The sequence below is a fragment of the Dactylosporangium sp. NPDC051485 genome, from assembly GCF_040682015.1.
Taxonomy (GTDB): Bacteria; Actinomycetota; Actinomycetes; order Mycobacteriales; family Micromonosporaceae; genus Dactylosporangium.
On sequence record NZ_JBFAZW010000037.1, the window covers coordinates 1 to 57671 of the forward strand.

General features: G+C 72.4%; 41 protein-coding genes and 2 pseudogenes (1 of these 43 running past the window's edge). 28 read left to right on the plus strand and 15 right to left on the minus strand.

Annotated elements, in window-relative coordinates:
* Window positions 1-80 precede the first annotated feature (80 nt).
* From AB0M46_RS21810 to AB0M46_RS21820, 3 genes are all read left to right on the plus strand, one after another.
* The gene (locus AB0M46_RS21810; RefSeq protein WP_363338629.1) at window positions 81-1385 is read left to right on the plus strand and encodes an ABC transporter permease; all 1305 of its coding nucleotides are present in this window, start codon (window positions 81-83) and stop codon (window positions 1383-1385) included.
* Between the two features lie 427 nt (window positions 1386-1812).
* Window positions 1813-2592, plus strand: a complete 780-nt coding sequence (locus AB0M46_RS21815) for an electron transfer flavoprotein subunit beta/FixA family protein (protein ID WP_363338631.1) — start codon at window positions 1813-1815, stop codon at window positions 2590-2592.
* 16 nt (window positions 2593-2608) lie between these two features.
* A complete protein-coding gene (locus AB0M46_RS21820) occupies window positions 2609-3565 on the plus strand; it encodes an electron transfer flavoprotein subunit alpha/FixB family protein (RefSeq protein WP_363338633.1) in 957 nt (318 codons plus the stop codon).
* A 55-nt stretch (window positions 3566-3620) separates the two neighbouring features.
* Here the strand turns inward: AB0M46_RS21820 and AB0M46_RS21825 are convergent, their stop codons facing one another.
* The 3 genes and pseudogenes from AB0M46_RS21825 to AB0M46_RS21835 all read right to left on the minus strand — a co-directional run.
* Window positions 3621-4157: an anti-sigma factor gene (locus tag AB0M46_RS21825; protein WP_363338636.1), complete on the minus strand. Its 537-nt coding sequence runs from the start codon at window positions 4155-4157 to the stop codon at window positions 3621-3623.
* A 763-nt stretch (window positions 4158-4920) separates the two neighbouring features.
* Window positions 4921-5169 (minus strand): annotated as a pseudogene (locus AB0M46_RS21830) (sigma factor-like helix-turn-helix DNA-binding protein); the annotation flags it as partial.
* A gap of 564 nt (window positions 5170-5733) precedes the next feature.
* A pseudogene (locus AB0M46_RS21835) lies at window positions 5734-6816 on the minus strand (sigma factor); the annotation flags it as partial.
* Window positions 6817-6922: 106 nt separating this feature from the next.
* Here AB0M46_RS21835 and AB0M46_RS21840 point away from each other — a divergent pair.
* The 10 genes from AB0M46_RS21840 to gatA all read left to right on the plus strand — a co-directional run bounded on the left by AB0M46_RS21840 (window position 6923) and on the right by gatA (window position 21994).
* Window positions 6923-8086: a cysteine desulfurase family protein gene (locus AB0M46_RS21840; protein WP_363338638.1), complete on the plus strand. Its 1164-nt coding sequence runs from the start codon at window positions 6923-6925 to the stop codon at window positions 8084-8086.
* 564 nt (window positions 8087-8650) lie between these two features.
* A complete protein-coding gene (locus tag AB0M46_RS21845; protein ID WP_363338640.1) occupies window positions 8651-9376 on the plus strand; it encodes a hypothetical protein in 726 nt (241 codons plus the stop codon).
* Window positions 9373-12027 carry a glycosyltransferase gene (locus AB0M46_RS21850; RefSeq protein ID WP_363338642.1) on the plus strand — a complete coding sequence of 885 codons (2655 nt, stop codon included), beginning with the start codon at window positions 9373-9375 and terminating at the stop codon, window positions 12025-12027. The genes AB0M46_RS21845 and AB0M46_RS21850 overlap by 4 nt, the downstream gene beginning before the upstream one ends.
* Window positions 12028-12975 (plus strand): chitosanase, encoded by a 948-nt coding sequence (locus AB0M46_RS21855; protein WP_363338644.1) that lies wholly within the window; start codon window positions 12028-12030, stop codon window positions 12973-12975.
* 356 nt (window positions 12976-13331) lie between these two features.
* Window positions 13332-14405 carry a tRNA 2-thiouridine(34) synthase MnmA gene (gene mnmA / locus AB0M46_RS21860; RefSeq protein WP_363338646.1) on the plus strand — a complete coding sequence of 358 codons (1074 nt, stop codon included), beginning with the start codon at window positions 13332-13334 and terminating at the stop codon, window positions 14403-14405.
* Between the two features lie 14 nt (window positions 14406-14419).
* Entirely contained in the window at window positions 14420-15391 is a 972-nt protein-coding gene (locus AB0M46_RS21865; RefSeq protein WP_363338648.1) for a methionine synthase, read from the plus strand.
* Window positions 15392-15494: 103 nt separating this feature from the next.
* Window positions 15495-17621: an NAD-dependent DNA ligase LigA gene (gene ligA / locus AB0M46_RS21870; RefSeq protein WP_363338650.1), complete on the plus strand. Its 2127-nt coding sequence runs from the start codon at window positions 15495-15497 to the stop codon at window positions 17619-17621.
* Window positions 17622-18078: 457 nt separating this feature from the next.
* Window positions 18079-20148 carry a bifunctional diguanylate cyclase/phosphodiesterase gene (locus AB0M46_RS21875; RefSeq protein WP_363338652.1) on the plus strand — a complete coding sequence of 690 codons (2070 nt, stop codon included), beginning with the start codon at window positions 18079-18081 and terminating at the stop codon, window positions 20146-20148.
* 67 nt (window positions 20149-20215) lie between these two features.
* Window positions 20216-20515 (plus strand): Asp-tRNA(Asn)/Glu-tRNA(Gln) amidotransferase subunit GatC, encoded by a 300-nt coding sequence (gene gatC, locus AB0M46_RS21880; protein WP_363338654.1) that lies wholly within the window; start codon window positions 20216-20218, stop codon window positions 20513-20515.
* Between the two features lie 3 nt (window positions 20516-20518).
* Window positions 20519-21994 carry an Asp-tRNA(Asn)/Glu-tRNA(Gln) amidotransferase subunit GatA gene (gene gatA / locus AB0M46_RS21885; RefSeq protein ID WP_363338656.1) on the plus strand — a complete coding sequence of 492 codons (1476 nt, stop codon included), beginning with the start codon at window positions 20519-20521 and terminating at the stop codon, window positions 21992-21994.
* Between the two features lie 14 nt (window positions 21995-22008).
* Here the strand turns inward: gatA and AB0M46_RS21890 are convergent, their stop codons facing one another.
* Complete coding sequence (locus AB0M46_RS21890) at window positions 22009-22185, minus strand: DUF4236 domain-containing protein (RefSeq protein ID WP_363338658.1); 177 nt, start codon at window positions 22183-22185, stop codon at window positions 22009-22011.
* Between the two features lie 79 nt (window positions 22186-22264).
* Between AB0M46_RS21890 and gatB the strand changes: the two genes are divergently transcribed.
* Window positions 22265-23758, plus strand: a complete 1494-nt coding sequence (gene gatB / locus AB0M46_RS21895; protein WP_363338660.1) for an Asp-tRNA(Asn)/Glu-tRNA(Gln) amidotransferase subunit GatB — start codon at window positions 22265-22267, stop codon at window positions 23756-23758.
* Window positions 23759-24263: 505 nt separating this feature from the next.
* On the opposite strand, the gene AB0M46_RS21900 is transcribed toward gatB, so the two are convergent.
* Window positions 24264-25817 carry a metallophosphoesterase gene (locus AB0M46_RS21900; RefSeq protein ID WP_363338662.1) on the minus strand — a complete coding sequence of 518 codons (1554 nt, stop codon included), beginning with the start codon at window positions 25815-25817 and terminating at the stop codon, window positions 24264-24266.
* Window positions 25818-25948: 131 nt separating this feature from the next.
* Window positions 25949-27082, minus strand: a complete 1134-nt coding sequence (locus AB0M46_RS21905; RefSeq protein WP_363338751.1) for a PQQ-dependent sugar dehydrogenase — start codon at window positions 27080-27082, stop codon at window positions 25949-25951.
* A 658-nt stretch (window positions 27083-27740) separates the two neighbouring features.
* On the opposite strand from AB0M46_RS21905, the gene AB0M46_RS21910 reads away from it, so the two are divergent.
* Complete coding sequence (locus AB0M46_RS21910) at window positions 27741-28577, plus strand: 2-hydroxyacid dehydrogenase (protein ID WP_363338753.1); 837 nt, start codon at window positions 27741-27743, stop codon at window positions 28575-28577.
* A 236-nt stretch (window positions 28578-28813) separates the two neighbouring features.
* Here the strand turns inward: AB0M46_RS21910 and AB0M46_RS21915 are convergent, their stop codons facing one another.
* Window positions 28814-29248: a PH domain-containing protein gene (locus AB0M46_RS21915; RefSeq protein ID WP_363338664.1), complete on the minus strand. Its 435-nt coding sequence runs from the start codon at window positions 29246-29248 to the stop codon at window positions 28814-28816.
* 241 nt (window positions 29249-29489) lie between these two features.
* Here AB0M46_RS21915 and AB0M46_RS21920 point away from each other — a divergent pair, with 241 nt between their 5' ends.
* Window positions 29490-33638, plus strand: a complete 4149-nt coding sequence (locus tag AB0M46_RS21920) for a hypothetical protein (protein ID WP_363338666.1) — start codon at window positions 29490-29492, stop codon at window positions 33636-33638.
* 183 nt (window positions 33639-33821) lie between these two features.
* On the opposite strand, the gene glyA is transcribed toward AB0M46_RS21920, so the two are convergent.
* Window positions 33822-35084, minus strand: coding sequence for a serine hydroxymethyltransferase (gene glyA / locus AB0M46_RS21925; protein ID WP_363338668.1), 1263 nt, complete (start codon window positions 35082-35084; stop codon window positions 33822-33824).
* A gap of 152 nt (window positions 35085-35236) precedes the next feature.
* Entirely contained in the window at window positions 35237-37090 is a 1854-nt protein-coding gene (ilvD, locus tag AB0M46_RS21930; protein WP_363338670.1) for a dihydroxy-acid dehydratase, read from the minus strand.
* Between the two features lie 238 nt (window positions 37091-37328).
* On the opposite strand from ilvD, the gene AB0M46_RS21935 reads away from it, so the two are divergent.
* From AB0M46_RS21935 to ilvC, 3 genes are read left to right on the plus strand one after another with little or no spacing between them, the layout of a single operon-like run.
* Window positions 37329-39170 carry an acetolactate synthase large subunit gene (locus AB0M46_RS21935; protein WP_363338672.1) on the plus strand — a complete coding sequence of 614 codons (1842 nt, stop codon included), beginning with the start codon at window positions 37329-37331 and terminating at the stop codon, window positions 39168-39170.
* Between the two features lie 15 nt (window positions 39171-39185).
* The gene (gene ilvN, locus AB0M46_RS21940) at window positions 39186-39704 is read left to right on the plus strand and encodes an acetolactate synthase small subunit (protein ID WP_344613581.1); all 519 of its coding nucleotides are present in this window, start codon (window positions 39186-39188) and stop codon (window positions 39702-39704) included.
* Between the two features lie 44 nt (window positions 39705-39748).
* A complete protein-coding gene (gene ilvC / locus AB0M46_RS21945) occupies window positions 39749-40762 on the plus strand; it encodes a ketol-acid reductoisomerase (protein ID WP_363338675.1) in 1014 nt (337 codons plus the stop codon).
* A gap of 147 nt (window positions 40763-40909) precedes the next feature.
* Here ilvC and AB0M46_RS21950 read toward each other — a convergent pair whose 3' ends face one another.
* On the minus strand, window positions 40910-41341 hold the full coding sequence (locus tag AB0M46_RS21950; protein WP_363338677.1) for a TipAS antibiotic-recognition domain-containing protein: 432 nt from the start codon (window positions 41339-41341) through the stop codon (window positions 40910-40912).
* Window positions 41342-42048: 707 nt separating this feature from the next.
* Here AB0M46_RS21950 and serA point away from each other — a divergent pair.
* The 3 genes from serA to AB0M46_RS21965 all read left to right on the plus strand — a co-directional run bounded on the left by serA (window position 42049) and on the right by AB0M46_RS21965 (window position 46025).
* Complete coding sequence (gene serA, locus AB0M46_RS21955) at window positions 42049-43659, plus strand: phosphoglycerate dehydrogenase (protein WP_363338679.1); 1611 nt, start codon at window positions 42049-42051, stop codon at window positions 43657-43659.
* Window positions 43660-43809: 150 nt separating this feature from the next.
* Window positions 43810-44838 (plus strand): 3-isopropylmalate dehydrogenase, encoded by a 1029-nt coding sequence (locus AB0M46_RS21960; RefSeq protein ID WP_363338681.1) that lies wholly within the window; start codon window positions 43810-43812, stop codon window positions 44836-44838.
* 89 nt (window positions 44839-44927) lie between these two features.
* Window positions 44928-46025: a branched-chain amino acid aminotransferase gene (locus AB0M46_RS21965; protein ID WP_363338683.1), complete on the plus strand. Its 1098-nt coding sequence runs from the start codon at window positions 44928-44930 to the stop codon at window positions 46023-46025.
* 13 nt (window positions 46026-46038) lie between these two features.
* Here the strand turns inward: AB0M46_RS21965 and AB0M46_RS21970 are convergent, their stop codons facing one another.
* Complete coding sequence (locus tag AB0M46_RS21970; protein WP_363338685.1) at window positions 46039-46308, minus strand: hypothetical protein; 270 nt, start codon at window positions 46306-46308, stop codon at window positions 46039-46041.
* 159 nt (window positions 46309-46467) lie between these two features.
* Window positions 46468-46998: a carboxymuconolactone decarboxylase family protein gene (locus AB0M46_RS21975; RefSeq protein WP_363338687.1), complete on the minus strand. Its 531-nt coding sequence runs from the start codon at window positions 46996-46998 to the stop codon at window positions 46468-46470.
* A gap of 330 nt (window positions 46999-47328) precedes the next feature.
* Here AB0M46_RS21975 and cimA point away from each other — a divergent pair, with 330 nt between their 5' ends.
* Window positions 47329-48930, plus strand: coding sequence for a citramalate synthase (gene cimA / locus AB0M46_RS21980; RefSeq protein ID WP_363338689.1), 1602 nt, complete (start codon window positions 47329-47331; stop codon window positions 48928-48930).
* Between the two features lie 40 nt (window positions 48931-48970).
* Here the strand turns inward: cimA and AB0M46_RS21985 are convergent, their stop codons facing one another.
* Together AB0M46_RS21985 and AB0M46_RS21990 are read right to left on the minus strand one after the other, a co-directional pair.
* On the minus strand, window positions 48971-49456 hold the full coding sequence (locus tag AB0M46_RS21985; protein WP_363338691.1) for a hypothetical protein: 486 nt from the start codon (window positions 49454-49456) through the stop codon (window positions 48971-48973).
* Window positions 49457-49554: 98 nt separating this feature from the next.
* Entirely contained in the window at window positions 49555-50571 is a 1017-nt protein-coding gene (locus AB0M46_RS21990; RefSeq protein ID WP_363338693.1) for an endonuclease/exonuclease/phosphatase family protein, read from the minus strand.
* Between the two features lie 542 nt (window positions 50572-51113).
* Between AB0M46_RS21990 and AB0M46_RS21995 the strand changes: the two genes are divergently transcribed.
* Both AB0M46_RS21995 and AB0M46_RS22000 read left to right on the plus strand, forming a co-directional pair.
* The gene (locus AB0M46_RS21995) at window positions 51114-51245 is read left to right on the plus strand and encodes a hypothetical protein (protein WP_363338695.1); all 132 of its coding nucleotides are present in this window, start codon (window positions 51114-51116) and stop codon (window positions 51243-51245) included.
* Window positions 51246-51252: 7 nt separating this feature from the next.
* Complete coding sequence (locus AB0M46_RS22000) at window positions 51253-53982, plus strand: glycogen debranching N-terminal domain-containing protein (RefSeq protein WP_363338697.1); 2730 nt, start codon at window positions 51253-51255, stop codon at window positions 53980-53982.
* Window positions 53983-54250: 268 nt separating this feature from the next.
* On the opposite strand, the gene AB0M46_RS22005 is transcribed toward AB0M46_RS22000, so the two are convergent.
* Window positions 54251-55585 (minus strand): gluconolaconase, encoded by a 1335-nt coding sequence (locus AB0M46_RS22005; RefSeq protein ID WP_363338699.1) that lies wholly within the window; start codon window positions 55583-55585, stop codon window positions 54251-54253.
* 33 nt (window positions 55586-55618) lie between these two features.
* Here AB0M46_RS22005 and AB0M46_RS22010 point away from each other — a divergent pair, with 33 nt between their 5' ends.
* The 3 genes from AB0M46_RS22010 to AB0M46_RS22020 all read left to right on the plus strand — a co-directional run.
* On the plus strand, window positions 55619-56446 hold the full coding sequence (locus AB0M46_RS22010; protein WP_363338701.1) for a 3-methyladenine DNA glycosylase: 828 nt from the start codon (window positions 55619-55621) through the stop codon (window positions 56444-56446).
* An 83-nt stretch (window positions 56447-56529) separates the two neighbouring features.
* Window positions 56530-56985: a hypothetical protein gene (locus AB0M46_RS22015; protein WP_363338703.1), complete on the plus strand. Its 456-nt coding sequence runs from the start codon at window positions 56530-56532 to the stop codon at window positions 56983-56985.
* 107 nt (window positions 56986-57092) lie between these two features.
* Window positions 57093-57671: the 5' portion of an ATP-binding cassette domain-containing protein gene (locus AB0M46_RS22020; RefSeq protein ID WP_363338705.1), read on the plus strand. It continues 342 nt past the right edge of the window; 579 of the gene's 921 nt are visible here — the first part of the coding sequence; its start codon is at window positions 57093-57095; its stop codon lies beyond the right edge, outside the window.

Consider the following 57671-nt stretch of genomic DNA (forward strand, 5'->3'; position numbering starts at 1 on the left):
GTCGGTGCAGTGGGCGCGTAGTGGGCAGGTGGTGCAGGCGGTGCCGAAGTCGGCTGGCCGGGGCGTGGCTGCTGGCCGCCGTGGGCGCCGTGCTCGTCGCCGCCGGCACCCGGGCGCCGGGGTTTCTCGGCGTACCGGTGGTCTTCCTCGGCGCCATCGGGCTCTTCGGCGCCGCGGTCGCCGCCGGCCCCTTCGTGATCGGCCGGCTCACCGCCTGGGCCGGCTGGCTGCCCGCCCGCCTCTTCGGCGCCCCCGCGCGCTTGGCCGTGCAGGGCGCCCGCCGCAACCCGAAGCGGGTCGCCGCCACCACCGGCGCGCTCGCCGTCGGGCTGGCCCTGATGAGCCTCTTCGCCGTGCTCCTGGCCACCACCCGGGTCCAGTCCGAGCGTGAGCTGGACGAGAACTTCTCCGTCGACTACGTCGTGACCGGGGGCTTTGTGGCGGGGGCGCAGGCTCCCGCCGTACCGTCGGCGGTCCTGGACGCCCTGCGAACCCGGCCGGAGTTCGCCGCCGTGGCCGGGGCCCGCAGCCGCGGCGGCCAGGTGTCCGGACGCCGCGCCGAGGTCTGGTCGATGGAGCCCGGCGCCCTGGCCACCGTGCTGCGCCCCGAGGTCATGTCCGGCTCGGTCGCCGCCTTCGGGCCCGGCACCGCCGCCCTGCACGGCCCCTTCGCCGCCGCCCTGGGCGCCACGGTCGGCTCGACCGTCACCCTGCACCCGCGTCCACCCGGGGGCGCCGAGCTGTCCCTGCGCGTGGTCGCGCTGTACGACGACGCCCCCACCGACGGCGAGGTCCTCGTCGACTGGTCCGACTACGCCGCCGCCTTCGGCTCGGCCGGCCCCGACTCGGTGCTGGTCAAGGCGGCCGAGGGCGTGCCCGCGGAGACGTCCCGGGCCGCGGTCGACGCCGCCGTCGCGCAGGAGCCCCGCGTGCAGGTCTCCAGCCAGGCCGAGTGGCGGGCCAAGCTGACCGAGACGCTGGACCGCCAGCTGCTGGTCTTCCAGGCCCTCCTGGGCATGTCGATCATGATCGCGCTGACCGGCATCGCCAACACGCTGGCCCTGTCGGTGCTGGAGCGCACCCGCGAGTCGGCCCTGCTGCGCGCCCTGGGGCTGTCGCGGCTGCAGCTGCGCGCGACCCTGGTCCTGGAGGCCGTGCTGATGTCGGCGGTGGGCGCCACGGCGGGCACGCTGCTGGGGGTGCTGACGGGCGCGGCCGCCGCCGTCGGGCTCATCCGGCAGTATGGGCACGGCTATCCGGTGGTCCCGGTCGGCCAGCTCGTTCTGTACGCTGCGCTGGCGACGTTCGCCGCCGCGTTCGCGGCCCTGCCCCCGGCCCGCCGCGCCACCCGCACGTCCATCTCGGCCGCCATGTCCGTGGAGTAGTCCCCGTTGCCCGGCGACATATCGGGTGAATTGCTGAGATCAGGGGGTGCTGGCGTAGTGCCACAGGGTGCGGATGGTGGCGGAGACGCAGACCTCACGCAGGTGGCCACACGTGCAGAGGTGATCGTCCGGAGGCTCGCGCCGACGGTGTGTGAACTTTTCCGCAGCATGCGGGGCGATGCCGGCCGACGGTGGACGAACCGACTCCGTGACTTCCGCCTGCAAAATGACCGAATTCTCCGACATATCCGGACCCTCCCGCACTAAGGGTGCGCCCTGCTCGTGACACTTTTCACCGCCACGGCGAACCTACTGCCCAGTAACATCTGGGAGGCGAACCTGGTATCACCCGCGACGAGTCGTAACGTGGGGCGCAAGTCGCCAGCGACGGCGCGGTGACTGTCGAGCAGGAGGACCTCGGACCACGATGAAGATCGTCGTACTCGTCAAGCAGGTGCCGGACTCCGGCGCGGAGCGCAACCTGCGCAGTGACGACAACACCGTCGACCGCGCGTCGGCGAACAATGTGATCAACGAGATGGACGAGTACGCCATCGAGGAGGCCCTGCGCCTCCAGGAGGCGCACGGCGGCGAGGTCGTCGTCCTGACCGTCGGGCCGGACCGCGCGACCGAGTCGATCCGCAAGGCGCTGTCCATGGGCCCGGACTCGGCCGTCCACGTCGTCGACGACGCGCTGCACGGCTCGTGCGCCGTCACCACCTCGAAGGTGCTGGCCGCCGCCATCGCGCAGCAGAACGCCGACCTGGTCGTCTGCGGCGCCGAGTCGACCGACGGGCGCGTCCAGGTCATCCCGCACATGATCGCCGAGCGCCTCGGCATCGCCGCCCTCACCGGCGCGCGGAAGCTCACCGTCGACGGCTCGCAGCTCACCATCGAGCGGCAGACCGACGAGGGCTACGAGGTCGTCACCGCCGCGACGCCCGCGCTGGTGAGCGTCTGGGACACGATCAACGACCCGCGGTACCCCTCCTTCAAGGGCATCATGGCGGCCAAGAAGAAGCCGCTGCAGACCCTGTCGCTGGGCGATCTCGGCATCGCGGCCGGCGAGGTCGGGTTCGACGGCTCAACCAGCGCCGTGGTCGAGCACAGCAAGCGCCCGCCGCGTCAGGCCGGCAACAAGATCGACGCGGGCGACGACGGCGGCGTGAAGGTCGTCGAGTACCTCGCCTCCGAGAAGTTCGTGTAAGGGGAGACGGGAAACCATGGCTGAAGTTCTGGTCGTAGTCGAGGCCTCCTCGCAGGGCGGGGTCAAGAAGGTCACGCTCGAGATGCTCACCCTGGCCCGCACGCTGGGCGGGGACGTCTCCGCCGTCGTGCTCGGCGGCTCCGCGGACGCGCTCACCGAGAAGCTCGGCGAGTACGGCGCGACGAAGATCTACGCGGCGGCCGGCGCCGACCTCGACGAGTACCTGGTCGCGCCCAAGGCCACCGTCCTGGCCGCGCTGATCCAGCGCGTCTCGCCGTCGGCGGTCCTGCTCGCCTCCTCCCAGGAGGGCAAGGAGATCGCCGCGCGGGTCGCGGTCAAGCTGGACAACGGCATCCTGACGGACGTCGTCGATCTGGATTCCAGCGGTACCGCAACCCAAGTGGTCTTCGCGGGCTCCACGATCGTGAAGTCCAAGGTCACCAAGGGCCTGCCGCTCGTGACCGTGCGCCCGAACTCCCTCACCCCGGCCCCCGCGCCGGCCACCCCCGCCGTCGAGGCGCTCGAGGTCACCGTCGAGGACCGCGACAAGCTCGCGAAGGTCGTGGAGCGCAGGGTCGAGGCCAAGGGCGCCCGCCCGGAGCTGGCCGAGGCCTCAGTCGTCGTCTCCGGCGGCCGCGGCGTCGGCAGCGCGGACAACTTCAAGCTGGTCGAGGAACTCGCCGACCTGCTCGGCGGCGCGGTCGGCGCCTCCCGCGCGGCCGTCGACTCCGGCTTCTACCCGCACCAGTTCCAGGTCGGCCAGACCGGCAAGACCGTGTCCCCGCAGCTGTACGTCGCCCTCGGCATCTCCGGTGCCATCCAGCACCGCGCCGGCATGCAGACCTCGAAGACCATCGTCGCGGTCAACAAGGACCCCGAGGCCCCGATCTTCGAGCTGGCCGACTTCGGCGTCGTCGGCGACCTGTTCAAGGTCGTTCCGCAGGCCGCCGAGGAGATCCGCAAGCGCAAGTAGCCCCACGCCGCCGCAACGGCGCCCGCCCTCCGTGGCCGGCGCCGTTGCGCTGTCTTCAGGGCAGGCGCCCGCGCAGCACACTGCGTCCGGAGTGCCCGGGCGTGCCGTCGTGCGGCTCGATCGAGATGTCCACGATGTTGTACCGCCGGATGTCCATCGCCGCCGGCACGCTCAACGCCAGGCTCGGGCCGCGTCCGAGCCTCCCGAGCGCCACCACGCCCTCTCCCGGGCCCGTACCGTCGAGCAGCCACGCCTCGTAGTCGCCGTCCCTCTGCACGGCCATGCCGTCGGCCCTCACGACGACGCGGCGCTGGTCGTCGACCGTCCGCACGCATGCGTAGCCCGTCCCGCCGCCCGGCGGGCCGCCGACCACTTCGAGCCGCACCCGGGCGTCCTGCGCCCGGCAGTCGGCGCCGTCGTCCCGCGCGGCCAGTACCGCGTCCAGCCCGGCCCCACCCGCCCCGGCCGCCGCCGCGACCGCGATGACGAGCCCGATGACTGCCTTGCGGCCCCGCCTCCGCGCGTCGTCTTGCTGGGCCGTCGCGTTGGTCGAGCCCTTGTCGGCGCCTCCACCCGTTCGATCTGTTGCCATCCCGGCGCCCGCGCCGGATCCCGTGTCCGTGCCCGCTCCCGTGCCGGCCCCTGTCCTCGTGCCCGTGCCGGCGCCGGTTTCCGTGCCCGTGCCGGCCCCTGCCCTCGTGCCCGTGCCCGTGCCCGTGCCCGTGCCCGTGCCCGCCCTCGCCCCCGCGCGGGCGTTTGCCCTTGTTCCTGCAACCGGGGCCATGCCCGCGCCCGCGCGGCTGTTAGCGCCGGCGGACGTGCTCTCGCCGTCTGTGTCCACGCCTTCTGGGCCGTGCACGCCAGCTCCGTCCAGGCCCGATCCTCCGTCGGCGTCCTCGGCGTCCCAGGTGTCCACCAGACCGTCGGCCGCCGACGCACCCGGGCCCGCGTACTCCCCGGACGCCGCCCGGGCCGCGTCGCTCGACGACAGGGCCCAGGGTGGCGCCGCATCGCGCGGAGGCGCGCTCGCAATCGGGTCGCGCGGCGACGAAGGCGGGACGGTGCCACCGGGTGGCGTCGCCCAGCGCACATCGTCCGGAGGAGGGGAGGCCGGCGCCGAACTGGACGAGTCCGGGCGGCCCGGTTGCAGATCATCCGGCGGGGGCGGCTGATCGCGCCCGGCTGCGGCCAGCTCCGCGCGGATGCGCTGCCAGACGTGCTCCGGCGGCGGCGGAAGCTCCCGCAGCCGTTGCGTGTTCCGCCCGAGCCCGGCGACGTCGCGCAGCGAGTCAAGCTCGCCGCGGCACCGTTCGCACGCCTCGAGATGACCCGTTTCGTCCCGGTCGAGGGCCGCCTCACCGAGCGCCTGGAGTACCAGCCGCTCGGGCTCCGGATGTGGCACCGTCCACCTCCAATCGGCCGCGCAGCCGGTCCATCCCTTGCCGCAGGTGGCCCTTCACAACATCGGGCGGCAGACCGGCGAGCGCCGCGATCTGCGGGTGCGTCAGCCCGTCGTAGAACGCCAGCTCGAGCGCGCGGCGTTGGTCGCCCGAGAGCGCGGCCAGCTCGTCGGCCAGCACCAGCCGCTCGACCACCCGATCCGGCGGCGAATCGACGATCCGCTCCGCCGAGGTCTCTCGCCCGGCACCGGCCTCGGACGCACCGCCCCCGGCGGCCACCTCCACAGCTCGATCCGTCGCGTCGGCCCCCCGATCCGTCTCGGCCGCGCCCGCGCGACCGAGCGACATGTCACTCGTGCGTGAGGGAGTCGTGTCGCCTGGCCGTGTGGGAGGCGTGTCGCTCGTGCGTGAGGGAGACGCGTCGCCTGGCCGCGCGGGAGGCGTGTCGCCCGGTCGCGCGGCGGGCGTGTCGCCCGGTTGCGCCAGGGGTATGTCGCCTGCGTCGCCGGGAGACGTGTCGCTCGTACCTGCGGGGGGCTTGTCGCCCGTGCGGCCCGGAGATGCGTCACTCGCCCGTTCGGGAGGCGATTCGACCGTCCGATCCGAAGCAGGTTCGGCTGCCCGGCCGGAAGCCGGTTCAGTCCTCCGGCCAGGGGCCGGCTCGGACATCCGGCCGGGAAGCGGTTCGGCGGCGCGGTTACGGGCGAGGCCGGCCATGCGGCGTACCGACTCGGCCGCGGACTCGGCCAACGCGCCCGCGCGGACGCGTTCGGCGATCTTGCTCCGGGCTATGCCGAGCAGCCAGCCCAGCATCGACCCCCCCGCGGGGTCGCGGTCTGCGCGCCCGCGCCACGCCGCGACGAAGGTGGCCCGGGTGATGTCCGCGGCGTCAGGCGCCCCGCCGACGCCCCGCAGCGCGAGGTGGAACACCGCCGGCCCGAACCTCCCGTACGCCACTCGCAGCGCCCGCTCATCCCCGGCCCGGAACAGCTTGCCCAGGTTGTCCCTGCCGTCCACGTCGAGCCGTACGTGCGCGTCATGCCCGCCGTCCGGCTCGTTGGGCCCGCCGGCCTCGTCCTCGCCGCCGGGTTCACCGGGTTCACCGGGGCGCGGTGTCGCGCGGGAGTCGTCGCCATGAGGCGCCCTGCCGGAGCCGCCCATACCGTCGAGGCGGGTCGACGCATGCCCGTCGTCCGCAAGGGTGGTCGGGGCGTGGCTGTCGTCAGCGGCGTCCGGGCCGGCGGCCGTGTGGCCGTCGTCGGTGTGGTCGGGGTGGGCTGGCGTGTGGCCGTCGTCCGCGTGGTCGGCGTGAGCCGGCGTGTGGCCGTGGTCCGCGGCGTCCGGGCGGGTCGAGGCGCGGTCGCCGTCCCCGGTGTCGGGGCGCGACGTCGCGCGGGGACCGTTCTCGCCGTCCGGGGACGGCTCGCGGGAGTCGGCCGGGTCGGTGGTGGGGCGGAGCGGGTCGGGGGCGGCGTCGCCGCCGGGGTTGCCGTGCGGCTGCTCGGCGCTCACCGGCGCCGTCCGCTCGGTTGCCGCGGTTGCGATCGCACAGGCACGTCCTGAAGGTCGCTGGGTACGGGTTGTCGTGGACCAGCATTCGGCTCCCGGGCGCGCGCGGCACGGGTCGTGGACTTTCCCATACCTTGGTTCCACCCCGTGACGCCCCTTACCACCCGCACGCGATTCTGCAGATTGCGGAACAGATCCCGGTGTCCGGCAACCATCACGGACGGTAACCGCGGCCGTGTGGTGCGGGCGGCGTGGATCCCGGGCATCGGGGGTCCTACCTCGATTGTTGGGAATCGATGGCGTACGAGTACGCTCGCCCGGCAATGACCACCCATCACGCATGGTGCTGATGTCGTCGCGTTCGGGTAGGGGTTGGTCGTCCGGGCGCGGGCTCCCCGGTGCCACCGGAGGAGGAGTAAGGAGTGCCCGGCCGTTAGGCTTGGGCCCGATGCCGTACCTTGACCACGCCGCCACCACGCCGATGATCCCGGAGGCGCTCGACGCCTACGTCGCTACCGCGCGGGATATCGGCAACGCCTCGTCACTCCACGCCCCCGGTCGCCAGGCGCGCCGGCGGGTGGAGGAAGCGAGGGAACGGATCGCCGCCGCGCTGGTGGCCCGTCCTTCGGAGGTGATCTTCACCGCGGGCGGCACCGAGAGCGACAACCTCGCCGTCAAGGGCATCTTCTGGGCCCGTAGGGCGGCCGATCCGCGCCGCAACCGGGTTGTGGCGAGCTCGGTGGAGCATCACGCCGTCCTGGACTCTGTGGCCTGGCTGGAGCGACACGAGGGCGCCGACGTCACCTGGCTGCCCGTCGACGCCTCGGGGCGGGTCCACCCGGAGGCCCTCGCCGAGGCGCTGGCCGGGGACGACGTCGCGGTGACCACGATCATGTGGGCCAACAACGAGGTCGGCACCGTGCAGCCGGTCACCGAGTTGGCCGCGCTCGCCGCGCGCGGGGGTGTGCCGTTCCACACCGACGCCGTGCAGGCCGTCGGCCAGGTGCCGGTCGACTTCGCGGCGAGCGGCGCGGCCGCCCTGACCGTGAGTGGCCACAAGCTCGGCGGCCCGATCGGCGCGGGCGCGCTGCTGCTCGGTCGCGAGGTCGACTGCACGCCGCTGGCCCACGGCGGCGGCCAGGAGCGCGACGTGCGCTCGGGCACCCTCGACGTGCCCGCCATCGTGGCCTTCGCCGTGGCCCTGGAGCTGTCGGTGAAGACCCAGCGCGAGTCCGCCGAGCACATCGGCCGACTGCGCGACGCCCTGGTCGAGCGCGTCCGCGCGGCGGTACCGGATGCCATCCTCAACGGCGACCCCGACGACCGCCTGCCGGCCAACGCCCACTTCTCGTTCCCCGGCTGCGAGGGTGACGCCCTGCTGCTCCTCCTGGACGCCCAGGACATCGCATGCTCCACCGGCTCCGCGTGCTCGGCCGGCGTGGCCCAGCCTTCGCATGTGCTGCTCGCTATGGGCGCCGACGACGCACGGGCGCGCTCCTCGCTGCGCTTCACGCTCGGCCACACCTCGACCATGGCCGACGTGGACGCGCTGGTCGCGGCGCTCCCGGGCGCAGTGGAGCGGGCCCACCGCGCCGCCACCAAGAGCCGCTGACCCGCGCACATCCGCATCCGCCCCTGCTACCGCCGCCTCACCGCCCCCGCTTCTCCCGTCCCCGCGTCCGCGCCTGCCTGGGCCGTCTGCGCCCGCGCCCATGCTCGTGTGCGTGTGGTCGTGCGCTGCACGCCCGGCCGCCCGAGCTTGCATCGATGCTCGAGCCATCGGAGCACCGCTGCCTGGGCTCACGGCTGCCCCGGTGCGGGGCGGCGCGGCTACTGGACGGGCGGTGTGGCGGGTCGCTGCCAGGCGCGCCCGGGCGCGGCTCCCGTATGCCCGGCATGTAGTCCGACTCGTGGCTGCCGAGTCCCGCCCGGGCGCGGTGGACAGCAGATGCGGCCTCTTGGGATCGCCGGAATCGGCGCTCGCGTGAGGGCGAAGAGCAGGCGAGTTCCGGACGGGCGACGCCGGAAGTGGTCGGCCGTCGGGGGGAAGCCGTATGGGTGAATTCTCGGGTGGCATCGTCAATATTGCCTGCTAGACGGGACGACAATTTGGTTACGGGTTTTCTCTAACGGTTTTCCTGCCGCTTAAGTCCGCAGCTCACCCTATGTTTCTGCAGTGTCTGTCGAAACCCCTTCCGCCGAGGATTCCACCGATGTCATCGCGATGGGTGACCTCTCTTCACCCGTGTTTGTCGATGCCACCGGTCGCCGGGGAAAGCGGATCCGCGTCATATTCGGTGTGCTCGGGGCGGCCACGCTCGTCTACGGGGCGCTGGTGGCGACCAGCCTTGCCGGTGGGCCTTTGGAACCGCAGCAGCTGCTGCCATTTCCCGACCTCGTGAACAACCTTCCCGTGCTCGATCCGCAGCAGCCGGTGACGCAGCCGGGCGCGAACGGCACCCCGGCGGCGAACCGGGCGCCGGTCACCCAGGCGAAGAAGATCACCAATAACAAGCCCAGTCAGATCGGGGCCGTGCCCGTGCCGTCGGGGGTGCCGATCACGACGACCGCGCCCGCCGGCGAGGCGACCACCACGCCGGCCGCCGAGGGCACCAACACCGACGCCCCGCCCTCGACGCAGCCGTCGAAGTCCCCGACGCCGAGCACCAAGCCGAGCACCAAGCCGAGCGGGAAGCCGTCGTTGCCTCCGCCGTCGGTCGAGCCGACCGAGGGTGCGACATCCACCGGCGCCGTCAAGCCCCCTCTCGGCACCGATCAGGTCGGTGAGACCACCACGGGGCGGCCGGGCGTGTCGCCGATGGTGAGCTCCAGCGGTACCACTTCGGGAACCGGCGGAACTGTCGCGAGCCCCAGCGCCACCGCGAGCTTGGGACCGGCGTGACCCGTCGGAGGAAGGACGACAAGAAACGGTTCTCGTTCACCCGCCTCGTCTTCGGCGTGCTCCTGCTGAGCATGCTCGCGGGCGTGCTGTTCGTCGAGGCGTACGTGAACGCCGAGTTCCACCCCGACCACAGTGAGGGCAGAGGTCTTCGGACCCGCGTGCCGCAGTCGGTCATCGACGGCGGGCCGATCATCGACACGCGCAACGGGGCGGTGCGCTCGTACACACTGCCGGCCAAGACCATCGCGCTCACGTTCGACGACGGGCCCGACCCGCAGTGGACGCCGCGCATCGTCGAGGTCCTGCGCCGGCACAACGTCAATGCGACGTTCTTCGTGGTGGGCACGCAGGTGACCCGGCACGCGGACATCGTCGCCGAGCTCGCGCGCGGGGGCGACGAGATCGGCATCCACAGCTTCACCCACCCGCGCCTGGACAACCTTTCGCAGTGGCAGCGCGAGCTGGAGTACTCCCAGACGCAGCTCGCCGTCATCCGCGCGACTGGGCGCAAGTCGGCGCTGCTGCGCCTGCCGTACTCGTCCAGTGCCAACGCCATCGACGACGCCAACTGGCCGCTGATCGAGGAGGCGGGGCAGCTCGGCTACCTCTCGGTGATGACCGACACGGACAGCCGCGACTGGAGCCGCCCGGGCGTGGACGCGATCGTGCGTGGCGCGACGCCTGAGGGCGACAACGGCTCGATCGTGCTCATGCACGACGCGGGTGGCGACCGCGCGCAGACGATCGAGGCCCTCGACCGGTTCATCCCGATGATGCAGCAGCGTGGGTACACCTTCACGACCGTCTCCGGCGGCCTCGCGAAGGCCCTCGACGGCCGCGACGTCGCCGTGGACGCGCCGGCCACCCCGGCCGACAAGCGCCGCGCCATCGCGCTCGTGACGGCGGTGTCGGTGGCCGACTGGATCATGGAGCTGCTGCGGGTGCTGTTCCTGATCGTCGGGGTCCTGACGATCGGGCGCACGCTCGCGCTGTTCCTCCTCGCCGGCCGGCACGCGCGGAAGCGTCGGGCGAAGACGTGGCGGTGGGGGCCGCCGGTGGAGGAGCCGGTGTCGGTCATCGTGCCCGCCTACAACGAGAAGGAGGGCATCGAGGCCGCGGTGCGCTCCCTCGCGGGCGGCGACCACCCCGGCGGCATCGAGGTGGTGGTCGTCGACGACGGCTCCACGGACGGCACGGCCGCGCTCGTGGAGGCCATGGGGCTGCCCAACGTGCGCGTCGTGCGCATCCCCAACGGCGGCAAGCCCAACGCGCTCAACGTCGGGGTCGCCCTGGCCAAGCACGACCTGATCGTCATGGTCGACGGCGACACCGTGTTCGAGCCGGATTCGGTACGTCACCTGGTCCAGCCGTTCGCCGATCCGACCGTCGGCGCGGTGGCGGGCAACGTGAAGGTCGGCAACCGGGGCTCCATCGTCGCGCGGTGGCAGCACATCGAGTACGTCATCGGCTTCAACCTGGACCGCCGTCTCTACGACCTGCTGCAGGTCATGCCGACGATCCCGGGCGCGATCGGGGCGTTTCGCCGCCAGGCGTTGCGCGACATCGGCGGCATCAGCCACGACACGCTGGCCGAGGACACCGACGCGACGATGGCCTTGTGCCGGACCGGCTGGCGGGTGGTGTACGAGGAGCGCGCCCGCGCGTGGACGGAGGCGCCGAGCACCCTGCGGCAGTTGTGGTTGCAGCGGTACCGCTGGAGCTACGGGACCATGCAGGCGATGTGGAAGCACCGGCGCTCCCTCGTCGACCGGGGCCCGTCGGGCCGCTTCGGGCGCGTGGGGCTGCCCTTCATCGCCTTCTTCGGTATCGCCCTGCCGCTGCTGGCCCCGCTCATCGACATCCTGCTCGTGTACGGCCTGTTCTTCTCCAGCTGGAAGATCACCACCATCGCGTGGCTGGCGATGTTCGGCATGCAGGTGCTGACCGCGGTGGTGGCGTTCCGCCTGGACAAGGAGAAGCTGCGACCGCTGTGGGTGTTGCCGTTGCAGCAGTTCGTGTACCGGCAGCTGATGTACATCGTGCTGATCCAGTCGATGGGCACGGCGCTGACCGGGGCGCGGTTGCGCTGGCACAAGCTGCACCGGGCCGGCTCGGCCGGGTCGAGCGCGCCGATCGCGACCACGCCGCCGGGCGGCTCCGCGCCTGCGTCCGCGCCGGCTGGCGTCTCGGGATCTGGGCCGGTCGGCGCGCACAGTGGCGCATCCGAGTTCGGGCGCAACGACGCGGGCGCGCCCGGGGGCGGTGCCGGTTTCGCCGCTGATGAGCAGGCGGACGGTTGGGCATCCGTGGGTGCGCCGGCGGATGGCTGGCCGTCAGCCCGCGCGGGCGCGACCAGGCTGGGCAGCCGGCCGCCTGCGGGCACGGATGCGTTCGGGGCGGCCGGTGCCTGGCCGCCCGCGGAAGGGGACGATTCGGCCCGTGCTTGGCCTCCCGCGGACGCGACGGGCACGGATGGCGGTGTGGGTGGCCCGGCCCCGACCGGCCCGCCGCGACGCGGGGTGGCGCAGGTACCGCACGCCTCCGCGCCCGAGCACCGGGTGTCGGAGCACACCGCGGCGCTGTACGCCGGGTCACGCACGAGGCTGCTGCGTTCCTCCAGCGCGGCCGGGTCCGAGGGCGAGGAGTCCTGAGTGGGGCGCAGTTCGTTGCGCCGCCCCCTGGGGGTGGCGGTGTTCATCGTGGCGTCGCTGGCGCTGGCCTCGCTGACCGTGCGCGGCGGCGGGGACGGCGCGGGCGCGGACGCGGCCGAGCAGACGGCGGTGCACGCCTCGCCGGCGGCGAGCGAGCCCGGGAGTGCCGGGGCCGGCGCGGGCGTGGCGGTCGCGCCGAGCCCGGACGGCAGGCGATCCGTGCGGGTGGGGCCGAACCGGCAGGTCGCCGGCGACCTCTCCGACCCGCAGAAGAAGGACATCGCGATGCGGCTGGTGTCCAGCGCGGAGAACTCGACGCTGGACTGGACCGCGCAGTACGCCTACATCGAGGACATCCACGACGGCCGCGGGTACACGGGCGGCATCGTGGGGTTCTGCAGCGGTACCGGTGACATGCGCGCCGTCGTCGAGCGGTACACGACGGCGGTGCCCGGCAACCGGCTGGCGGCCTACCTGCCGGCGCTCAAACGGGTCAACGGCAGCGCCTCGCACGCCGGCCTGGACCCGAACTTCACCAGGGACTGGCGCGCGGCCGCGGCCGATCCGGCCTTCCGGGCGGCGCAGGACGCCGAGCGGGACCGGCTGTACTTCAACCCGGCGCTCAGCCAGGCCAAGCAGGACGGCCTGCGGGTGCTGGGGCAGTTCGTGTACTACGACGCGATCGTCATGCACGGCGCCAACGGGCTGGCCAAGCTGCGGCGCGCGGCCGCCGCCAAGGCCCCGCCACCCGCGCGCGGGGGCGACGAGGCCGCGTATCTGGAGGCGTTCCTGGACGCGCGGGTGGACCTGATGGAGGCCGAGCGCGGGCACGACGACGACAGCCGCATCAACGACGCCCAGCGGGTGTTCCTGGCCGCGCGCAACTTCGACCTGAACCCGCCGCTGCGCTGGCGGGTGTACGGCGACACGTACGACCTCGCGAACTGACGCGTGGGCGCGCCCGTCCGTCAGGAACGGGCCGGCCCGCGAGCACCGGCCGCCCGGATCGCGGAGATCGCGTCCGGGCGGTCTTTCGTCCACACGTCCGGCCCAAGCCGGGCCGACCGCAGACGGCGGGCGGGCGGGCGCCGCCCCGCGTCCGAGCCGGGCAGGCACGGCGCCGGGAGGGATGCCGCGGGCGAACGAGCGCCCGCACGAGACTCCAAACCATGGGTCGCGGCCTCGCCCTGCTTGCCATCCTCGGCCGGCCCCGAGCCGGCACGGCGACACCCGCGGGAGCAGCACCGGTCCCGACCGGGCCGCGCGCGGGGGCGTCGGCTTGGCTCGCCGGTAGGCTTGTGGGCGTGAGAGTGCTGGCGGCGATGTCCGGTGGGGTCGACTCGGCGGTGGCGGCCGCGCGCGCGGTGGCGGCCGGCCACGACGTGACCGGCGTGCACCTCGCGCTGGCGCGCAACCCGCAGACCTACCGCACAGGCGCGCGTGGCTGCTGCACGCTCGAGGACGCCCGCGACGCGCGCCGGGCCGCGGACGTCATCGGGATCCCGTTCTACGTCTGGGACATGGCCGAGCAGTTCCACGAGGACGTGGTGGACGACTTCGTCGCGGAGTACGCGGCCGGCCGGACGCCGAACCCGTGCCTGCGGTGCAACGAGAAGATCAAGTTCGCGGCGGTGCTGGATCGCGCGGTCGCGCTCGGGTTCGACGCGGTGGTCACCGGCCACCACGCGCGACTGGGCCCCGACGGGCTGCTGCGGCGCAGCGTTGACCTGGGCAAGGACCAGTCCTACGTGCTGGCTGTGCTGACGCGCGCGCAGCTGGACCGGGCGATGTTCCCGCTCGGGGACTCGACCAAGGCCCAGGTCCGCGAGGAGGCGGCCGAGCGCGGGCTGGCGGTGGCGGACAAGCCCGACAGCCACGACATCTGCTTCATCGCCGACGGCGACACCAAGCGCTTCCTCGCGGATCGGCTCGGGCGCGCGCCCGGCGACATCGTCGACGCCATCACCGGGGCGGTCATCGGCCGGCACGAGGGGGCGTATGCGTACACGGTGGGGCAGCGCCGCGGGCTCGACCTGCGCGTGTCCGCGCCGGACCGCACCCCCCGCTACGTGTTGTCGATCACGCCGGTGACCAACACGGTGACGGTCGGCCCGGTGACGGCGCTGGACGTGGCGGCCGTGGTGGGGGAGCGGACGGTGTGGCACGGGCCCGGGGGCGGCGACGTCGCGTGCGAGGTGCAGATGCGCGCGCACGGCGAGACGGTGCCCGCGTCCGTGCAGGTCGCGGACGGGCGGCTGGTCGCCACGCTCGGGCGCCCGGCGCGCGGGATCGCGACCGGGCAGGCGATCGTGTGCTACGAGCCGTCGCCGGACGGCGACATCGTGCTGGGCTCGGCGACGATCGCCGAGACCTCCTGACTACGGAGCGGTTTGTGACCTCGTTTCCCTGGCCGGTCGGATCGGCGACCGGCATCGGCTCCATGCCCGGCACCGACGTCGCCGAGGCGCAGCGCATCGTGCTGGGCGAGCTGCCCGACTTGCCGCACCTGCCCGAGCTGCCCGCGCGGGGGCCCGGCGCGGACATGATCGGGCGCGGGGGCGCGTTCCTGGTGGAGCTGCCGATCGAGCTGTACGCCGCGCGGTGGCGCGTGGCCACCCGGCCCGGCCACGACCTGCGCGTCGCGCTCGACCTGCTGGAACGCGACCTGGACGCGATGACGGAGCAGGCGGGCGAGTACGGCGGCGTGTTCAAGGTGCAGGTTCCCGGGCCGTGGACGCTGGCCGCCTCGCTCGGGCTGCCGATCGGCGGGCAGGTGCTGCGCGACCCGGGTGCCTGCCGCGACCTGGCGGCGTCGCTGGCCGACGGGGTGCGGGCCCACGTCGCCGACGTGCGGGCGCGGCTGCCGTACGCGACGGTGCTGCTGCAGCTGGACGAGCCGTCGCTGCCGGCGGTGCTGGCCGGGCGGGTGCCGACCGAGAGCGGGTTCGGGACGCTGCGGGCCGTCGACCCCGCGGTCGCGCGGGCGGCGCTGTCGGGGGTCGTGGCCGCGGCCGGGGCGGACGTCGTCGTGCACTGCTGCGCGTCGTCGGTGCCGCTGGAGCTGCTGCGCGAGGCCGGCGCCCGCGCGGTGGCGCTCGACCTGTCGCTGGTGCGCGACCTGGACGCCCTCGGCGAGCAGCTGGATGCCGGGCTGGGGCTCTTCGCCGGCGTGTCCGGGCGGGACGCGAAGGACCTGTCCGGGCAGGTGCGGGACCTGTGGCGCAAGCTGGGCTTCCCGCTGAAGTCGATGGCGGAGCAGGTGGTCGTGACCCCGCCGTGCGGCCTGCCGCCGACGGCCAAGGCGACGGCGGCGCTGACCGCCGTCCGGGAGGCCGGCCGCCGGCTGACCGGCGACGCCGAGTAACGGCCGTCCGGCGATGTCGGCGCCGTCGAGCAGCGGCCCTTCGGCGAGGTCGGCGAGGTTGAGTAGCGGATTTTTTGTCGTACCCCCGCGGTAAATTCACCCTATGACCGAAGCAGTGGCCGAACCGACGATCGAGGCGCGTGAGCGGCACGCCGAGCTGGCCCAGGAGCTCGAGGAACACCAGTACCGCTACTACGTGCTCCAGTCGCCCTCGGTCGACGACTCGGTCTATGACCGGCTGATGCGGGAGCTCGAGTCGCTGGAGGAGCGGTTCCCGGCGCTGGTCACGCCGGACTCGCCGAGCCAGCGGGTGGGCGGCACGTTCTCGACCGACTTCGCCGCCGTCACGCACCGGGAGCGAATGCTCAGCCTGGACAACGCGCTCGACGAGGCCGAGTTCGACGCCTGGGTCGAGCGGGTGACGCGGGACGCGGGGAGCCCGCCGCGCTACCTGTGCGAGCTCAAGATCGACGGGCTGGCGGTCAACCTGACGTACGAGAAGGGGCGGCTCACCCGGGCGGCCACCCGGGGCGACGGGCGCACCGGCGAGGACATCACGCTGAATGCGCGCACCATCCGCGAGATCCCCGAGCACCTGCGCGGCGACGAGGTGCCCGACCTGCTCGAGGTGCGCGGCGAGGTGTTCTTCACGCTGGAGGGCTTCCAGGAGGTCAACGCCGCGCAGGTGGCGGCGGGGGAGAAGCCGTTCGCCAACCCGCGCAACGCCGCCAGTGGCAGCCTGCGGCAGAAGGACCCGCACATCACGGCGGGGCGGCCGATGCGGATGCTGGTGCACGGGTTCGGCGCCCGCGAGGGGTTCACCCCGGCGAGCCAGTCGGAGGCGTACGAGCTGATGCACGCCTGGGGGCTGCCGACCTCGCAGCGGTGGCGGGTCTTCGACGACGTGGCGGGCGTCAAGCAGTACATCGCGGAGTACGGCGAGCGGCGGCACAAGCTGGAGCACGAGATCGACGGCGTGGTGGTGAAGATCGACCAGATGTCGATCCAGCGCCGGCTCGGCTCGACCAGCAAGGACCCGCGGTGGGCGATCGCGTTCAAGTACCCGCCGGAAGAGGCGATGACCAAGCTCATCGACGTGCAGGTCAACGTCGGGCGCACCGGGCGGGTCACACCGTTCGCGGTGATGGAGCCGGTGTATGTGGGTGGGGTGACGGTGCGGCAGGCGACGCTGCACAACGCCCAGGAGGTCGTACGCAAGGGCGTGCTCATCGGCGACACGGTCGTGATCCGGCGGGCCGGCGAGGTCATCCCCGAGGTGCTCGGGCCGGTGGCCGACCGGCGCGACGGGACCGAGCGGTCGTTCGTGATGCCCTCCGCGTGCCCGGCCTGCGGCACGCCGCTGGCTCCCGAGAAGGAAAGCGACGTCGACATCCGCTGCCCCAACACGCAGTACTGCAAGGCCCAGCTGCGGGAGCGGCTCTTCGGCCTGGCCGCCCGCGGCGCCCTGGACATCGAGGCGCTCGGGATGGAGGCCGCGGCCGCGCTGCTGGAGTCGGTGATCCCGAACGAGAGCGAGCTGTTCGACATCGACGCCGAGCGCCTCGCGCAGTCGCCGTTCTTCGTGAACAAGAGCGGGGCGCTGGGCTCCAACGCGCTGAGCCTGCTGGCCAACCTGGAGGAGGTCAAGCAGCGGCCGCTGTGGCGGGTCCTGGTCGCGCTGTCGATCCGGCACGTCGGGCCGACCGCGGCCCAGGCGCTGGCCAACACGATCGGCTCGATGGAGGCGATCTCCAAGGCCTCGACCGAGGAACTGGTGGCGGTCGAGGGCGTGGGGCCGACGATCGCGCAGGCGGTCCACGACTGGTTCGCGGTGGACTGGCACCGGGAGTGGGTCGAACGGTGGGCGCGGGCCGGGGTGCGGATGGTGGAGGAGCGCACCGACACCGGGCCGCGGCCGCTGGAGGGGATCACCGTGGTGGTGACGGGTTCACTCGAGCGGTACTCGCGGGACCAGGCGACCGAGGCGGTGACGTCGCGCGGCGGGAAGGTCTCCGGGTCGGTGTCGAAGAAGACGCACTTCGTGGTGGTGGGCGAGTCGCCCGGGTCGAAGGCGGAGAAGGCGGCGACGCTGAAGGTGCCGATCCTGGACGAGGCCGGGTTCGAGCTGCTGCTGCGCGAGGGACCGGACGAGGCGCGGGCCGCCGCACAGCCGGCAGAGGAGCCCGCCGCGCAGCCCGCGGACGAGCCCGCCGCGCAGCCGGCCGAGTAGCCCCGGGAAGCCGGCGGAGAAGCCCGCCGAGCAGTCCATGGAGAAGGCCGCCAGGCAGTCCACGGAGAAGGCCGCCAGGCAGTCGGTGGAGAAGCCTGCCGCGCCGCCGACGGAGAAGAACGTCGGGCAGCCGGTGGAGAAGGCCCGAGGCCCGCGCAGGGCACCCGGACAATCCGGAGAGTGACCGAGTAGGTGTGCGGCCGTTACTGCCCAGGGGTGGTGACGGCCGTCAATGTGCGTGCGCTACGCTGCGTCGGCTATCGGTGACGCGGTAAGGGAATTCAAGCTGATCTGTCCACAGTGGCATCGCCCGGTCGGTTGAATAGGGTGGCGTTTCTGCATCGATTCGGCATCCTTTCCTGATTTCGGCCGCTGTTTGGGTGCAGGCTTCCTGGGCGTCCGAACGATGTCGTGCGGCCCGCCAGGTGAGCCGCGCCGAACAGAGAGCGGGGACCTGATGGAGCAGAGCGCGCTGCGTAACACCGCGCCGCCTCGGCATCGACATCGGTTCTTCGCGTACTTCGCGGTGGTCGTCGGACTGGCGGTCTTCCTGTTGGTCAGCAGCACCCTGCACGAGGGGCTGCCGGGGCTGCACGACCCGGCGTTCTGGGTGTTCGCCGGGCTGGCCGTGGTGGCCGACACCCCGCCGTTCGTGCAGGGAATGCGCGACGAGGCGACGCCGATGTTCCCGTCGGTGTGCTTCACCTTCGCGATTTTGATCGGGTACGGCTGCGCGTCCGCGGTCGTGGTGCAGCTCGTGGCGGTGATCGTCGCGGCGGTGTGGCTCAAGCACGCGTTCTGGCGGGCGGCGTTCAACGCCGCGCAGTACATGCTGTCGTTCCTGGCGGCGGGCGCCCTGGTCGCGCAGTGGCCGCGCGGCGACGCGCACGCGCAGCTGACCGGGGCCGGCCTGCTGTGGGTGCTGGCCGCCGCAGTCGCCTGGTTCGTGGTGAGCAACCTGCTGGTCTCCACGGCGGTGTGGCTGCGGTTCGGGGGCCGCTGGCGGACCGGGTTCGGGCAGGCGATGGCCACCGACGCCCTGTCGACCGGGGCGCTGCTGCTGGCCGCGCCCGGGCTGGTGGCCGCCGCGCACGTCAACGTGGGGCTCGTGCCGCTGGCGCTGGTGACCCTGTTCGCGGTGCGGCGGATGTCCAACCTCGCCGGCGAGCGCGCCCGGGCCGGGCGGCTCGACCCGCTGACGGGGCTGGCCAACCGCAAGGCGCTGGAGCACGCGGTCGCGGTGCGGCTGCACGAGCACGCCGAGCGGGCCGCGGGCGGCGCGGCCGAGCGGCGCCTCGCCCTGCTGCTGCTCGACCTGGACGGCTTCAAGCAGGTCAACGACGCGCTCGGGCACCGGGTCGGGGACCGGCTGCTGGTCGAGGTCGGCGAGCGGCTGACCGCCGCGGCGCGCGCGTCCGGGCTGGACAACCTGGTCGGGCGGCTCGGCGGCGACGAGTTCGCCGTGGTGGTACCGCACCTGCGCGACACCGCCGACGCGCGGCGCTGCGCCGCCGAGATCATGTCGGCGCTGGCCGAGCCGGTGCTGCTGGACGGGCTGCCGATCGACGTGGGCGCGTCGGTCGGCGTCGCCGTGTACCCCGAGCACGGCACCGACTTCGCCGAGCTGATGCAGCACGCCGACGTCGCGATGTACGACGCGAAAGGCCGCGGCGACTGTCTCGCCGTCTACGCCCCCGAGTCCGACCACAACACCCCCGAGCGGCTCAGCCTGCTCGCCGACCTGCGCCGGGCCCTGGAGTCCGGCCCGGACGGCGGCATCGAGCTGTACTACCAGCCCCAGGTCGAGCTGGCCACGGGCGCGATGGTGGGCGTGGAGGCGCTGCTGCGCTGGCGCCACCCGCAGCGCGGGCCGATCGACCCCGAGGAGCTGATCAAGGTCGCCGAGCACAGCTCGGTGATGCGGCTGCTGACCCTGCGCATCGTCGACGAGGCGATCGGGCAGCTGGCCGCCTGGCGCGCGACCGCGCCCGCCACCGAGCACGTGCGGGTCGCGGTGAACGTCAGCGTGCGCGACCTGCACACCGGCGAGATCGCCGACCGGATCGCGGCGCGGCTGCAGCAGGCGGGCGTGGACGCGTCGCGGCTGGAGCTGGAGATCACCGAGAGCGCGCTGATGGCCGACCCGCGCCGCGTCCTCGCGACGCTCGCGCGGCTGAAGAAGCTCGGCGTCGCGATCGCGCTGGACGACTTCGGCACCGGGTACTCCTCGATGCTGCACCTGCGCCGGCTGCCGCTGGCGGAGGTGAAGATCGACCGCTCGTTCGTGCTCGGCGCGACCACCGACCCCGACGACGCCGCGATCGTGCGCTCAATGATCGACCTCGCGCGGGCGCTCGGGCTGCGCGTGGTCGCGGAGGGCGTCGAGGACGAGCGGACCTGGCGGATGCTCGTCGAGGCGGGCTGCGACCTGGCCCAGGGCTGGTACTTCGCCCGCCCGATGCCCCCGGATCGCCTGCTCGACTGGCTGTCGAAGACTGCCGCACGGCCCGTCATCAGTACGAAATAGACTCGTCGGGTCGACGCCTGCATGTCACGCTGCGTCGAAGCCGACGACCTGAAGGAGAAGCGCGCCGATGGCCACGATTTCCCGCGAGGAGGTGGCGCATCTCGCGCGCCTCGCGCGGCTTGCCGTCACCGATGAGGAGCTGGACACCTTCGCCGGGCAGCTCGACGTGATCCTGCAGGCCGTCGCCCAGGTGGGCGAGGTCGCCGCGGCGGACGTCCCGCCGACCTCCCACTCGGTGCCGCTCACCAACGTGTACCGCGACGACGTGGTCGTCCCGGGCTTGGCCCGCGAGGACGTGCTCGCCGGCGCGCCCGACGCCGAGGAGAACCGCTTCCGCGTTCCGCGGATCCTGGACGAGGAGGCCTGAGCCATGTCGGAACTGATCAAGCTCTCCGCGGCCGAGCTGGGCCGCCGCCTGGCCGCCAAGGAGGTCTCGGCCGTCGAGGTCGCGACCGCACACCTGGACCGCATCGAGGCCGTCGAGGACAAGGTGCACGCCTTCCTCCACGTCGACCGCGAGGGCGCGCTGGAGGCCGCCCGCGCCGCCGACGCGCGCCACGCGAAGGGCGAGGCGGCCGGCCCGCTCGACGGCGTGCCGATCGGCGTCAAGGACGTCATCACCACGCGCGGCGTGCCGACGACCGCGGGCTCCAAGATCCTCGAAGGCTGGCGCCCGCCGTACGACGCGACGATCACCACCCGCCTGCGCGAGGCCGGCCTCGTCATGGTCGGCAAGACCAACATGGACGAGTTCGCGATGGGCTCCTCGACGGAGTACTCGGCCTACGGACCGACGTACAACCCGTGGGACACCACGCGCATCCCCGGCGGCTCGGGCGGAGGCTCGGCGGCCGCCGTGGCCGCGTACGAGGCCCCGCTGGCCATCGGCACGGACACCGGTGGATCGATCCGCCAGCCCGCCGCGGTCACCGGCACCGTGGGCGCCAAGCCGACCTACGGCGGCACCTCGCGGTACGGCCTCATCGCCTTCTCCTCGTCCCTGGACACGCCCGGCCCCTGCGCGCGCACCGTCGAGGACGCCGCGCTGCTGCACGCGGTCATCGGCGGGCACGACCCGCGCGACAGCACCTCGATCCCGCAGCCGGTGCCGGACGTCGTCGCGGCCGCGCGTCTCGGCGCGACCGGCGACCTCTCCGGCGTGCGGCTCGGCCTGGTGAAGGAGTTCGCAGGCGAGGGCGCGGAGCCCGGCGTCGCGGCGGCCTACCGGGAGTCGGTCGACGCCCTGGTCAAGCTGGGCGCCGAGGTCGTCGAGGTGTCCTGCCCGAGCTTCAAGTTCGCGCTGCCGGCGTACTACCTGATCGCGCCCAGCGAGTGCTCGTCCAACCTGGCCCGCTTCGACGGCGTGCGGTACGGCCTGCGCGCCGGCGACGACGGCAAGCACTCGCTCGAGGAGGTCATGTCGCTGACCCGCGCCGCGGGCTTCGGCCCGGAGGTCAAGCGGCGCATCATCCTCGGCACCTACGCGCTGTCCGCCGGCTACTACGACGCCTACTACGGCCAGGCCCAGAAGGTGCGCACGCTCATCACGCGCGACTTCACCGCCGCGTTCGAGGTCGCCGACGTGCTCGTCGCGCCCACGACGCCGTTCGTGGCGTTCCCGCTGGGCTCGCGCACGTCCGACCCGTACCAGATGTACCTCGCGGACCTGTACACGATCCCGTCGAACCTCTACGGCGGGCCGGCCATCTCCGTGCCGGCCGGGCTGTCGGAGGGCCTGCCGGTCGGCCTGCAGATCATGGCGCCGACCATGGCCGACGACCGGATGTACCGGGTGGCGGCCGCGCTGGAGTCAGCGCTGCCGCCGCTCACCCCACCCGCGCTGTGAGGCCCCCGGTCCGTTCAGCCCCGGCTGCCCTGCCGCCAGGAGAACGGACCGGGCAGGTCCACACGGTTCTTGCGGCTGCGCGAATTCCAGGACCAGGGCCCCAGCTTGAAGCTCCACGAGGAGAAACCCTTCTGCGTGAAGTAGAAAATGAACGGGCCGATTTTCTTGTTCTTCCGAAACTGCATAGGCATGGCGTCGCTCCCTCCAGGTATGCGATGGATACCCAATGTCGTGCGTTGATACACCAAGGCTGAAAGCGGGACAGAGACAATGAGCACCGTGACGCAGTTGTCCTACGAGGAGGCGGTGGACCGGTTCGAGCCGGTCATCGGCCTGGAGACGCACGTCGAACTCGGCACCAACACGAAGATGTTCTGCGGCTGCCCGACCGCGTTCGGCGCCGAGCCCAACACTCAGGTCTGCCCCGTGTGTCTCGGGCTGCCCGGCGCGCTGCCGGTGGCCAACCGCGCCGCGATCGAGGCGACGATCCGCATCGGCCTCGCGCTGAACTGCTCGATCGCGCCGTGGGGCCGGTTCGCCCGCAAGAACTACTTCTACCCCGACATGCCGAAGAACTTCCAGACCAGCCAGTACGACGAGCCGCTGTGCGTCGACGGGTACCTCGACGTCGAGGTCGACGGCGAACTGGTGCGCATCGGCATCGAGCGCGTGCACCTGGAGGAGGACACCGGCAAGACGCTGCACGTGGGCGGCGCGACCGGGCGCATCCACGGCGCCACCGAGTCCCTTGTGGACTACAACCGGGCCGGCATCCCGCTCGTCGAGATCGTCACCAAGCCGGTCCCCGGCACGGGCGCCCGCGCGCCGGAGGTGGCCCGCGCCTATGTCACCGAGCTGCGCGACGTCATCCGCACCCTGGACGTCTCCGACGTGCGCATGGAGCAGGGCTCGATGCGCTGCGACGTCAACACCTCGCTCAACCGCCCGGGCGCGGACTGGGGCACCCGCACCGAGACCAAGAACGTCAACTCGCTGCGCAGCGTCGAGCGCGCCGTGCGCTCCGAGATCATCCGCCAGTCCGGCGTGCTGGAGTCCGGCGGCACGATCATCCAGGAGACGCGGCACTTCCACGAGGACACCGGCGAGACCACGTCCGGGCGCAGCAAGGAGACCGCGACCGACTACCGCTACTTCCCCGAGCCCGACCTCGTCCCGCTCGCCCCGGCCGCGGAGTGGGTCGCCGAGCTCAAGGCCGCTCTCCCGGAGCTGCCGCGCGTGCGCCGCGCCCGCCTGCAGTCGGAGTGGGGCCTCTCCGACCTCGACATGCAGTCGGTCCTCAACGCCGGCGCCGTCGAGCTCATCGCCGCCACCGTCGATGCCGGCGCCACCGCCGCGACCGCGCGCAAGTGGTGGCTGGGCGAGCTGGCCCGCCGCGCCAACGAGACCGAGACCGAGCTCGACGCCCTGGGCGTCACCCCGGGCGCGGTCGCGGAGCTGCAGGGCCTCGTCGACGCCGGGCGCATCAACGACAAGCTGGCCCGCGTGGTCCTCGAGGGCGTCATCGCCGGCGAGGGCACGCCGTCGGAGGTCGTGGCCGCGCGGGGGCTCGAGGTCGTCTCCGACGAGGGCGCCCTGACCGCCGCCGTCGACGAGGCCATCGCCGCCAACCCGGACATCGCCGCCAAGATCCGCGACGGCAAGGTCGCGGCCGCGGGCGCGCTGGTCGGCGCCGTGATGAAGGCCACCGGCGGCAAGGCGGACGCGAAGACGGTGCGCGAACTCATCATCGCCAGGCTGTCGTAGGAGCAATTCCGGGACTCCGGTCCGCGCGACGTACGACCGTTGCTCCCGTCAGACACCGGGCCGGGGCCTGCCTCAAGGGCGGCCCCGGCCCTGCCAGGTCCGCTGTGCCAAGAACGTCCTGGCTCGGCCGCCGCGGGAACTTGCGGCCTTGACGCGATAAGTCGGGCGCTGGCGCGCCGCGACTTATCGGACTTATACCCCGGCAGGCGACTCATACCATGGCAGGCGAAAAGTCCGGAATGTCGCGACGCGCCAGCGCTCGACATTTCGCACAAATCACCCGTAACGCCGCCGTTGGGCCGGCTCGCTACGAGCCCGATGGGACGGGAGGCCGACGAGGGAGCGATGTCCCCCAGGTGTCGGCTGGGCCCGCAACGTCGTCGACGGGTTGGATCGCTACGGGCCCGACGTGGACGGGGAGGCCGACGAGGGGGAGAGCGACGCGTCCGGGGTCGGCTGGGACTTCGTGTCGGGTCGCCCGCAACGCCGTCGACGGGCTGGATCGCTACGGGCCCGACGGGGACGGCGTGGCCGACGAGGGGGAGAGCGACGCGTCCGGGGTCGGCTGGGACTTCGTGTCGGCGGCGACGATGTGCCGCTGGAGCGACACCTCCGTGAGGCCCGTGCCGCCCACCTCGATGTCGTCGTAGGCCGAGAGGTGGCGCTGCTGGTCGAAGTACAGGATGGAAAGCGCCAGCGGCAACGGCTTCGAGCTCTCCAGGCCCCGCAGGCCGGCACCGCCCGTCGAGCCCTCGACCATGAGCAGCGTGCGCTCCTTGGGCTTGGCGGCCGGCGAGACCGACGGCTCGGGCGACGCGGACGTCGAGGCCGACGGCGACGCGTCCGGCGGCGGCACGGGCGCGGCCGCCGGCTGGTTGGCGTCCAGGCGCGACACGGAGCGCTGGTGCTTGTGCCCGGCCAGCACGAGCGGGCACAGGCCGGCCAGTTCCTGCGCGGCGACCGGGTCGTGGACCAGCCCGACGTCGACCGGCTTGTTGCTGGAGCGGATCTTCGCGGCCAGCACGTCGCCCGACCGGATGACCTGCTGGCGCTGCTCCTCGTTGGTCGGGTCGGTCGACTTGTCCGGGGTGAAGCGCGGGTCGCCGATGCCGGCGAACGTGAGGCCCTTGACCGTGACGATGTTGTCGTCGAGGACGATCGCGTTGGGCTGCCGGCCGACCGCGGCCGCGGTGACGGCGGAGTCGTGGTTGCCGCGGATGTAGATGTACGGCTTCTTGAGGTCCGAGATGACGTTGACGTAGGACGCCTCGGGCTCGGAGCCCCAGTCGTTGATGTCGCCGGTGTCCACGATGATGTCGATGTCGAACTGGTCCGCGACCGAGCGCACGACGCCCCACGCGGCCGGGTTGAGGTGCATGTCGGAGATGTGCAGGACCTTCGTGGCGCTCGTGTTCGGCTCGTACACCGGCAGCGACGAGATGGTGCCGTAGAGCTTGCTGACGTTGAGCACCATCTTCTGCAGCTGGGCGCGGTACTCCTCGTAGTGGTCGGCGATCCGCTGCGCGTCGCCGATGATCGCCGGGGCGTTGACGAGCAGGCCGCGGTACGTCGGCTCCTGGATCGCCGCCGGCCTGAAGGTCAGCAGCGTCGCCGCCCCGGTCGAGGCCAGCACCCCGACGACCACGAGCCCGGCGACGGCCGTCTCCCGGCGCGCCCGGAACACCAGCAGGACCAGGATCATCCCCCCGAGGACGCCGCAGCCGGCCGTCTGCATCGCCAGCCGCCGCACACCGAGGTCAAGCTGGTCGACCGCGTCGTGGCTGATCTGCTCGAGGTTGCCCGACTTGGCGGCGAACGCGCGGGTGCGCGCCTCGTCCAGCGACTCCAGCCGGATCCGCAGGTGCGCCGGGCCGTCGTGGGTGTCGAGCTCCAGTGAGCCCAGCGGCGGGATCTCGACCGACGTGTCGCCGTGCCAGGACGGCGCGAGCGAGAGCTGGGCCCGGAACGGCCCGATGTCCTGCGTCGTCGTGCCGCCCAGCTGGACGCCGATGAGCATGCCGACGATCGCGACGACGCCGACCAGCACGCCGCGCAGCACGCCTCGTAGCCGCGGGTGGCGCGGCCGCGGCCGTGCGCCCGCGGGGTGGTGGCGCCGGCCGGCGGCCATGATGATCGACCGGCGCCGGGCCCGTCGGGCGGCTAGCTCGGCGCGGCGGCGGAACGGCGAGATCAACTCTTGCCGGCCTCGCCGACGTCGGAGATGACCAGGCGCAGCAGCTTGTCGTCGTCGGGCTTCGGGTCACCCCGCCCGTCCTTGTTCGACGTGGAGATCCACAGGCTGCCGTCCGGCCCGACCGCGGCCGCGCGCAGGCGCCCGAACTCGTCCTTGAGCAGCGGCGTGGGCGCCCCGAACGGGGTGCCGTTGGCCGTCACCTGCATCACGTAGAGCCGAGCCCCCTTGAGGCACGCGGTGACCAGGTAGCCGCTGAGGTACGCCATGCCGGCGCACGACGCCTCGGACGTCTTCCAGGTCTGGATCGGGTTGGTGTACTTCGGGTCGCTGCCCTTGCCCTCGACCAGCGGCCAGCCATAGTTCTTGCCGGCCTCGATCACGTTGAGCTCGTCGGCGTCGCTGGCGCCGTACTCCATCGCGTAGAGGTGCTTGTTCGCGTCCCAGGCCAACCCTTGCACGTTGCGATGTCCGTAGCTGTACACGGCGGTTCCGAACGGGTTACCGGGCGCCGGCTTCCCGTCGGCCGTGATCCGCAGGATCTTCCCGCCGAGGCTGTTGAGGTTCTGCGCCGTCTCGGGCTTGTTCGCGTCCCCGGTCGCGACATACAGGAACCCGTCCGGCCCGAACCGGATCTGCCCGCCGTCGTGCACCTCGCCCTTGGGGATCCCGGTCAGGATCGGCGTGGGCGGCTGCCCGAGCGTGAGCTTGGCGACCCGGTTGTCCTCGGCGGTCGTGTAGTACACGAACACTGTCTTGTCCACGTCGTACGTCGGGGAAACCGCCACCCCGAGCAGCCCGCCCTCGCCCCCGGGCGTGGCCGCGTCGATCTTCTGCAGCTCCGCCACGAGCATCCCGTCGGACGTGGTCTCCTTGCCGACCTTGAGCAGCCGCTTGCTGTCCCGCTCGGTGACCAGCGCCGACCCGTCCGGCAGGAACGCGATCCCCCACGGCACCGCCAGCCCCTTGGCCAGCACCGTGACGGAGACCCCGGCCCCCTCGCCCGCGCCCGAGCTGGACGGCGAAGGGTACGGCGACATCTTCGGCGGCGACCCCAGCTCGTCCGGCGGCGGCGGCCCGAACGAACAGGCCCCGAGATTCAGGGCCGCGACAGCCGCGCAAAGGGCAGCCAGGCTCCGGCCGACGTGCCGGCCTGCGAAACGGTGCGTCCGGGCGCTCACCGGGCCAAGCGTAGCGTTGCCGGCCGCGGGACCCCCGGCCTCCCACGCCTGCTCACCGACCCACCCCACGTTTCCCCTTCCCGGTGCTGTTGCGTTCCTCCCCGCGCCCGCGCGCCGCGCGGCCGCTGTGCTTTTTGGTGACGAGGCTTGCCGCTCGGGCACGGTTCCCCGCCGCGGACCCGGCCGGTTGGCTCGGTGGCGGTGCCCGGTCCGGATCTTCTCGCTCGGGCGCGTGCTGCGTGCTCCGGCCTCGGCTTCGCCCGGGTCCGGGTGCCGTGCGTCGGCCTTGCGCTCGCTCGGGCGTGCGCGGATGCCGTGCGTCGGCCTTGCGCTTGCTCGGGCGCGCGGATGCCGTGCTCCGGCCTTGCGCTTGCTCGGGCGCGCGGATGTCGTGCTCCGGCCTCGCGCGGGTGCCGGGTGTTGGGCTCCGGTCTTGCACCTCGCGCGGGCGCGGGGACTCCGGCCTTGATCGAGGCCGGCGCGGGCTGCGGTCCGTGCGGGGAGGGCGAGCGGGCATCATCGACGCATGGCGAAGATCTGGATCGCGCACGATTTCGGGGTCGAGCGGCTGCGCGCGGAGGCGGAAGGGGCGCGGCTGGTCGTCGAGGTCATGCCGTCGCCGGAGGAGCTGCCCTCGGAGCCGGGCGACGTGGCGTTCTGGGTGCCGCCGTTCCTGGCCCGGTCCGAGGTGACCATGCTCGCCGCGCGGATGCCGCGGCTGCGCGTGGTGCAGCTGCTCAGCGCGGGCGCGGACGCGTGGGCCGGGCGGCTGCCAGCGGACGTGAGCCTGTGCGACGCGCGCGGCGTGCACGACTCCTCGACCGCCGAGTGGGTCGTCGGCGCCGTCCTCGCCCACGTGCGGGACCTGCCGCTGTTCGCGCGGGCGCAGGAGCGGGGGGAGTGGGCGTACCGGCGAACGGACGAACTGGCGGGCAAGCGCGTGCTCATCGTCGGGGCCGGCTCGATCGGGCGCGCGGTCGAGGCACGGCTGGCGCCGTTCGAGGTGACGGTGACCAAGGTGGCCCGGCGGGCGCGTCCGGGCGTGCACGGGGTCGAGGAACTGCCCGAGCTCCTGCCGCACGCGGACGTGGTGGTGCTGCTGGTACCGCTGACCGAGCAGACCCGGGGCCTCGTCTCGCGCGACTTCCTGGCCCGCCTGGGCGACGGGACCCTCCTGGTGAACGCCGCGCGGGGGCCGGTGGTCGACACGGACGCCGTCACCGCCGAGGCGCGGACCGGGCGCATCGGCTTCGCCACCGACGTCACCGATCCCGAGCCGCTACCGCCCGATCACCCACTGTGGCGGATGCCCAACGTGCTGATCACTCCGCACGTCGCGGGGTCGGTGCCGGGCCTGCTGGGCCGGGCCTACGCGTTGGCCGCCGCCCAGCTGCGCCGCTTCGTGGCCGGCGAACCGCTGGAGAACGTGGTTACCGAAGGCTACTGACCGGTCACGCCCATGCTGATAGTCGGGGATCGATGGCTGACGGCGAGTCCGGTCGGGGCCCCGCGCTACCCGTTCTTCGGCTTGCGGCTGGGCCGGGGCCTCTTGTTCCTCGTCCTCTGGCTTGCGGCTGGGCCGGGAGTCCTCTGGCTTGCGGCTGGGCCGGGAGTCCTCTGGCTCGCGGCTGGGCTGGGGGTCCTCTGGGCTTGCGGCTGGGCCGGGGGTGCTCTCGCTCGTGGCTAGGCCGGGGCCGAGGCCTCTTGCTCCTCGTCCTCCGGCTCGCGGTCGGCGTCCTGCGCCTCCGGGCGGCCGGTCTGCAGGTCCTGGCCGCTGGCCTTGACCAGGCGGGGTAGGTCGGCGGGGCGGACGGCGTCGAGCAGCACCAAGCGGCCGTTGGCCAGCCGGGCCTGGACGGTGCGACCGTCGGTCACGAGGCCGTCGACCGCGTTCCACGGCACGGTGCGGCGGCCCAGCAGCGCGCGGACGGTGAAGCCGCGCTCGTCGACGTCGGTGCCGGCCCGCCAGGCCCATACGGCGATGGCGAGCGGCACCAGGAGTACCGCCAGGAACCAGACGCTCTCGGCGAGCAGCGGAACGGCTCCGATCGCGGTGATGCCGGCCGCGACGGCGAGCGCTGCACTGCGCCGGAACTTGACCTTGACCTGGTTGCTCACCCCGACATCCTCCCACCTTTCGAGGAACTGCCTCCGCGCGGTGGGGGCGGGCATACTGAGCGCCGTGGGGGATGAGAACTGGTGTCCGAGACGGCCCGGCCGCCTCTCGCTAGCACCGGCGCCCGGGGTTACGCTCGGTGCTGTGTCTGACGAGATCGCTCCCGGTGTAGGGAATCATGCCGGGCGATCTGCGGCGAATTGTCGAGTTTTGCGGACTGCCGGTCGGGCGGGGGGCTAGGACTTGACCACCACTATCCGCCGCGACGCGCCCTCCTCCTGGGCCTCCGGCGTCAAAAGCAGCCGCCGGGTCGCGGTACGCCCAACAGGCATCATCGCCGGCTCGCTGCTCGCCGTTGCGGCGCTTGCCGCCCTGGTCGTGGCCGGTTGGGGCATCAAGGAGCTCAGCATTATCTGGGGCGTGACCGCGATCGTCGCCCTGGCCGGTGTGGTGGTACTCACGCTGCGCGGTTTCCCACTCTTCGCGATCCTCACCGTGGTCGCCGGGGCCGTCGCGTGGGGCGCGGCCACGCGCGGGCGCCTGCCGGACAGCTGGTTCGACATCCTCAGCGTGCTGGGCTTCATCGGGATCAATCTGGCTTTCGTGGTACCGCTGGCAGGGTCTTTCCTCTCGGCACTGCTGCTCGACGCTCGTCGCGTGGCCCGCCTGTCCATCGACGAGGCATTGAGTGGGCGCCGTTGGTGGGGCAAGCCGGACGACCACCTCCCGCGCCTCAAGGAGCTGGAGGCCATTCCGAGCGCCCGCTTCTTCGCCCTGGGCGAGGGCGGCTGCACCCACCTGGTCGCCGCCGGCCGCCGCGTGGCCCTGTTCCTGCCCACCGTCTGGCCCCACGGCGAGTTCACTATGGACGCCGCCGGCCAGGTGCTGCGCGGGGGCCGCCTCTTCGTCCCGGGCTCCGAGGACGTGGACGGCCTCGCCGCCGAGGTCCACACCTGGCGCGAGCAGCTGGCCAAGGTCGGCGGCGCGGTGCGCGGATACCTGGTCGTCGCCCCCTCGCGCGGCGACATGAGCGAGAACCTCGTCATCTCGGTCGCGCCCGGCGAGCACCTCCACCTGGTCCACGCCCACGAGATGACCGAGGCCGCGGGGCGCTGGCTGGCGGCCGAGCCGTACCGCGTCGACCTCCACGTCATGGAGCGCCTCCTCATGCTGGCGGAGGGCGACACGCTGCCCGACCCGCTGTCGTTGCCGCGCACCTTCCCCCGGGAGGCGCCCGCGCCGTCCACGGGGCGCACGCCCCTGCCCACGGACGCCGCGTTCGCCGCCGCCGCGGGCGAGGAGGCGCCGATGCTGCCGGCCACGGTCGGCTCGGCGGCCGAGGCTACGGCCACCCCGACGGGCTGGCGCCCCGGCAACGGCGCTATGCGGGCCCGCCTGGGCCGGCGGCTGGCGAGAGGTGCCCGCGCGGACGAGTCCGAGCCCGGCGCCGCCGATTCGACCGCCCCGCTGGACGACGACCTGGCCACCCTGGACGAGGACGGTTTCTCGCCGTCGACCGCGCGCGCGGCCGTCGACCGCCTCGACGGCGACTTCGGCATTCCCGCAGACGAGGACCGTTTCGCGTCCCCGGCTTCGCGCGCGGACGCGCTTGGCGGCCGTTTCGACCGCGATTTCGGTGCCGCGGCTGGTGAGGACCGTTTTTCGTCCTCGGCTTTGCGCGCGGATGCGGACGCCGGCCGTTTCGACCGTGACTTCGGCCCTTCGGCTGGTGAGGACCGTTTTTCGTCGTCGGGTTCGCGCGCGGATGCGGACGCCGGTCGCTTTGATCGCGACCTTGGCATTTCCGCCGGTGGCGGGCTTCTTCCGGGGACCGATACGCGTGCGGAGGCCGGTTCCGGAGCCGATGTCCCTGAGACCGGCGGAGCCGGGGCGTCTCAGGAGCGTCCGGGCGACGCGGCGGTCCCGTCCGACGATGGCGACGGGCGCGCGGACGCCGGGGGTTCCTGGGAGGCTCGGTCCACCCGCGATCTGGTCGGTAACTGGGACAACGACTCGGCGAGCCGGATCGCGGCGTGGGCGGCCGAGGGGATCTCGACGCCGTCCGAGACGCCCGCCCCCTCCTCATCCTTCACGTCGTCCTCGGGTTCTTTCTCGGCCGTCGAGCCGGATCGGGAGCAGCGGCGCCACGGCGAGGACGGCGACGACCGGCCGGAGGCCGATGGCTGGTCGTGGAGGACTTCGGTCGGCGGGGAGCGTTCCTCGGGGGCGGAGGATGGGTTCCGCTGGAGTGGCGCGGCTGGTGACGACTTCCCGGTGACGTACGAGCCGGGCGCCTGGTCCAGCCGGCCCGATTCCGCGGAGGAGGCCGCCCGGGAGCGGCGGCCGGCCTGGATGGAGCCGGAGGAGCCGGGGGACGCGTCCGGGCGGGGCGCCGAGACGCGGGAGCCCATGTCCGACCGGGCCGAGCGCGCTGCGGAGCCGTGGAGCTCGTCGTCCGCCTGGACTCCGACGCCGGCGCCCGAGCCGGTCGCCCCGGCCGGGGAGGCGCCCGCGCGGGAGCCTCAGTCGCAGCGTGGTGGCTCGTATACGCCTGAGCCCGTTGCGGAGGAGTCTCGTCCGGAGCCGGTGTTGGAGTCGTGGGGGAGTTCGTTCGCGTCTGAGCCTGTGGCGGAGGCGGCTCGTGTGGAGCCGGTTTCGGAGTCGTGGCGGGGTTCGTACGCGTCCGGGCAGGACCTTGGGGTGTCGGGGTCGGCGGTCGAGGCGGAGTCATGGCGGAGTAGCTCGTTCGCGTCCGAGCCAGTTGCGGAGGAGCCTCGTCCGGAGCCGGTTTCGGAGTCGTGGCGGGGTTCGTACGCGTCTGAGCAGGACCTTGGGGTGTCGCGGCCGGCGGTCGAGGCGGAGCCGTGGCGGAGTAGCTCGTTTGCGTCCGAGGCGGTTGGGGAGCTCGGGGCGCGGGAGCGTGGGGTCGGGGAGCGTGGGGCTGAGCAGCGTGAGGTCGGGGAACGCGGCGCGCGGGCGCGTGGGGCTGGGGAGCGGCCCTCGTGGGGTGGGAGCTTGTTCGACGGGGAGGCGCCCGAGCTGGTGGCCAAGCCGCTCGAGTTGCGGCGGTCCTGGGATTCGGACCCCGAAGCGCGGTCCGTCAGGCGGCGGGAGCGGGGTCAGACGGGGGCGGGGGACAACGGCGGGGTGACCGGGGCCTGGCCCAGGGTTTCTGGGGATCGGGTGCCGGATTCGGCCTCCGGGGCGGTACCGTCCGCGCCGTCCTCGCCCGCAGCGGCGCCTTCCGCTTGGCCGCCGCCGCCCTCGTCGGGTTCCGGGGATTCGCCGTCGCCGGGTGCGGCTTCCGCGGCCGGGGAGTCGTCGTCCGCAGTGCCGCCGGCCTGGTCGCCGCCGTCGCAGTCGCCGCTGGACTCCTGGTCGTCCTCTTCCGCATCGCCGTCGGACTCGCGATCGTCTTCCGCGTCGCTGCCGGACTCTTGGGCGGGGTCGTCGGCTTCGGCGTCGTCGGATTCGTGGTCGGGGTTGTCGGCGTTGTCGTCGGATTCGGCGTCGTCTTCTTCCGCATCGCCGTCGGACTCGCGATCGTCTTCCGCGTCGCTGCCGGACTCTTGGGCGGGGTCGTCGGCTTCGGCGTCGTCGGATTCGTGGTCGGGGTCCTCGGCGTCGTCGGCGGAGGGGTTGTCCTCGGGCGGGGCGTCGGCGCGGTCGTGGGAGGGTTCGTCGGCGGCGGCTGGCTCGTCGGAGAGCTGGCCTTCGGCGGGGACGGAAGGCTCGTCGGAGAGTTGGGCCTCGGCGGGGACGGAAGGCTGGTCGTTGTCGGCTGGGGCGGGGGAGACGGCGCGGGGGGCGGTCGGGCGCAGCGACGGTAGGGAGGCCGGGGAGCAGGGCGCGCCGCCGGTGCCGGAGGTTGCCGAAGAGGCTTGGTGGGACGCGGGCAAGGCGTCCGGCAAGGAGCCGGTCGAGAAGCCCAAGCGGTCCCGGTGGGGGCGGGGCAAGGCGAAAGTGGAGGAGCCGGCTCGCGACGACTGGGCCACAGAGGCGACCAGCCGGTGGGATCGCGCCTCCGGGCGTCAGGTTGCCGCCGGCGACGCGGGGTGGCAGGCCGGTCGGGAAGGTGTTGCGGAGACCGCCAGCGAAGCCGGTCCGGAGCCGCGGTGGGAGCGGGGCGCCGGTGCGGGGTGGCAGGCCGGTCGGGAAGGTGTTGCGGAGGCCGCCAGCGAGGCCGGTCCGGAGCCGCGGTGGGAGCGGGGCGCCGGTCTGGACGTTGGGCGTGAAGGCGAGCAGGGTCGGGACGCCGCCGGGGTTGAGGCGGCGGATCGGATTCCCGAGCAGCGTAAGCGGGAACCCGGGCCGTTCGACGACCTTGCGCCGCTCGAGCTGAACCTCGACGAAGAGCCCAAGGAGCGGACCCGCCGGTTCCGCCGCAAATAAGCGACGCCGCGAGCAGGCAAAGCCGCAAGCAGCCAAAGCGGGCCGCGACCGCGGATAGAGGCGCGGAAGAGCCGCGCGGAAGACGGCGCGGTTGAGCCGCGCGGAAAACGGCGGCAAAGCAGCGCGAAAAGCAGAAGGAGCGCCCCCCAGGCGGGAGGCGCTCCTTCGACGTTGCGGCTGAGGCTAGCGCCAGCCGGCCATCGGGTACGCCGACAGCAGCTCGCGCACCTCGGCGGCGATCGTGTCCAGGCCCGCCTCGTCGTCCTTCAGGGCGGCGTCCACGGCGCGGGAGATCCAGTCGGCGACCTGCGGCATCTGGGCCTCGGTCAGGCCGCGGGTGGTCAGGGCCGGGGTGCCCAGGCGGACGCCCGACGGGTCGAAGGGCTTGCGGGTGTCGTACGGCACCGTGTTGTAGTTCGTCTCGATGCCCGCCCGGTCCAGGGCCTTCGCGACCGGCTTGCCGCCGATGCCCTTGCTGGTCAGGTCCAGCAGGATCAGGTGGTTGTCGGTGCCGCCCGAGACCAGGTCGAAGCCGCGCTCCAGAAGGGCCGAGGCGAGGGCCTTGGCGTTGGCGACGATCTGGTGGGCGTACGCGGAGAACTCCGGCTTCGACGCCTCGCCCAGCGCCACCGCGATGCCCGCGGTGGTGTGGTTGTGCGGGCCGCCCTGCAGGCCGGGGAACACGGCCTTGTCGATGGCCTTCGCGTGCTGCTCGTTGCACATGAGCATGGCGCCGCGGGGGCCGCGCAGGGTCTTGTGCGTGGTGGTGGAGATGACCTCGGCGTGACCGACCGGGGACGGGTGGGCGCCGCCGGCAATCAGGCCGGCGATGTGGGCGATGTCGGCGACCAGCACGGCGCCGACCTCGCGGGCGATCTCGGCGAAGCGTGGGAAGTCGATCGTGCGGGGGATCGCCGTACCGCCGGAGAAAATGATCTTCGGGCGTTCGCGGAGGGCGATGTCGCGCACCTCGTCGAAGTCGATGCGGCCGTCCTCGCGGCGGACCGTGTACTGCACGGCGCGGAACCAGGCGCCGGTGGCCGAGACCGACCAGCCGTGCGTCAGGTGGCCACCCATCGGCAGCGCCATGCCCATGACGGTGTCGCCGGGCTTCGCGAGGGCCATGTACACGGCCAGGTTGGCCGGCGAGCCCGAGTACGGCTGGACGTTGGCGTGGTCGACGCCGAAGACCGACTTGGCGCGGGCGATCGCCAGCTCCTCGATCGGGTCGATGTACTTCTGGCCCTCGTAGTACCGCTTGCCGGCGTAGCCCTCGGAGTACTTGTTGGTGAGGACGGTGCCCGTGGCCTCAAGGACGGCCTGGGAGACGTAGTTCTCCGAGGCGATCATGCGGAGCGTGTCGTGCTGCCGCTCCGCCTCACCCTGGATGAGGCCCGCCAGCTCCGGGTCGGCCTCGGTGAGGGCGGTCAGTGCTGGGACGTGCATGCGCTTCCTCCTGGCAGATGCCGATCGGGCACCCAGGCGCGCGGTGCCGGCGATTCTTGGGAGCTCCCCGGTGGTCGGTTCCACCTTGATGTGCGCCAGTCGCAGATGACTTCGCCGATCGTAGTGGACCCGGCCACCGGGGAGGCAGCCGGTTACGGAACGCGCCGGTAAGCCCCGTCACTGGCGGCGGTGGCCATCGAGGCATAAGCGCGCAAAGCCGCCGAGACCGGACGCTCGCGGTCCAGCGGGGTGTACGGCCGGTCACGCTTGTCCTGGGCGATGCGCCGGGCGGCCAGTTCCTCCTCGCCGACGCGCAGCTCGATGGAGCGGGCCGGGATGTCGATGTCGATCCGGTCGCCGTCCTCGACGAGCGCGATGAGCCCGCCGCCGGCCGCCTCCGGGCTGATGTGGCCGATGGAGAGGCCCGACGTACCCCCGGAGAAACGGCCATCGGTGATGAGGGCGCAGGCGCGGCCGAGGCCACGGCCCTTGAGGAACGACGTCGGGTACAGCATCTCCTGCATGCCCGGCCCGCCCTTCGGGCCTTCGTAGCGGATCACCACGACGTCGCCGGCGACGACCTGCTTGGCCAGGATGCCGTCGACGGCCGCCTCCTGGGACTCGAAGACCCGGGCGGTGCCGCTGAAGCGCAGGTTCTCGTCCGGCACGCCGGCGGTCTTCACCACGCAGCCGTCGGGGGCGAGGTTGCCAAAGAGGATCGCGAGCCCGCCGTCGGCGCTGTACGCGCGCTCGACGCTGCGGATACATCCGTCCGCGCCGTCCACATCAAGCGAGTTCCACCGATTCGTGGTCGAGAACGGCTCGGTGGTGCGGACCCCGCCGGGCGCGGCGTGGAACAGCTCGATGGCCTCCGGCGAGGGGGCCGCGCCGCGGATGTCCCACGTGTCCAGCCACTCGCGGAATGACGCGGCGTGAACCGACGAAACGGACTCGTTCAGCAGCCCGGCCCGCGACAGCTCACCCATGATCGCCGGGATCCCGCCGGCCCGGTGGACGTCCTCCATGTGGTACTTCTGCGTGTTCGGCGCCACCTTGGCCAGACACGGCACCCGGCGGGAGATCGCGTCGATGTCGGCCACGGAGAAGTCGAGCTCGGCCTCGCGGGCGGCGGCCAGCAGGTGCAGCACGGTGTTGGTCGAGCCGCCCATCGCGACGTCCAGGGCCACCGCGTTCTCGAAGGCGGGCCGGGAGGCGATCGCGCGCGGCAGGACCGAGGCGTCGTCCTGTTCGTAGTACCGCCGGCAAAGATCGACGATCAGCGAACCGGCCTTGGTGAACAGGGCGCGCCGCGCGGCGTGGGTCGCGAGGACCGAGCCGTTGCCCGGCAGGGCCAGGCCGATCGCCTCGGTCAGGCAGTTCATGGAGTTGGCGGTGAACATGCCGGAGCACGAGCCGCACGTCGGGCAGGCGGAGCGCTCGATCTGGCCGAGCTGCTCGTCCGTGACGGACTCGTTGGCGGAGGCGATCATCGCGTCGATGAGGTCGAGCTTGGCGTCCTTGTCGTGGACGACACCCTCGATGGCGATCGTCTTGCCGGCCTCCATGGGGCCGCCGGAGACGAAGACGGTGGGGATGTTGAGGCGGAGGGCGGCGAGCAGCATGCCGGGGGTGATTTTGTCGCAGTTGGAGATGCACACGAGCGCGTCGGCGCAGTGGGCCTGCACCATGTACTCGACGGCGTCGGCGATGAGCTCGCGACTGGGCAGCGAGTAGAGCATCCCGCCGTGGCCCATGGCGATGCCGTCGTCGACGGCGATGGTGTTGAACTCCTTGGCGACCCCACCCGCCTCGGCAACCGCGTCGGCGACGATGATGCCGAGGTTGCGGAGGTGGACGTGGCCCGGCACGAACTGCGTGAAACTGTTGGCGATGGCGACAATCGGCTTGCCGAAGTCGGAGTCGGTCATGCCGGTGGCGCGCCACAGGGCGCGGGCGCCGGCCATGTTGCGACCAGAAGTGGAGGTCTTGGACCGCAGCTCGGGCATACCTGCGAGTCTGACACGTTCCGCATGCTGGGATCGGTTGACTCAGGCGGTGAGATGCGTCAGAGTGGGCTCATGTCGTCGAGGTCGCTCCGAGTACTTATCATCTAGCGCGCCGACGCCTGCCGTCAGCGCGCTAGCCCCCCGTGCCGAGCACGTGGGGTTTTTTCATGTCCGGAGCCTGTGCTCAAAATTGCCTTGAGTCGACCACGACACCTTTCGAGCGAAAGTGCGAGTTGCGATGACGAGACCCACGCCAGAAGTCCTCGCCCACCGAGCGCATCCAACGACGCCGCCGGCGGCCGACAGCAAGAAGCCCCAGCCGAACTCCCCGGCGGAGCTGCTCACCGGCGCGCAGGTACTCGTCCGCTCGCTCGAGGCGCTCGGCGCCGACGTCGTGTTCGGCATTCCCGGCGGGGCGATCCTGCCCGCGTACGACCCGCTGTACGACTCCGAGGCCGTCCGGCACATCCTGGTCCGCCACGAGCAGGGCGCCGGGCACGCCGCCACCGGCTACGCCCAGGCCACCGGCAAGGTCGGCGTGTGCATGGCGACGTCCGGCCCGGGCGCGACCAACCTGGTCACCCCGATCGCCGACGCCTACATGGACTCGGTCGCCATGGTCGCCATCACCGGCCAGGTCGCCTCGCAGTCCATCGGCACCGACGCCTTCCAGGAAGCGGACATCGCGGGCATCACGCTGCCGATCACCAAACACAACTACCTGGTCAAGTCCGGCGAGGAGCTGCCCCGGGTGCTCGCCGAGGCGTTCCACCTGGCCGGCACCGGCCGCCCGGGCCCGGTCCTGGTCGACATCCCCAAGGACGTGCTGCAGAACAAGACCACGTTCAAGTGGCCGCCGGTGCTGGAGCTGCCCGGGTACCACCCGACGCTGCACCCGCACGGCAAGCAGATCCGCGAGGCCGCCCGGCTCATCGCGGCGGCGAAGCGGCCGGTGCTGTACGTCGGCGGCGGCGTCATCAAGGCCCACGCCTCCGAGGTGCTGCTCAAGCTGGCCGAGCTGACCGGCGCCCCCGTGGTCACCACGCTGATGGCCCGCGGCGCCTTCCCCGACTCGCACCCGCAGCACATGGGCATGCCGGGCATGCACGGCACCGTCGGCGCCGTCTACGCCCTGCAGAAGTCCGACCTGCTCATCGCGCTCGGCGCCCGCTTCGACGACCGGGTCACCGGCCAGCTGTCCACGTTCGCGCCGAACGCGCAGGTCATCCACGCCGACATCGACCCGGCGGAGATCGGCAAGAACCGGGCCGCAGACGTGCCGATCGTCGGCGACGCCAGGCACGTCATCGAGGAGCTCATCTCCGCCGTGACGGCCGAGCACGCGGCGGGGCGCCGCCCGGCGCTCAAGGACTGGTGGGCGACGCTGGACGACGTCCGCGGCCGCTACCCCCTGGGCTACGAGGAGCCCGCGGACGGGACGCTGTCGCCGCAGTACGTCATCGAGCGCATCGGCCAGATCGTCGGGCCCGACGCCATCTACACCGCCGGCGTGGGCCAGCACCAGATGTGGGCCGCGCAGTTCGTCAAGTACGAGCAGCCGGCCACCTGGCTCAACTCGGGCGGCCTGGGCACCATGGGCTACGCCGTCCCGGCCGCGATGGGGGCCAAGGTCGGCATGCCGCACAAGACGGTGTGGGCGATCGACGGCGATGGCTGCTTCCAGATGACCAACCAGGAGCTGGCCACCTGCGCCCTGGAGGGCATCCCGATCAAGGTCGCCGTCATCAACAACGGCAACCTGGGCATGGTCCGGCAGTGGCAGACGCTGTTCTACGACGAGCGGTACTCCAACACCGAGCTGGGCACCCACAAGCACCGCATCCCCGACTTCGTGAAGCTCGCCGACGCGCTGGGCTGCGTCGGGCTGCGCTGCGAGAACAAGCGCGACGTCGATGCCACGATCGAGGCGGCGATGAAGGTCACCGACCAGCCGGTCGTCGTCGACTTCGTGGTCGGCAAGGATGCAATGGTGTGGCCGATGGTGGCCGCCGGCACGAGCAACGACGAGATCATGTTCGCGCGGGGCGTCCGTCCCGCGTTCGACCAGGACGACGTGTAGGGAGTCACGCAGATCATGGCCAAGCACACGCTCTCCGTCCTGGTGGAGAACAAGCCCGGCATACTGGCTCGCGTCGCCGGCCTGTTCGCCCGGCGCGGCTTCAACATCGACTCCCTGGCCGTCGGCGAGACCGAGCACCCCGAGGTCTCCCGGATGACGATCGTGGTCAACGCGGACGAATCCCCGCTGGAACAGGTCACCAAGCAGCTCAACAAGCTCGTGCAGGTCCTGAAGATCGTCGAACTCGACACCACCGCCAGCGTGCAGCGCGAGTTGCTGCTGGTGAAGGTGCGCGCGGAACGCCCGGTGCGCTCGCAGGTCCTCGAGACCGTGAACCTGTTCCGGGCCCGCGTGGTCGACGTCGCCGCCGACGCCCTCACCATCGAGGCGACCGGCACGTCGGAAAAGCTGGACGCGCTGCTTCGTGACCTGGAGCCGTTCGGTATCAAGGAAATGGTCCAGTCCGGCGTCGTGGCCATCGGCCGCGGTTCGCGCTCCATCACGACCGGTCCGGCGCTCCGCGCAGCTTCATAAGGGCGCTTCGCGCGCCTTCCTGAACAATCTTGAAAGGAAAGACAATGCCCGCCGAGGTGTTTTACGACGACGACGCCGACCTGTCGTTGATCCAGGCCAAGAAGGTCGCGGTGCTGGGTTACGGCAGCCAGGGCCACGCGCACGCGCTGTCCCTGCGTGACTCCGGCGTCGACGTGCGCATCGGCCTGCCCGAGGGGTCCAAGAGCCGCGCCAAGGCCGAGGAGCAGGGCCTGCGTGTGGTCACCCCGGCCGAGGCGAGCGCCGAGGCGGACGTGATCATGATCCTGGCCCCCGACACGGTCCAGCGCTCGCTCTACGCCGAGCACGTGGCCCCGAACCTGACCGCCGGCAAGGCGCTCTTCTTCGGCCACGGCCTCAACATCCGCTTCGGGCTGATCACGCCCCCCGCGGACGTGGACGTGTGCATGGTGGCCCCGAAGGGCCCGGGTCACCTGGTCCGCCGCCAGTTCGTCGACGGCAAGGGCGTGCCCTGCCTCGTCGCGGTGGAGCAGGACGCCTCCGGCCAGGCGCTGCAGCTGGCCCTGGCCTACGCGGCCGCCATCGGCGGCACCCGCGCCGGCGTCATCAAGACCACGTTCAAGGAGGAGACCGAGACGGACCTCTTCGGCGAGCAGGCCGTGCTCTGCGGCGGCGCGTCGGCCCTGGTCCAGACCGGCTTCGAGGTGCTCACCGAGGCGGGCTACGCCCCGGAGATCGCCTACTTCGAGTGCCTCCACGAGCTCAAGCTCATCGTGGACCTGATGTACGAGGGCGGCATCGCCCGCATGCGCTACAGCGTCTCCGACACCGCCGAGTACGGCGACTACACCCGCGGCCCGCGCGTCATCGACGCCCGGACCAAGGAGGAGATGAAGCGCATCCTCGCCGAGATCCAGTCGGGCGAGTTCGCCCGCGAGCTGATCGCCGAGGACGACGCCGGCCGCCCGAACTTCACCAAGTACCGGGAGCAGGGCGCTGCCCACCCGATCGAGCAGACCGGCAAGCAGCTGCGCTCGATGATGAGCTGGGTCGACCGGCCCATCACCGAGACGGCCTGACGTCTGCAAAAGGGGCCCCTCCATTTTTGGAGGGGCCCTTTCGTTTTTTGGGACTCAGGTCCGCGTCACTAGCAGGCCGTTGCTCCCGTCAGACACCGGTCGGCCTGGGGGCCTCCCTGCCGGCTCCGCGGTGCCAAGGGCACAGCATCAGCTCTGACGGTCGGCGTTGGCGTGGATCGCGTCCCGCACGTACTGCGCCAGCCCCGGGTGCTCCGCGTCGTAGTTGGCCGTGAACCGCGGGTCGGCGACGTACATGTCCCCGAGGCCCCGGTGCAGCTGCGCCGGGCAGTCGTAGAACCAGCGCGAGATGTGCTGCCGGTGCGCCTCGGCGAGGTCCGTGGCCCGCGGGTCGGCGGCCGGCACCCCGCCCTCGAACGCCGCCGCGAACCCGGCCACGTTCTCGGCCGCCTCGGCCTTGATCCGCGCCCAGTCCTCCTTGGTGTACCGCGCCGTGCGCTGCGCCGACTGCCGGTAGGCCTCGGTGGAGCCCCACCGCTCGCGCGCCTCGTCCGCGTGCTCGTCGGGATCGAAGTCCCCGAACAGGTCCCGCTTCTCCTCGGGCGTCAAGTTCATCGTCATGCCACCAAGCGTGGAGTCTCCAGCCGCTGGAGAGTCAACCCCGGCCGCCGAGATGGACATTGCGCCCGGATGGGATATGTCGGGCGCTGGCGCGCCACGACATATCCGACATTTCACGATCTACGTCGCGGCACCGTATAAATCCGAAATGTCCGCCGCGGCTGGGCGCGAAGCGCCGGACATTTCGTGTCATGCCGCAAGCGGGCCGAAGTGCCGCGACTCGCAAATGGTGAACGACCCCGACCAGCGCGCCGTGTAGTCCCCGGCCGCGGTGCGCGACCCGCAGGTGGTGCACGGCCTCGACCGGGCGCCCCGCGTAGTCCCCGGCTTCGGCGCGCGACTCGCAGGTGGTGCACGGCCGCGATCGGGATCACGCGGAGTCCCCGGCCTCGCGCTCCTCGAACGGCCCGAAGCCCCCGGGCCGCCGCCGTACGCCCATCCCGCGCGCACCTCGCCGCTGGTAGGTGCTCGAGGACACCGCTGCGGCGCCGCCCCGGGTTCAGGCCCGCGTCGGTCGAGAGCGCGACACCCGCCACACGGGTGGGTCACTGTGATAGCGCTCACGTCCGCGCCCCCCCGGGGGACTGGCGGCGGGCCTACCATCGCCTGAAGGGCCGACCGCCCGGCCCCGTCGCGACAGCCAATGCGTGGCGGGCAGTGCCGCGCGCCCCGCACCCGACGCCAACCGAAGCCTGGAGAGGACGCATATGACCCTCCCTCCCGATCGCCCGGTGGTGCTCATCGCCGAGGAGCTGGCCCCCTCCGCTCTCGAGGTCCTCGCCGACGACTACGAGGTCAGCCACATCGACGGCACGGACCGCCCCGCCCTGCTCGCCGGCCTCGCCGACGCGAGCGCCGTGATCGTGCGCAGCGCCACCCGGATCGACGCCGAGGCGATCGCCGCGGCCCCCCGGCTGAAAGTCGTCGCCCGCGCCGGCGTCGGCCTGGACAACGTCGACGTGCCGGCCGCCACCGCGCGTGGCGTCATGGTCGTCAACGCCCCGACCTCCAACATCGTCTCCGCCGCCGAGCAGGCCGTCGCGCTGCTGCTCGCCGTGGCCCGCAACACCGCCGCCGCGTCCGCCGCGCTCAAGGCGGGGGAGTGGAAGCGGTCGAAGTACACCGGCGTGGAGCTGTCCGGCAAGGTCGTCGGCGTGGTCGGGCTCGGGCGCATCGGCGTGCTGTTCGCCCAGCGGATGGCCGCGTTCGGCGTGCGCCTCGTCGCGTACGACCCCTACGTCCAGCCGGTGCGGGCGGCGGCACTGGGAGTACGACTGCTGGGTCTGGACGAACTGCTCCGGGAGAGCGACTTCATCTCGATCCACCTGCCCAAGACCCCCGAGACCGTCGGCATCATCGGCGTGCGCGAGCTGGGCCTGGTCAAGCCGGGCGTGCGCATCATCAACGCGGCCCGCGGCGGCCTGGTCGACGAGCAGGCGCTCGCCGACGCCATCGCCGACGGGCGGGTGGCCGGGGCCGGCATCGACGTGTTCGCCAAGGAGCCCTGCGTCGCCTCCCCGCTGTTCGCCTTCGACAACGTGGTCGCCACCCCGCACCTGGGCGCCTCGACGGTGGAGGCGCAGGACAAGGCCGGCCTCGCGGTGGCCCGCAGCGTCAAGCTGGCCCTCGACGGCGAGTTCGTCCCCGACGCGGTGAACGTCCAGGCCGGTGGCGTGGTCGCCGAGGAGGTCCGGCCGCTGCTGCCGCTGGCCGAGCGGCTCGGCGCGGTCTTCACCGCGGTCGCCGGGGGCGTGGCCGCCGCCGTGACCGTCGAGGTGCACGGCGAGGTGGCCAAGCACGACGTGTCGGTGCTCAAGCTGGCGGCCACCAAGGGGCTCTTCGGCAGCGTGGTGGCCGAGCAGGTCACCTACGTCAACGCCCCGCACCTGGCCGCCGATCGGGGCGCCGAGGTCGCCCTCGCGGTCTTCACCGAGTCATCCGACCAGCCCAACCTGGTGACCGTGCGTGGAGCCCTCCCGGACGGGCGAGTAGCCTCAGTGTCCGGCACGTACGTTGCCGGCCCCCGCGAGGCGCTGAAGCTCACCGAGATCGACGGTTTCAGCCTCGAGCTCGCGGCCGAGGGCGTGCTGCTGTTCTTCCGCTACGCCGACCGCCCCGGCGTGGTGGGGACGGTGGGCTCCATACTGGGCTCTGCGGGGGTCAACATCGCGGCGATGCAGGTCGCCCGGCGCGAGGCCGGCGGGGAGGCGCTCATGACGCTGACCGTCGACACGGCGGTGCCGGCGGACCTGCTCGGCGAGGCCGGCCAGGCGATCGGGGCCACCGCGGCGAGCACGGCGGACCTGTCCGCCGACTAGAGACTTTCCTCTTGCGAGGGCGGGGAGCGTGGCGGCGCTCCCCGCCCTCTTTCTCTGTCCCGTGCCGGCGTGTGCTCCCATGGATCGGGACGCGCGTCCACGGAATAGGACGGCGGCGTACCGTTGACGGGTCTACGAAAGGGGTCAGTGGTGGCGAAGATCGCGGTTGTGGCCGGTGATGGCATCGGCACGGAGGTGGTGGCGCAGGCGCTGAAGGTGCTGCGTGTCGTCCTGCCCGGTGTCGAGACGACCGATTACGACCTGGGTGCCGCCCGCTACAACCGCACCGGCGAGGTGCTGCCGGACAGCGTGGCCGAGGAGCTGCGCGGCCACGACGCCATCCTGCTCGGCGCGGTCGGCGACCCGAGCGTGCCGCCGGGCGTGCTCGAGCGCGGCCTGCTGCTGCGGCTGCGCTTCGACTTCGACCAGTATGTCAACCTCCGCCCCTCCCGCCTGTGGCCGGGCACGACCAGCCCCCTGGCCGGCGTGAAGCCGGGCGAGATCGACCTGGTCGTCGTGCGCGAGGGCACCGAGGGCCTCTACGTCGGCGCCGGCGGCAACCTGCACCAGGACACCCCCGCCGAGGTGGCCACCGAGGAGAGCCTCAACACCCGCCACGGCGTCGAGCGGGTCATCCGCGACGCGTTCGCCCGCGCGGCCAAGCGCCCGCGGCGCAAGGTGACGCTGGTGCACAAGACCAACGTCCTGACCCACGCGGGCGGCCTGTGGGCGCGCACCTTCAACGCGGTCAAGGCCGAGTTCCCCGACATCGAGACCGAATACCAGCACGTCGACGCGGCGGCCATGTTCCTCGTGAGCAACCCGCAGCGCTACGACGTCGTCGTCACCGACAACCTCTTCGGTGACATCCTCACCGACATCGCCGCCGCCGTCACCGGCGGGATCGGCCTGGCCGCGAGCGGTTCGATCAACCCCGAGCGGAAGTTCCCGTCGATGTTCGAGCCCGTGCACGGCTCGGCCCCGGACATCGCCGGCAAGGGCGTCGCCGACCCCTCGGCCGCCGTCCTGTCCACCGCGCTGCTGCTGGACCACCTCGGGCACCCCGAGGCCGCCGCGCGGGTCACCGAGGCGGTCGGCGCCGAGGTGGCCACGCGGACCCCCGGCTCCGCGCTGTCCACCCACGCGATCGGTGACCGCCTCGCCAGCGCCGTCTCGTAACGGCAACGCCGCGCCGCGGCTGCGATTGAACGTCCGTTCGGGTAAGTTTGCGGCACACGGCCCGGCGTCATTTTTCTGTGGAGGCATGCATGAACGGCGGTGAAACGCTCGATTTCGAGATTCGTCCGAACCCTCAGCCCGTAGCCGCCGCGGAGCGGTCCGCGCTGATGGCCAACCCGGGGTTCGGGCGGATCTTCACCGACCACATGGTCACGGTGCGGTATGCCGACGGCAAGGGCTGGTACGACGCCAGGGTCGAGGCGCGCGCCCCGATCCCGATGGACCCGGCCTCCGCGGTCCTGCACTACGCGCAGGAGATCTTCGAGGGGCTCAAGGCGTACCGGACCGCCGACGGCGGGGTGACGATGTTCCGCCCCGACGCCAACGCGGCCCGGTTCCGCGCCTCGGCGCACCGGCTGGCGATGGCCCCGGTGCCGCCGCGGCTGTTCCTCGACGCCCTCGACGCGCTCATCAAGGCCGACCGCGACTGGGTGCCCAACGACCCGGAGGGCAGCCTCTACCTGCGCCCGTTCCAATACGCCAGCGAGGTCTTCCTCGGGGTGAAGCCGTCCTCGGAGTACCTCTTCGCGGTCATCGCCTCCCCGGTGGGCAGCTACTTCAAGGGCGGCGTCCAGCCGGTCAGCGTCTGGGTCTCGCGGGAGTACACCCGGGCCGCCCCCGGCGGCACCGGCGCGGCCAAGTGCGGCGGCAACTACGCGGCCAGCCTGGTCGCACAGGCCGAGGCGATCGAGCACGGCTGCGACCAGGTGGTGTTCCTCGACGCGGCGCAGCAGCGCTACGTCGAGGAGCTCGGCGGGATGAACGTGTTCTACGTCTTCGACGACGGCTCGATCGCCACGCCGCCGCTGACCGGCACCATCCTGCCCGGCATCACCCGCGAGTCGGTGCTGCGGCTGGCCGCCGACGGGGGCTACACGGTGCGCGAGGAGCAGTATTCGTACGACCAGTGGCGCGCCGACGCGGTGAGCGGCCGGCTGCGGGAGGCCTTCGCCTGCGGCACCGCCGCGGTGATCACCCCCATCGGCACGGTCCGCGACCACGACGGCGAGTTCACCGTCGGGGACGGCAAGGCCGGCGACGTGACGATGGGCCTGCGCGAGCAGCTCGTCACGATCCAGCGGGGCACGGCGCCGGACCCGTACGGCTGGGTCCACCGCGTTCTGTAACGAAGTCTTTACATCAGGCTGTCCAGCGACCGAGGTTGGACGCGCGGCCCGCTCCCGGGCGGGCCGCGCGTGTCCCGGGCCGCTCGTAGGCCAGCATCAGCGCCTCCTCGGCCAGCCGGGCATCCGCGCACGGCCAGAACGCCTTGCACTCGCAGAAGTTGTCGCTCCGCGGGCGGTGCGCCTCGCGCAGGGCCCGGGCCACGCGCCACAGCAACGGGTCGGCGCAGCCCAGCGGCGGATCGACCGGTGGCTCGGCCGGGCCCGGCGGAACTGCGTCGATCATCGTGGCCCCCCGCATCCAGCGTGTATTGGGCGCAACGGTAGCTGTTCATGGCTCGCCGGCGCAGACACGCTGTGCGCAACATGCACGACCGGATGACGGCACAGATATGCGTACGGGTGCCGGGGCCGCCACCCCGACACCCGTACAAGAGGAAAGCTCCTAGTCGAGAGCCGCCTCTGTATCGAGGGTTACCGCCAACGCGTGAACCACCGCGGCGACGCGCAACACCTCGTCGATCACTTCGCGGGACACCCCTGCACCGTGAAGTGATCTTTCGTGCGATTCCAGGCACACCCCGCACCCAGTGATCGCGGATACAGCCACTGACCACGCCTCGACGTCGGCGGTGCCGACCCCGGGCGTGGAGGTCACCTGGCGGCGCAGCCGCGCCGGCAGGTGCTGGTACGCCTCGTCACCGATGAGGTGCTTGGCGCGGAAGTAGACGTTGTGGATCGCCATCCGGGACGCGACCGCCTTCGCCGCCTCGGCGGCCTCCGGCTTGAGGTGCTCACCGGCCTCGGCGGCGATGTTGCGGATCACGACGGCGCTGCGGGTCGTCATCGCGCTCGCGAGCGCGGCGCCCCAGAGCATCTGCTCGTCGAGCAGGTCGCCGGCGAGCACCGAGTCGAGGTTCAGCTCGAGGTCCCGGGCGTACGGCGGAAGGGCCGCCTTCAGCGTCGCGATGGACATCGAACCAGACCTCCTCACCATCGGTGATCGCCCCTCGGTCGAGGGTCGTTTCCTTGACCGGCTCCAACCTTGCCCGGTCCTCGTTACAGCTACGTGACGAACAGGGTGAATCGTGAAGCAGATCACGCCGAATCTCAAAATTCGGAATCACGTGCCGCGAGGGGCTCGTGCGTGGCAAGCTACCGAACGTGACTCGGCTCATTATTGGCCCCTAGCGCGTCCAGCATCCTCCGCCGGACGCGCAGACCTCTCGCATTTCGCGAGGGGTCTTTTTGTTGGCCCCCCTCCGTCTCGCCGAGCCCAGCCGCCTTCCGCCTTAAGGAGCAAACCATGCAGGTGTACGACACGACGCTGCGCGACGGGGCCCAGCGCGAGGCGATCAGCTACTCGGTCGTCGACAAGCTCGCCGTCGCGCGGCTGCTCGACGAGTTCGGCGTCGGGTTCATCGAGGGCGGCTGGCCCGGTGCGATGCCGAAGGACACCGAGTTCTTCCGCCGGGCGCGCACCGAGCTCGACCTCAAGCACGCCGTGTTCGTCGCCTTCGGCGCGACCCGCAAGGCCGGGGTGCGCGTCCAGGACGACCCGCAGGTCCGCGCGCTGCTCGAGGCCGAGACCCCCGCCGTGACGCTGGTGGCCAAGTCCGACCTGCGCCACGTCGAGCGGGCCCTGCGTACCACCCCGGAAGAGAACCTGGCGATGGTCCGCGACACCGTCGAGTACTTCGTGTCGGAGGGACGGCGGGTCTTCCTCGACTGCGAGCACTTCTTCGACGGCTACCGGTTCGACCCGCAGTACACCGCGAGCGTCGCCGCGGCCGCCCTCGCCGCCGGCGCCGAGACCGCCGTCATGTGCGACACCAACGGGGGCATGCTGCCCTCGCTCATCTCCCGCACGATCGCCGAGGTCCGCGAGCGCCTCGCCGTGGCCCTGGGCATCACCCCCGAGGAGGCCGTCGCCCGCCTCGGCATCCACTGCCAGAACGACACCTCGTGCGCGGTCGCCAACACCGTCGCCGCCGTCGAGGCCGGCGTACCGCACTTCCAGTGCACCGCCAACGGCTACGGCGAGCGCCCCGGCAACGCCGACCTCTTCGCCGTCGTCGGCAACCTGCAGCTCAAGCTCGGCATGCCGGTCCTACCGGACGGATGCATCGAGCAGATGGTGCGCGTCTCGCACGCCATCGCCGAGATCGCCAACATCGCACCCGACACCCACCAGGCCTACGTCGGGTCGTCAGCGTTCGCTCACAAGGCGGGCCTGCACGCGAGCGCGATCAAAGTGGATCCCGTGCTGTACAACCACATCGACCCCAGCGTCGTGGGCAACGACATGCGGATCCTCGTCACCGAGATGGCCGGCCGGGCCAGCATCGAGCTCAAGGCACGTGAGCTCGGCGTTGACCTGGCCGGCAACCCCGAGGCCCTCTCCCGGGTCACCACCCGGGTCAAGGACCTGGAGGCCCGCGGCTGGTCGTTCGAGGCCGCCGACGCCTCCTTCGAGCTGCTCGCCCGGGCCGAACTGGCCGACGGCACGGTCCCGCGGCCGTTCGCCCTGGAGTCCTACCGCGTCCTGGTCGAGCACCGCGAGGACGGCGCCGTGGTCTCCGAGGCGACGGTGAAGGTGCGGGTACGCGGCGAGCGGGTCATCGCCACCGCCGAGGGCAACGGCCCGGTCAACGCCCTCGACGAGGCGCTGCGGGTCGCCCTCACCCGGCACTACCCCGAGCTGAGCCGCTTCCAGCTGGCCGACTACAAGGTGCGCATCCTGGAGGGCAGCCACGGCACCGGGGCCGTCACCCGCGTGCTGGTGGAGACCCACTCGACCGGCACCGACTGGACCACCGTCGGCGTGCACGAGAACGTGGTGGAGGCCAGCTGGCAGGCGCTCGTCGACGCGCTCAGCTACGGCCTGAGCCGGCAGGTGCGGGTCTAAGTGGAAAGGGGGCCGGTGCGATGCGCCGGCCCCCTCCCCGTTACGGGCATTTGTTCTGTTTATACGCGGCCAGCGCCGCCTGGTCCGGCTCGAGGCGCCAGGCCCCGTGCTCGTACTTCAGCGTGCTCTGCCCGGCCTGGCTGGCCGTGGTCCCGGCCGGGACGTGCGTCCACTTGATCGTCGTGGTCGTGGCGTCGGGCTGCGCCACGGCCGTCACCTGGTAGTCGCCCTGAAGCCCCGTGCACGTGGACACCAGTTCGATGTAGGCATCCTTGCCGATCGCCGACTTGGCGCCGTCCGTCCACATGTCGTAGGCCCCGGCCCAGTCGCCCTCGGACAGGTTGTCGAGCACCTGCTCGGCCGCCACCTGTGCCGACTGCGCGTCTTGCGGCTGTGCCGTCACCTCGACGGTGGGCCGATCGGACGCCGAGGCGTCCTCGCTGCCCTTGCCCGAGCAGCCGGCCGCCGCAACCAGGACAAGCGGCACGGCGATGGCGAGCGCGAGGCCGCGGTACGTTCGTGTCACTCATCTGCTCCAACGTGGTTCCCGTTTCGGGCGGGGGCCCGATCCGTACGTGAAGGTACTACCGGCCAACGACCCGCGCGCAGCCGGAGGTACGCCCCCTAGTTCCCGCCCTTCGGCAGGACAAGCTCCGCCACGACCGCCTTGTGGTCACTTGCCGGGAGGCGGTGCACCGACACCTTGCGCACGCCGACCCGCTTGTCTGCCAGCACATGGTCGAGCGTCACCCCGGGGATGAACCACCGCTCGTCGTACGGCCACGAGGCCTCGAACCCGGCCCCCACCACGTCGGCGGCGTCCCGATACCCCGTGTCCAGCACCGCGCGGAACTTCTCGTGGTCGAGCGTCGCGTTGAAGTCCCCGATCAGCAGGCTCACCGCCCCATCGGGAGTGGCCGCCGGCTCGTGCACGATGTCCCGCTCCCAGCACCCCGCCCGTCCCATCGTGGCCGGCGCGCACGGATGCACCGACTCGACCCGCACGTCCAGCGCCCCCGGCACCCGCACCGCCGCCTGCGCCTGCCCGAACCCCGACGGAAACAGCCGATATCCGAGATCCGTGACCGCAAACCGGCTGTACACCGCCGACCCCGTCACCCCCGGCTTCGGATACGACACGGCGTTGGGCAACACGTCCTCCAGCCCCGCCGCCCGCAGCCCCGCCTGGGCCTCCGGCGTGTACTCCTGCAACGCCACCAGATCCACCTGGTGCTGCTTGACCAGCCCGACGATCGTCGCCACGTCGGCCCCGCCGACCAGCATGTTCACGCTCATGACCCGAACCACCGGCCCGTCCGGCGGCTCCGGCGTGCTGTCCGCCACCCACCGGGGCAGCACACAGGCCGCCAGCGCCACCGTGGCCAGCGCCGCGAGGAGCGCCGGCCAGACCCGCTTCGTGGCCAGCGCCACCGCGAGCGGGAGCAGCGAGGCCGCCGCGACATACGGCGTGAACGCGATCAGCTGTACCGCAGGGAACCCACTGTCCAGCCCGAGGACCCTTATCGCCGCCCACACCACGAACGGCACCACCATCAGCCAGACCACCACGCTCCACCATCGCCGGCGCGGCCGAGAGGTCTTCTCGGGGCGCAACGGCAGGGTGTCCTCCGTGGTGACCATCCCGCCAGCGTAGGCGACGGCCGCAATCGGCACCGTCCCCGCGCGGTCGCCTTTGGGCGGGCTCGCCGGCCGCCCGCACCGCCGCAGACTTCCCCGCCTGTGCCTGCTTCCCGCCTGCGCCTGCTTCCCCGCCTGTGCCTGCTTCTCTGCCTGTGCCTGCTTCCCCGCTTGCGCCTGCGCATACGTCGCGCCTGTGGCTGCTTCCGTGCGTTGGCCTGCTCCAGCGCCTGTGGCTGCTTCTGGGCGTTGGCCAGCCGCGCCCGCTGCTTCCGCACGTTGCCCTGGGCCGCGCCCGTGCTGCTTCCGCGCGTTGCCCCGCGCCGCGCCCGTGGCCGTGCCTGGTCCGCCGTCTACGTCAGCACTCGCATCCGCACCGGCGCGGCAACCCTGCCCCGCGTCCGCGCGTCCCGGCACCTGATCCGCCGTCTCCCTCGCCCGCATCCGTCCGGGCCCGGTCCCGGCCCCGCGCGGTCGCGGTTCTGGTGCACGCCACGCGGCCCCGCCGCTGGCCCACGCGCGGTAGCGGGTCTAGGTTGACTGCCGTGAGTGACCTCCCGCCCGCGCACCACCTCGGGCCCGACGGCAAGCCAACGACCCCGTCCGGCTGGCTGCGCCGCACGGAGGCGACCGTCCCGCCGGTGGTCGCCCGCGCCGTCAACGTCATCGGCGGTTGACCCCCGCGTGACCGAGCACTCCCAGCCCCACCTGCACGACCACGTCACCTGCGTGGCCGCCCCGGCGACCTGGCTGTCACCCCCGTCCGGCCAGCTCGCCGCCGGCGCCGACGGCCTCTACGTGGAGGACCGCCGCGTCCTCTCAGCCCTGACGCTCACCGTCGACGGCCACCTCCCGACCCCGCTGACCGTCCGCCGCACGGGAGCCGCATCGGCGGTCTTCGCATCGGTACCACGCAACGCCCCCACACCCCCCACGCTCACCCTGACCCGGCGCCGCCTGGCCAAGCCCTCCGGCGGCACCGAAACGATCACCTTGACCAACGCCTCCAACACCCCGGCCGAGGTCGACGTCGCCCTGTACGCCGCAACCGACTTCGCCGCCCTGGGCGAAATCCGTACCGGCACCCCCACGGCGCACCCCCTCGCCACACCCCCCACAGCCAAGCAGCCATCGACCGCCGCGCCGTTAGCCGCCCAGCCAGTGGTCGCTGCGCCGTTGGTCATTCAGCCTTCAATCGTTGTGCCTTCGACCGCTCAGCCTTCGACCGCTCCGTCGTCGTCCGCCGCTCCGTCGTCCGTGGCTCCGTCATCGGTCGCGCCGACGTCCCCGTTCACTCCGCCATCCCCGGCTGCGCGACTATCGCCCGGTGTTCTCGACTGGCACGCCGCCGACGGCATGTCCGTCCAGATCCAAACAACCCCGCCGGCCGCAGCATCCACCCTCGACCGCACCTCCGGCGCCGAGCCGCTCGCCGACGCAGGAGGTGCCTCGCGCGAGGACGCGCCTGAGTCGCTGCGTGCGGATGCCGTCGTTGCCGCGCGCGAGGATGCGTTTGAGCCGCTGCCTGCGGATGCGGTCGGCGCCGCGCGCGAGGACGGGCTTGAGTCGCTGCGTGCGGATGCGGGCAGTGCCCCGCGCGCGGACGCGTCCGCCGCGGTGACGCTGCGGTGGCGGGTGACCGTGCCCCCGCGAGGCACCTGGTCGGCGGAGATCCGGGTGACCCGAACCGATGTCCCGCCGATCGCCCGCCCCAAGCGATTCAGCACACTGCGCGTCGCCGCCGACGACCGGCGGCTCGATGCGCTCGTGCGGGCGAGCGTGCAGGACCTCGACGCGCTGCGCCGCACCGAGGGCGCGGACGCGTACTACGCCGCCGGCAGCCCCTGGTACCTGACGCTGTTCGGCCGCGACGCCCTCTGGACGGCCCGCCTGGCCCTCCCGCTCGGCCACGAGGTCGCCGCGGGCACAGTGCGCCTCCTCGCGGCCCGGCAGGGCGCCGGCCACGACCCCGCGACGGAGGAGCAGCCCGGCCGCATCCTGCACGAGGTACGCCGCGCCGACACCGGCCACACCCTGCCCCCGGTCTACTACGGCACCGTGGACGCGACCCCGCTGTTCGTGAGCGCCCTGGCCGACGCCTACCGCTGGGGCATGCCCGCCGCGGCCGTGCGCCCCCTGCTGCCCAATGTCCGCCGCGCGATGGCCTGGCTGCTGCACCACGACGACTTCATCGCCCACGACACCGCCGGCGCCGGCCTGTCCAACCAGGGCTGGAAGGACTCCGGCGACGCCGTCCAGCACGCCGACGGCCGCCCGGTCGCAGGCCCGATCGCGCTGTGCGAGGTGCAGGCCTACGCGTACCGCGCTGCCCTCGACGCCGCCTGGCTGGTCGAGCAGTTCCCCGGCGCCCCGCAGCCCGGCGACGTGCCGCACGCCGACGACAAGACGTGGCCGCTCGACGCCGCGCGGGCGCGTGACAGGACGCGGACCCGCCAGGAAGCGGCAGCCCGCGCCGCGGCACCGGACCACGTCGCGACCCCGGCGCGGGGCGAAGCGCAGGCCCGCGAGGAAGCGCAGGCGCGGGGCGAGGTGAAGGCCCGCGAGGAAGCACTGGCCCGCGACGAGGCGCAGGCGCGGGGCGAGGTGAAGGGGCGCCCGCATTCCCGCGACGCGGCGCAGGTCCGCGACGAGGCGCAGACCCGCGAGGAAGCGCACGCGGACGGCGCGGGAGAGGCGCAGCGGTGGCGCGAGTGGGCCCACGATCTAGCCGACCGCTTCCGGGCGCGGTTCTGGACCCCTGGTGGCCACCCCGCGATCGCCCTCGACGGCGCCGGGAACCAGGTCGACCTCCTCGCCTCCAACATGGGCCACCTGCTCGGCACCGGGCTGCTCGAACCGGCGGAGAGCGCCGCCGTGGCCGGGCACCTGGCCGGCCTCCGATCCCCGTTCGGGATCCGCACGGTGGCGCCGGCCTCAGCGGGGTACAACTTCCTCTCCTACCATCTCGGCTCCGTCTGGCCGCACGACAACGCCGTGGCGCTGCTCGGGCTGGCCCGCGACGGGCACCGCGCGGAGGCGTCCGCGGTGATCGCGGCTCTGCTGGACGCGGCCGAGCGCTTCGATTTCCGGCTTCCCGAGCTGTACGGCGGGGACGACCTGCCCACCCCGTACCCGTCCGCGTGCCGCCCCCAGGCGTGGGCCGCGGCGGTGGGCCCGGCGATCCTCACCGCGCTGCTCGGCCTCGAGGTCGACGTGCCGGCCGGGCGGATCGTGTTCGACCCCATCGCCCCGTCGCCGGTCGGTGCGTACCGCGTGCGGGGCCTCAAGGTCGGCGGCGGCGAACTCGATGTGAGCGTCACCGCCGCCGGCGTGCTCACGGTCCACAATGGACCAGTAGGCGTGACGTTCCGCAACGCGGACGGTAGCCCGGCCCGGATCGGCCGCCCGGCCTGACGCAGACGACACACCGAACGCGCCCTCGTCTGCCAGGCGGCGTCACGGCGTAGCCCGGTCCTCGCCCGCCGGGCAGCGTTACCGCGCAGCCGTTCCCGCCCACCAGGCGGCGTCACGGCGTAGCCCGGTCCTCGCCTGCCAGACGGCGTTACCGCGCAGCCCGTTCCCGCCCGCGTGGGCGCACACCACCGCGCAGCGCAAACTCTTCTCCCGCGCGGTCGCGCTGCCACACCACCGGTCTGCGGCGCAGCACTGCCCGCTTGAAGCGCTACCGCGCGGGTGGCGTCAGGCGCAGCACCGTACCGCTGCCGTCGTCGCTGATCAGCAGCGTCCCGTCGGTGTCGACCGCGGCGTCCACGGGCCGGCCCCACCACTTGCCGTCCGGCTCGACGAAGCCGGTCGCCAGATCCACCGGGTCACCCGGCCCGGACGCGGTCCACGGGATGTACACCACCTTGTACCCGGCCGGCTTCGTACGGTTCCAGGAGCCGTGCAGCGGCACCACCGCGCCCCCGCGGTAGAACGTCAGGCCCAGCGGGGCGCTGTGCGCCGGCAGCCCGAGGTCGATCGGGTCCGCCTTGCTGCAGTCGGCCTTCTGCCCGTCCCGGTTGAGCTCGTAGTCGCGCAGGAACCCCATGTTGCGCAGCCCATGGTCGCTGTCCGGGTTGCAGAACGGCCAGCCGTAGAAGCCGCCGTCGCGGACCTTGATGAACTCCTCCGGCGGGTGGTCGTCGACGAACTGGGTCATCCGCTTGCCCTTGTCCGAGGTGCCGTCGCCGTCCACGTCGCGGTCGTCCGGCACGAGGATGTTGTCGCGGTTGTTGACCACGATCCACAGCTCGTCGGTGTCTGGGCGGAATGCGAGGCCCTCCGCGTTGCGGATGCCGCGCGCCAGCAGGTGCCGCGACGCGTTGGTGCCCGTCGCCGAGTACGTGTAGATGGCCGCCCGCTCCGGGTCGCTGACGGTGTCCTGCACGCAGGCGTTGCAGGTGGAGGCGATCGAGACGTACAGCCTCTCGCCGCGCACCGCGATGTTCTTCAGCACGTGCGCGTACGTGCCGCGCAGCTCCGGCGTGCTCGTGTCGGGCAGCCCGTCGACGACCACCTGCCCGTCGCGCACCTTGAGGTCCCCGTTGGTGTACGGGTAGCGCACGACGCGGTTGGACTCGGCGATGAAGAGGTACATGTGGCCGTTCAGCGGCGCGAACACCATGTCGTGCGGCTGGCGCAGCCCGGCGGCGAACTCCGAGACCGCGCCCGCGCGCACGAGCTGAACGGTTCCGGCGCCCGGCTGGGATACCAGCAGGTCGCCGCTCGGCGTCAGGGCCATGAAGCGCGCCTTCTCGATGCGCGCGTAGACGGATGCCGCCCAGCCGGCCGGCAACTGGAGGTACCGATCCCGGTTGAATGGCGCGGACGCGAGCGCGGGTGGCACCGCGACCTTGACCCGGGTCGGCTGGCCGAGCCCGGCTCCCGGCGCGGCGCCGGACGGGACGGAGGCACCGGGTCGCCCGGGGGCGGACTCGGCGGAGCGCCCGGGCGCGCCCGAGCAGGCGGCAAGGGGCAGTGAGCAGGTCAGCAGCAACGCCCAGAGCTTGCGCATGAGGCCGACGCTACCCCTTCGTAAGCTTGAGCAGTGCAGCTCACTGTTCTGGACCGGCCGACCTGGGAGGCCCGCCGCGCCGCCCACGAGGCGCGGGTGGACGCCTGGATCGAGCCGCACCTCGCCCGCCGCCGCAGCGGCCGCAAGCACCCGGTCGAGGACTTCCTGTTCACGTACTACTCGTACCGGCCGGCGCAGCTGCGCCGCTGGCACCCGGGCGCGGGCGTCGTCCTGGCCGGTGCGGGCGCGGAGGCGGCCACCGTGCCGCCCCACCGCGTGGACGCGATCGCGTGGATCCGCGCCCTGCTCGCCGCCACCGCCGCGCGGACGCCGCACCTGGGCTGCTTCGGCCTGCACGAGTGGGCCATGGTGTACCGCCAGACGCAGGACGAGCTGCGTCACAATGCCTGGCCACTGCGCCTGGGCCCGGCCGGCACGGACGCGGTCGTCGAGGCGAGCCGGATCCGGTGCAGCCACTTCGACGCGTTCCGCTTCTACACCGCCCCCGCGCGCCCGCTGAACCTGCTCCAGCCGACCCGGGAGACCCAGGCGGACAACGAGCAGCCCGGCTGCCTGCACGCCAACATGGACCTCTACAAGCACGCCTACAAGCTCGCCCCGTTCGTGCCGGCCGAGCTGATCGCCGACTGCTTCGAGCTCGCCCGCGACATTCGCACCCTCGACATGCGAGCGTCGCCCTATGACCTGGCCGACCTCGGCTACGAGCCGGTCCGCATCGAGACCCCCGAGGGCCGCGCCCGCTACGTGGAGGCGCAGCGCGTCTTTGCCGAGCGCGCCACCCCGCTGCGCGGGCGCCTTCTCGCCGAGTGCGAGAGCCTCCTGGCGGCCGTGCGCAACTGACCGCAGGGTGGAGCCCCCGCGCGGCCGCCTGGTGTATAAGTCGGTTTCATGTTTCGGCGGGAACTTGGGCCCGGGGAGTGTCGATGAGTGAGGTACGGCGGCGGCTGGGTCCGCTGCTCGGCATGTGGAACGTCACCGCCACCGCGAACGGCAAGGTAGTGATGCGCGGATGGACCAGCTTCGCCTGGGCCGATGACGGTGAGTTCCTCGTCCAGCGCTCGGACGCCGACCCGCCCGGCGACGACGTGTCCGACGACTGGGCCGGCCACTCACCGTTCCCGACCACGTCGGTCATCGGCTTCGACGACACGACCAGGACCTTCACGATGCTGTACTCCGACGCGCGTGGCGTCCTGCGCGTGTACGGCATGGACCTCGACGCCGGCACGTGGCGCATCTGGCGCGCGGCCGAGGGCTTCAACCAGCGCTTCACCGGCACCCTCGCGGCCGACGGCAAGAACATCACGGCCTCGTGGGAGATGTCGCAGGACGGCCTCACGTGGGCCAAGGACTTCGATATGTCGTACACCCGAGGCTGAGTGGCGTCACAGCATCGCAAAGCCGCGTCACAGCATCACCGCACTACCTTGCCGTTGAGACGGCGCGTCCGCGCGGGCGCCGGCCGAACCAGCGGGAGGGTGTCACCATGATCGAGGCTGTCGGCCTCACGAAACGCTACGGCGAACGGGTCGCCGTCGACCGGCTGTCGTTCACGGTCCGCCCCGGACAGGTCACCGGGTTCCTCGGCCCCAACGGGGCGGGCAAGTCCACCACGATGCGCATGATCATGGGCCTGGACGCGCCCACCGCGGGCAGGGTGACGGTCAACGGCCGCCCGTTCATCACCCTGGACAACCCGATGCGCGAGGTCGGCGCCCTGCTGGACGCCAAGGCCATCCACGGCGGCCGCAGCGCCTACCACCACCTGCTGTGCCTCGCGCAGAGCAACAACCTCCCGCGGCGCCGCGTCGACGAGGTCCTCGACGTCGTCGGCCTCACCGCCGTCGCGCGGAAGCGCTCCAAGGGCTTCTCACTCGGCATGGGCCAGCGCCTCGGCATCGCCACCGCGCTGCTCGGCGATCCCAGGGTCCTGATGTTCGACGAGCCGGTCAACGGCCTCGACCCCGAGGGCATCCTGTGGATCCGCAACCTGATGCGCTCCCTGGCCGCCGAGGGCCGTACCGTGCTCGTCTCCAGCCACCTCATGTCCGAGATGGAGCACACC

What these genes read in the sequence shown, in the direction of transcription:
- AB0M46_RS21815 (WP_363338631.1), top strand. Translation starts at nt 1,813, where the DNA reads ATGAAGATCGTCGTACTCGTCAAGCAGGTGCCGGACTCCGGCGCGGAG.
- AB0M46_RS21820 (WP_363338633.1), top strand. Translation starts at nt 2,609, where the DNA reads ATGGCTGAAGTTCTGGTCGTAGTCGAGGCCTCCTCGCAGGGCGGGGTC.
- AB0M46_RS21825 (WP_363338636.1), bottom strand. Translation starts at nt 4,157, where the DNA reads ATGGCAACAGATCGAACGGGTGGAGGCGCCGACAAGGGCTCGACCAAC.
- AB0M46_RS21840 (WP_363338638.1), top strand. Translation starts at nt 6,923, where the DNA reads ATGCCGTACCTTGACCACGCCGCCACCACGCCGATGATCCCGGAGGCG.
- ligA (WP_363338650.1), top strand. Translation starts at nt 15,495, where the DNA reads ATGACCGAAGCAGTGGCCGAACCGACGATCGAGGCGCGTGAGCGGCAC.
- AB0M46_RS21875 (WP_363338652.1), top strand. Translation starts at nt 18,079, where the DNA reads ATGGAGCAGAGCGCGCTGCGTAACACCGCGCCGCCTCGGCATCGACAT.
- gatC (WP_363338654.1), top strand. Translation starts at nt 20,216, where the DNA reads ATGGCCACGATTTCCCGCGAGGAGGTGGCGCATCTCGCGCGCCTCGCG.
- gatA (WP_363338656.1), top strand. Translation starts at nt 20,519, where the DNA reads ATGTCGGAACTGATCAAGCTCTCCGCGGCCGAGCTGGGCCGCCGCCTG.
- AB0M46_RS21890 (WP_363338658.1), bottom strand. Translation starts at nt 22,185, where the DNA reads ATGCCTATGCAGTTTCGGAAGAACAAGAAAATCGGCCCGTTCATTTTC.
- gatB (WP_363338660.1), top strand. Translation starts at nt 22,265, where the DNA reads ATGAGCACCGTGACGCAGTTGTCCTACGAGGAGGCGGTGGACCGGTTC.
- AB0M46_RS21910 (WP_363338753.1), top strand. Translation starts at nt 27,741, where the DNA reads ATGCCGTCGCCGGAGGAGCTGCCCTCGGAGCCGGGCGACGTGGCGTTC.
- glyA (WP_363338668.1), bottom strand. Translation starts at nt 35,084, where the DNA reads ATGCACGTCCCAGCACTGACCGCCCTCACCGAGGCCGACCCGGAGCTG.
- ilvD (WP_363338670.1), bottom strand. Translation starts at nt 37,090, where the DNA reads ATGCCCGAGCTGCGGTCCAAGACCTCCACTTCTGGTCGCAACATGGCC.
- AB0M46_RS21935 (WP_363338672.1), top strand. Translation starts at nt 37,329, where the DNA reads ATGACGAGACCCACGCCAGAAGTCCTCGCCCACCGAGCGCATCCAACG.
- ilvN (WP_344613581.1), top strand. Translation starts at nt 39,186, where the DNA reads ATGGCCAAGCACACGCTCTCCGTCCTGGTGGAGAACAAGCCCGGCATA.
- ilvC (WP_363338675.1), top strand. Translation starts at nt 39,749, where the DNA reads ATGCCCGCCGAGGTGTTTTACGACGACGACGCCGACCTGTCGTTGATC.
- AB0M46_RS21950 (WP_363338677.1), bottom strand. Translation starts at nt 41,341, where the DNA reads ATGACGATGAACTTGACGCCCGAGGAGAAGCGGGACCTGTTCGGGGAC.
- serA (WP_363338679.1), top strand. Translation starts at nt 42,049, where the DNA reads ATGACCCTCCCTCCCGATCGCCCGGTGGTGCTCATCGCCGAGGAGCTG.
- AB0M46_RS21965 (WP_363338683.1), top strand. Translation starts at nt 44,928, where the DNA reads ATGAACGGCGGTGAAACGCTCGATTTCGAGATTCGTCCGAACCCTCAG.
- AB0M46_RS21970 (WP_363338685.1), bottom strand. Translation starts at nt 46,308, where the DNA reads ATGATCGACGCAGTTCCGCCGGGCCCGGCCGAGCCACCGGTCGATCCG.
- AB0M46_RS21975 (WP_363338687.1), bottom strand. Translation starts at nt 46,998, where the DNA reads ATGTCCATCGCGACGCTGAAGGCGGCCCTTCCGCCGTACGCCCGGGAC.
- cimA (WP_363338689.1), top strand. Translation starts at nt 47,329, where the DNA reads ATGCAGGTGTACGACACGACGCTGCGCGACGGGGCCCAGCGCGAGGCG.
- AB0M46_RS21990 (WP_363338693.1), bottom strand. Translation starts at nt 50,571, where the DNA reads ATGGTCACCACGGAGGACACCCTGCCGTTGCGCCCCGAGAAGACCTCT.
- AB0M46_RS22005 (WP_363338699.1), bottom strand. Translation starts at nt 55,585, where the DNA reads ATGCGCAAGCTCTGGGCGTTGCTGCTGACCTGCTCACTGCCCCTTGCC.
- AB0M46_RS22015 (WP_363338703.1), top strand. Translation starts at nt 56,530, where the DNA reads ATGAGTGAGGTACGGCGGCGGCTGGGTCCGCTGCTCGGCATGTGGAAC.